Raw genomic sequence first — 56,678 nt, forward strand, 5'->3', positions numbered from 1 at the left:
GCTGGGATCGTCTCGCTGCAATGCTTGAAGGCTATCTACTTGCAACCCAAAGCATAAAACCGGGAATCCCGTAGCCCTTGCGGGGAGGGGTTGGGGGTGGGGGTCCGCGGGCGCTGACTTCAGTGGCGTGAACGCCGGGCGAACAGCAAGCGGCGCTATCGCCGATATCAGGGCATGGGCTTTGACTCTCATGTCGAGCATGATTCGTGGACCCCCACCCCCGACCCCTCCCCGCAAGGGGGAGGGGAGCGCACCGCCGCTGGCGTCAAGGCGAGATTCCAACGCTCGCAGATCAATCAAGCCTGCTTCATCCGCACTCAGAACGACGTGCCGCCGCCGAATCTGAACTCCTGGACGGTGTCGTATTTGCCCTTGGACAGCGGCACCGCGTAGTCGAAGCGGAGCGGGCCGAAGGGCGAGGCCCAGATCAGGCCGACTCCGACGGAGGAGCGCACCACCTTGCTGTCATCGTACAGCAGGCCGCATTTGCAGGTCGCGGTGTTGACCTCGCCGGTCGCCGCCCAGGAGGTCGGGCCCTGATAGCCCCACAGCGAACCGGCATCGGCATAGACGGCGCCCTTCAAGCCCACTTCCTTCGGCAGGAACCAGAACGGCATCTGCAGCTCGGCCGAGGCGCCCCAATATTTGGTACCGCCGAGCGCGTCGCCGGTCGCGCCGAGGCTCGCATAGGTGATGTCGCGCGCCCCGATTCCGTTCGAGGCGAAGCCGCGCACCAGGCTTGGTCCCATCTGGAAGTGGTCGAGCATCCGCAGATCCTTGTCGCCGATCTTGTTCAGCATGCCGCCCTGCAGGTGGATGATGCCGACAATGTCGGCCACCAGCGGCGAGTAATACTTCGCATCGACCGCCGACTTGAGGTAGCTGACGTTGCCGCCGACGCCGGCGAAATCCTGCTTCCAGTCGATCAGCAGACCATCCGTCGGGTTCTTGTTGTTGTCGAGCGTGTTGTAGCTGAGCGTGTAGCCGAGCGCGGAGGTCAGCGCGGCGCCGTCGCTCAGCTCCTTGCGGACCGGCAGGCTCGACTCGCCATCGCCGTAGCAGCCCCAGCCATAATAGCCCGAGCTGGTCGAATTGGTCGGATCGACGCCGCCGAGCACGCTCTTGATGTACGCCGGGGTCGGGTTGAAGGCGAGCAGGCTGTTGGCGGTATTGTTGTTGCAGTTCTTATAGTAGGACGGCAGCGATATCTCCTGGCGATAGAGCGAGTATCGCAGCTGGAGCGAGAGGTCTTCGCGCAACTGGAAGCCGAGCCGCGGGCTGAAGCCGATCGTCGTCACGCCATAGCTCGTATAGCTGTTCGCCAGCTGCTGCTTGTAGTAGACATCCAGGCCGAGCGCGATCCGGTTGTCGAGCAGATAGGGCTCGACGAAGGACAGCGAGACGCCCCTGCTGTATTGGCCGTAGCTCACGGACGCCTTGGCGTACAGACCGCGGCCGAGGAAGTTGCGCTCCGAAACCGAGACCTCACCCAGCGCGCCATCGGTGGTCGAATAGCCGCCGGAAACGGAGAGGTCGCCGGTCGACTTCTCCTCCAGATTGACCACGAGGACGACGCGGTCGCTCGACGAGCCCGGCTCGGCCGTGATCTTCACCTCTTTGAAGAAGTCGAGGTTCTTCAGCCGGCGCTCGGCGCGGTCGACCAGCGCGCGGTTGTAGGCGTCGCCCTCGGACAGATCGAACTCGCGCCGGATCACGTAGTCGCGGGTGCGGGTGTTGCCGCGGATGGTGATGCGCTCGATATAGGTGCGCGGACCCTCGTCGACCTGGAACACGATCGCCACCGTGTGGGCTTCCAGATTGCGGTCGCCGCGCGGACGCACGACGGCGAAGGCAAAGCCGCGACGCGAGGCCTCGATCTGCATCTCCTCGACCGACTTCTCGAGCTGCTCGACGTTGTAGAGCGCGCCGACATTGACGCGCGAATAGCCGCGCAGCGTGTTGGCGTCGAGCGCCGCGACGCTCGACTGGAACTGCACCGAGCTGACGCGGTATTGCTGGCCCTCCTCGATCTGGAACGTGACCAAGAAGCCCTTCTGGTCCGGGTCATATTCGCTGAGCGCCGCGACGACCTGAACGTCGGCGTAGCCGTTCTTCAGATAGAAGCGGCGGATGAGGTCGCGGTCGGCCTCGACGCGATCGGGGTCATAGACGTCGTTGTTGCCAAGGAAGCTGAGCCAGTTCGTTGCGTGCGTCTTGATGACGTCGCGCAGGCGCGCGGCGGAATAGGTGTTGTTGCCGACGAAGCTGATCGACTTCACGCCCGTCTTGACGCCCTCTTCGATGGTGAAGACGAGGTCGACGCGGTTGTTGGGCTGCTCGATGATCTCCGGCGTGACGCGCACGTCGTAGCGGCCGGAGCGGCGATAGATCTCGGCGATGCGCTGCGCGTCCGACTGCACCATCGGACGGGACAGCGTGCCACGCGGCTTCGACTGCACTTCCGCCGTGAGCTGTTCGTCCTTGACCTTCTTGTTGCCCTCGAAGGCGACGCGGCCGATCACGGGATTCTCGACCACGCGCACGATCAGCCGGCCGCCCTGCCGGTCGATCTTCACGTCGGCGAACAGGCCGGTCTGGACCAGGGCCTTGAGGCCGTCGTCGACCTGGCCGGCATCGAGCGTGCCGGTGGGACCCGGCTTGAAATAGGAGCGGATGGTGTCGGATTCGACGCGCCTGTTACCCTCGACGGTGATCGCGCTGGCGACGGCGGGTGCCGCCGCGGCCATACGGGGCAGCGAGGAAACGGGCATGGCCAGCAGCATCAGGGCAAGCACGCCCGGCAGTCTCAGACGCATCATCGACGCTCTTTCGAAAGTCAGAGTCCTCGGCGCGCAGACGTTCGTCGGCACGCCACCGGAATCGCTGATGCCCGTCAAAGATGGTCGCGATGCGCCGATCTCGTTTCGTGAAATGTCTGATGATGCTGGATGTGACTGAGTGTTTCCGGTCAGACAAGATTCTCGGGCCAACCGAGCGGCAGAGGGCATGAGCAGCTAATAAGTGCGTCTCCCGCGCTGCGACCAGAAAGCCACGGCTGAGACGGACATCTCCGTTAAGCAATCGGCCCGGCCGCGCCGCATTCGGTGGCTTCCGAAATCAAATTCTACAAATCTTCGGAAGTTGGCAATACGAGGGAAAAACGAGGGTGCTAATTGATCGTCATCCGAACTAAGCCCCCAAGTAGTTCGGCCAAGGCCCGGTGCGCGTAGATTCCCATTGATATTCCGGCGCACCGGGCCGCCCTTTTCCCTCGCGCGCGAGCCGATGGCCCGTAGGATGGACGGAGGCGGTAGTGCCGCGGCTCCATCCGAGGTCGCGGCAGCGCCATGCCCACGGTCTGACCGCGAATGCGCTGCTCGGCGGTCGCCTTGCCCTCCTACGGTTCCCGCCGCCCCACCCGAATCACCACAATGTCCGCCGCTGTTGCGAAATTGCCTCTGGATCGGGCCGGAAAAACCGATCAAAACGGGCGGCAGCGCCGATGGTTAATCGCGTCTTAACCTCGCCCCACCTATGGTGACCACAAAGGCACCGGTTCATGGGCGATCGGCGGCTTCCACTGGTTTGGCGCGCGTTTTACGTATGGCAATGACCGCTTCATCCCCCGCGCCCGCTGGCGCCAGCCATTCGGAGAGCGAACGCTCGCCGTTTGCGCGGCTGAACGAGCTGCTCGCCCCCTACAAGCCGGGCAAGCCGATGATCACGCTCGCCGTCGGCGAGCCGCAGCATCCGGTGCCGGGCTTCGTCGGGCCGGTGCTGGCCCAGCACATCGCCGAATTCGGCCGCTACCCGGCCGCCAAGGGCATCGAGCCGTTCCGCAAGGCGGCCGCCGGCTGGCTGTCGCGGCGATTCGCGCTGCCGCGCGCGATCGATCCCGAGCACGAGGTTCTCGTCCTGAACGGCAGCCGCGAGGGCCTGTTCTTCGCCGCCCATGCGGCGCTCCGCCATGTCGGCCCGCGCCGCGGACGGCCCGCGATCCTGATGCCGAACCCGTTCTATCCGGTGTATGGCGTCGGCGCCCGCACCGCCGGCTGCGACTCCATCTATCTGCCGACCACGCGCGACAACGGCTTCCTGCCGGATCTCGATGCGATCGACGAGGCGACCTTGGCGCGCACCGTCGCCTTCTACATCGCCACGCCCGCCAACCCACAAGGCTCGGTGGCCAGCCCGGACTACATGCGCAAGCTGGTCCGGCTCGCCGACCGCTGGGGCTTTCTGATCTTCAGCGACGAGTGCTATTCGGAGATCTACACGCGACAGGCGCCCGGCAGCATGCTCGAGCATGCCGGCCCCGACTACGCCAACGTCGTCGCGTTCCAATCGCTGTCGAAGCGCTCCAACGTGCCGGGCATGCGCATCGGCTTCGCCGCCGGCGACCGCAAATTCCTCGCCGCCTTCCACGAGCTGCGCAACGTCGCGGCGCCGCAGGTGCCGGTGCCGCTGCAGCACGTCGCGGTGGCCGCCTATGGCGACGAGGCACATGTCGAGGACAACCGGCGGTTGTACCGCGCCAAGTTCGACCTCGCCGACCAGATCATCGGCAACCGTTATGGCTACAGGCGGCCCGATGGCGGCTTTTGCGTCTGGCTCGACGTCGCCGATCGCGGCGGCGACGAGGAGGTGACGCTGCGGCTGTATCGCGACGCCGGCGTGCGGGTTGTGCCCGGCAGCTACCTGGCGCGGCCGCAAGCCGACGGCTTCAATCCAGGCGTCGGCTATATCCGGCTGGCGCTGGTGGCCGATGCCGACTCCACCGGTGAGGCGTTGCACCGGCTGGTCGAGGTCCTGGGATAATCGCGGGGCTGATGCAGATGCCGGCGATCGAACGAGTCATTCCCCTGGTCAACCACCTGCCGACGTCGCTGCGCGACGCGCTGGTGCGGCGGCTGCGCGAGCTCGCGGGCCTCGCGCTGATCGGCCTGTCCGGCATCGCCGCGGCGGCGCTGATGACCTGGTCGGTGCAGGACCCGAGCCTGAGCCACGCCACCTCGCGCGCGATCCGCAACATCGTCGGCTATCCCGGCGCGATCGGCGCCGATCTCCTGATGCAGATCTTCGGCCTCGGCGCCATCATGGTCATCCTGCCGATCGCGATCCGCGGCTGGCGCATGATGACGCACCGGCCGTTCGATCGCGAGGCGCTGCGCTTCGGCGCCTGGGTGCTCGGCGCCGTCATCGCCGCCGGACTTGCCAGCTGCTGGCCGCGCTCGCACGCCTGGCCGCTGCCGACCGGTCTCGGCGGCGTGGTCGGCGACGCCCTGCTGCGCGCACCGGCCGTGGTGTTCGGGCCGCCCGGTGTGATCTATCGGCTGGTGCTCGGCGCCCTTCTTCTGGTTGCGATGATCGGCTGCCTGCTGGTGGCCGGCGGCATGGGCGCGAAGGAAGCCGATCCGAGCCTGCTGGCGGATGAGGACGACGACACGCCGCTGGCCGACCCCGAGGACGACGACGACCGCAAGGCGATCCGGCTCGGCTGGGTGTTCCACGCCATCATGAGCGCGAAGGCGCAGGTCGTCTGGTTCCTGAGCACGGCCTACCGCGCGCTGGTGTCATCAGGCCCGCAGCCGCGCGCCGCCGCCGCAAGCCGGCAGGAGCCGAGCCTGGGCCGCGGCCAGGGCAAGCCGACGCTCGCGCCCGAGATGGACGAGCACGGCGGCGACGAGGACGAGGCCGACGAAGGCGAGGACGAAGAAGAGGAGGAGGAGCCCGCTCCCCGCGCCCGCAAGAAGCCCGCGGCCAAGACGCCGGCGCGCAAGTCCAACGACAAATACGACCTGCCCTCGGTCTCGATGCTGGCGGCGCCGAAATCCTCCGACCGCCAGCCGCTGTCGAAGAGCGAGCTGGAGGCCAATTCGCGCGCGCTGGAAGGCGTGCTGCAGGATTTCGGCGTGCGCGGCGAGATCGTCAAGGCGCATCCCGGTCCGGTCGTCACGCTGTACGAGCTGGAGCCGGCACCGGGCATCAAATCGTCGCGCGTCATCGGCCTCGCCGACGACATCGCCCGCTCGATGAGCGCGCTGTCGGCGCGCGTCGCCGTCGTGCCCGGCCGCAATGCCATCGGCATCGAGCTGCCCAACGCGCATCGCGAGAAGGTCTATTTGCGCGAGTTGCTCGTCGCCAAGGAGGCCACCGAGAGCGTCGCCAAGCTGCCGCTGTGCCTCGGCAAGAACATCGGCGGCGAATCCATCATCATCGATCTCGCCCGCACCCCGCACATGCTGATCGCCGGCACCACCGGCTCGGGCAAATCGGTCGCCATCAACACCATGATCCTGAGCCTGGTCTACCGGCTCCGGCCGGACCAGTGCCGGCTGATCATGGTCGACCCGAAGATGCTCGAATTGTCGGTCTATGACGGCATTCCGCATCTCCTCACGCCTGTCGTCACCGATCCGAAGAAGGCCGTCGTCGCGTTGAAATGGGCCGTGCGCGAGATGGAGGAACGCTACAAGAAGATGGCCAAGCTCGGCGTGCGCAACATCGACGGCTACAATGCCCGTCTCGGCGAAGCGCGCGCCAAGGGCGAGGAGCTGACCCGCACCGTCCATACCGGCTTCGACAAGGAGACCGGCAAGGCGATCTACGAGGAGGAGAAGCTCGACCTCGATCCCCTGCCCTACATCGTCATCATCGTCGACGAGATGGCCGACCTGATGATGGTCGCCGGCAAGGACATCGAAGGCACGGTGCAGCGCCTCGCCCAGATGGCGCGCGCCGCCGGCCTGCACGTCATCCTGGCAACGCAGCGCCCGTCGGTCGACGTCATCACCGGCACCATCAAGGCGAACTTCCCGACCCGCATCTCCTTCCAGGTCACCTCCAAGATCGACAGCCGCACCATCCTCGGCGAGATGGGCGCCGAGCAGCTGCTCGGCCAGGGCGACATGCTCTACATGGCCGGCGGCGGCCGCATCAGCCGCGTGCACGGCCCGTTCTGCTCCGACGAGGAGGTCGAGAAGGTCGTCAAGCATCTGAAGGCACAGGGCTCGCCGGAATATCTCGAGGCGGTCACCGCCGAGGAGCCGAGCGAGGAGGATGGCGCCGTGTTCGATGCCACCGGCATGGGCGGCGGCGGTGGCGACGACCTGTTCTCCCAGGCGGTCGCCGTGGTCAAGCGCGACCGCAAGGCCTCCACCAGCTACATTCAACGCCGGCTGCAGATCGGCTATAACAAGGCCGCTTCGCTGATGGAGCGGATGGAACAGGAAGGCATCGTCGGCCAGGCCAACCACGCCGGCAAGCGCGAGATCCTGGTGCCCGAGGAGGAAGGCGGATTCTGACGGCCCCGATGGCCGCAGAAACGCCGCTTCGGTGCCCGATCTTCACGCGATTACGATCACGCTGCCCGCCCGATCCGGGATAGAACGCGTAAAACTCAGGACGTCGTTTTGAAAAGCTCCTTGTTGAACAGCACGTTTTCGTATCACGCAGCTTCGCGCGGGCGCCGGATCTGCGCCTGGCTGGTCGCCTGCGCCGTGACGACATGCTCTGTCGCCGGTGCGTCCGGTCACGCCGCCGCGCAGGGCACGCCGGCTCCGAAATCAGGCCCGAAGAGCGGCTCCCAGCTCAGCGCCTCCGACCAGCAGCGCTCGGGCCAGAGCCCTTCGACCACCCAGTCCGCCCCGCCCAACCCGATCATTCCCGATCCCCGGCGCAACGTGCCGGCCAGCATCTTCACCTCGTTCGACGCCAACCAGAAGGCGCAGGCGGCCAAGGTCAGCGCCTATCTGTCGTCGCTGCAGACGCTGGTCGGGAACTTCGTCCAGGTCGGCCCGGACGGCAGCAAGACCAAGGGCGATTTCTACATCCAGAAGCCGGGCAAGGTCCGCTTCGAATACGAACCGCCGACGCCGATCGACATCATCGCCGACGGCTCCTCGCTGGTCGTGCGCGACCGCAAGCTCGCGACCCAGGACGTCTATCCGCTGTCGCAGACGCCGCTGCGCTATCTGCTGTCGGACCGCATCGACCTGCTCAAGGACACCAACGTGATCGCGGTTGCGGCCGACGACCTCTACGTCACGATCACGATCGAGGAGAAGCAGGCGCTGATCGGCACCAGCCGGCTGATGCTGATGCTCGGCGTCAAGGATGGCCAGCTCAAGCAGTGGACCGTGACCGATCCGCAGGGCTACGACACCACGATTGCCGTCTACAATCTCGATACGACCAAGAAGCTCGATCCGGCGATGTTCAAGATCGACTTCACGGCCTATCCGAGCACGCCGCCGGGCTGACGCCGCCTCTCGCGCTCGCTCAGCGCGATTCGAGCCCGCGCACCTTCCATTGCGCTTCGGACAGTGCAAGCTTCTCGAAGCGCTTGCGCGCCTCCTCGAGGTCATCGGCCGGAAGCGCGTCGCAGCCGGGCCGGCCGCGCAGGATCATCGACGTCGTCGCCCAGCTCAACCGCGCCGCCTTGCAGGCCAGCAGCAGATCCGTGAGACGATCCTCCTCCAGCAGCGCTTCGATCGTCTCGATGGTGACGACGCAGAGCAGCGCCAGCGCTGCGATCACGGCAGGGAAATCGCCGGTGGCGCAGAAGCGGTTGACGGCGGAGTCGCCGAGCTTGCCGGTGCGGCTGAGGGCGGCAACCTCGGCCTTGACCTGCTGATAATCCCAGATCGCGCGCATTGCCGCGCCGGGCGAGCGGGTCGGCGTCGCCTGCAGGGTGGCGCGGGTCGCCGGCGGTGCGGCCTTGATGAAGCGGGCGCGGGCGCCCTCGCTCGCCGCGGCGACGAAGGCCCGCGACAGCTTGGCCGGCAGATCTGTGCGCAGCGCGAGCTTTTCGGCGAGATCCTCGTCGCGCTCGGCGATCTTGAACAGGCTGCGATAGCCATCCTCGGACAGCCGGGCGGAGAGGTTCTGTGCCAGCGCCATGCGCACCGCCGGAAAGCCGCGTGCGATCAGCTGCGTCGTGAGGCTGTCGCCAATGCCCCTGCGGCTGGCGAGCGCGACGAGATGCGCCGGGCTGCCGGTGCGGATGAACTCAGCGAGGTCGCGCTCGGTCAGCACCGCCGCCTTGGCCAGCATCGGCCCGGCGACGCGCAATTCGGGGTGAACGGCGAGCAGCCGCGCGGTGGCGTAAGGCGCACGCTCGACGCCGGCGAGCGCCATGCTCAGCTCGGCCAGCAGCTCGGTCGCGACCTGCGGCATCAGCCGAGCGAACATCTGGTCGTAGAGATCGAGCTGCTCGTCCGATGCGGGCCGCGGACCGGCCAGGAACAAGCTGGTGGTCCGGCGCAGCAAGTCGGTGGCGAGCTCGGACACCGTCCGCGCATCACCGGCGGGCGTCTTGGCGGTCGGAGCTGCCGCAGGCGCTGGAGGCATCGCACGTCCCTCGTTGGGCGCCTCTTGGCTATGACAGAGGCGCGGGTCGATCATCAATTGAGGAAGAATGCGAAGGCCGGACTAAAGGGGCGTTAAGCCCGGCGGACGGAGCTGCAACCCGCGCGGCTGTCGTTAATGGACTGCAACAGAGCGTGGCAACGACCGTGTTCCTGTATTGTTCTTGCGAACAATCCCTGCTTCCGCTAGCTTAGTCGCTGGGAGGGGCATCATGGTCCAGCGCGTTTCCACCGTCGCCTTCGAGGGGATCGAGGCCCGCGCGGTCGACGTGCAGGTCCAGGTCGCGCCCGGTCTGCCGGCGTTCGCGATCGTCGGCCTGCCGGACAAGGCGGTGTCGGAAGCGCGCGAGCGGGTGCGCTCGGCGCTGATCGCCTCGGGCCTGGCGCTCCCGGCGCGGCGGATCACCGTCAACCTGGCGCCGGCCGACGTGCCGAAGGAAGGCAGCCATTACGACCTGCCGATCGCGCTGGGGCTGATGGCCGCGATCGGCGCCATTCCGCCGGATGCGCTCGGCGGCTTCACCGTGCTGGGCGAGCTCGGCCTCGACGGCTCGATCGCGCCAGTCGCCGGCGTGCTGCCGGCGGCCATCGGCGCCAATGCGCGCGAGGAAGGATTGATCTGCCCGGCCGCCTGCGGCGCCGAGGCGGCATGGGCGAGCCCGGACTTGCAGATCATCGCGGCGAGCTCGCTGATCCAGATCGCCAACCATTTCAAGGGCACGCAGGTGCTGTCGCGGCCGCAGCCGAAGATCCAGGAGGCACCCGCAAGCCTGCTCGACCTGCGCGACATCAAGGGCCAGGAGAGCGGCAAGCGCGCGCTCGAGATCGCCGCTGCCGGCGGGCATCATCTGCTGATGATCGGCTCGCCCGGCGCCGGCAAGTCGATGCTGGCGGCGCGGCTGCCCTCGATCCTGCCGCCGCTGTCGCCGGCGGAGCTGCTGGAAGTCTCGATGATCGCCTCGGTCGCCGGCGAGATCGAGGGCGGCGCGCTGACGTCACGGCGACCGTTCCGCAGCCCGCATCATTCCGCCAGCATGGCGGCGCTGACCGGCGGCGGCCTGCGCGCCCGCCCCGGCGAGATCTCGCTGGCGCATCAGGGCGTGCTGTTCCTCGACGAGCTGCCGGAGTTCGATCCGCGCGTGCTGGATTCGCTGCGCCAGCCGCTGGAGAATGGCGAGGTCTCGATCTCCCGCGCCAACCATCGCGTCACCTACCCTGCCCGCTTCATGCTGGTCGCGGCGATGAATCCGTGCCGTTGCGGCAACGCCTTCGAGCCCGGCTATGCCTGCAAGCGCGGCCGCATCGACCGCTGCACCGCCGACTATCAGATGCGCATCTCCGGCCCGTTGATGGACCGCATCGACCTGCGCATCGAGGTGCCCGCGGTCACCGCCGCCGACCTGATCCTGCCGCCGTCCAAGGAAGGCTCGGCCGAGGTCGCGGCCCGCGTCGCGGCCGCGCGCGACCTGCAGCGCGCCCGCTACGCCAAAGCCGGCCTGCCGCACATCCGTACCAACGCCGAGGCGCCGGCCGCCGTGCTCGACGAGATCGCCAGGCTCGATGCGCCCGGCCAGAAGCTGCTGCGCGAAGCCGCCGAGACGATGCGGCTGTCCGCCCGCGGCTATCACCGCGTGCTGCGCGTGGCGCGGACGCTCGCCGATCTCGACCACGCCGAGGCGATCGGCCGGCTGCATCTGGCCGAGGCGCTGTCGTATCGCGCGCTGGCGGAGGACAATCGCCATGCGGCGTAAAGGCGCCCCGTCCCCTCAACACTCTGGTAACGACTTCTCTTTACGCTCCGACAACCATAGGGCCCGCGTTCCGTCATCAGGCCTTCCGCGTCGGTGCGTATCATGTTGCGTTTCAAGGTCCTCGTCTCGGCCGTGCCGCTGATCGCGGCCGCGGTCATCGCCAGACTCGAATTGGTGCCCTCCCCGCAGCCCTGCATTGCCGTCGGTGCCGACAGCGTCTCGCTCGGCTCCGCGCCCTTTCACGCCGATCTCCATGTCGACTTCACCGATGACCCCGCGCGCGCAACCACGCCTCATCACCGACCGATCCGGTTCTGTGAGCCGGGCTAACGCCCGGTTCACCATCTCTGCACGGCAGAATCGCGCGTGCACGACCTTTCAAAGTCTCAGCAATACCGACGCCGCATGGTGCGGGCCGGCCATGACATTGGGATCGAAATCGTCGGGGGTGATCGAGATGGGACCGATTTTTCACGTCAGGCTGCGCCTGCGCCGGTTCATGCGCCGTCATCGCACCATCTTCGCGATCCTGCGCTCGCTGATGATCTTCTCCGCCGGCTTCGGCGGCGCGTACGGCTTCATCAAGGCCAGCATCTCCGACAACTCCGGCTATAACCCGCACACGTTCGCGATCGGAGCCAGCTTCCTGTTCGCGCTCGCCTGCGTCGGCATGGCCACGCTCAGCATGCGGCTGCGCTTCGTCGCCAGGAAGATGCACACGATTGCGCTCCACAACGAGGTGCTGGCGGACCGGAACTGGGAGCTGCAGGAAGCCGAGCAGCGCGCCCGCAATCTGTTCGAGCAGCAGGGCGACCTCATCGTCATGCGCGCGCGCGACGGCACCATCATCTTCGTCAACGACGCCTATTGCCGGATGGCGGGCCTCGACCGCGACAACCTGCTCGGCAGCGCGTTCACCTTCGAGCTGATCGAGCAGGGCGACAGCGCGCTGGAGCCGAACGGCACGCGCGTCCACGACCAGCGCATCGAGAGCGCGATCGGGCCGCGCTGGATCGCGTGGCGCGAGGCACTGGTGCGTTCCGACGCCGGCCAGCCCGCCGTGCTGCAATGTGTCGGCCGCGACGTCACCGACCGCACCGAGACCGAGCGCGCGCTGGCGGAGGCGCGCGACCAGGCCAATGCCGCGAACCGCGCCAAGTCGCGGTTCCTGGCAATGGCGAGCCACGAGATCCGCACGCCGCTGAACGGCATCCTCGGCATGAGCGGGCTGCTGCTCGAGACTCCGCTGACGCCGGAGCAGATCACCTACGCCAAGGCGGTTCGCACCTCGGGTGAAGCCTTGATGTCGCTGATCGACGAGCTGCTCGACTATTCCAAGATCGAGGCCGGCAAGCTGGCGCTGGAGGCGCAGCCATTCTCGCTGGCGACGCTGATCGAGGAGATCACCGAGCTGCTGGCGCCGCGGGCGCAGGCCAAGCAATTGGAGATCGCGGCCTATCTCGACGAGCGGCTGCCGACCTGGGTGACCGGCGACGCCGCGCGGCTGCGCCAGGTGCTGCTCAACCTCGCCGGCAACGCCATCAAGTTCACGGCTTCGGGCGGCGTCGCGCTGATCGCCGAGCCCGGGATCTGGCCGAACGAGATCAGCTTCCAGGTGCGCGATACCGGCATCGGCATCGCAGCCGACGCCCAGGAGCGCATCTTCCGCGAATTCGAGCAGGCCGATGACAGCGTGGCGCGCAGCTTCGGCGGCACCGGCCTTGGCCTGGCGATCTCGGACCGGATCGTCAAGCGCATGGGCGGCCGCATCGCGCTGCAGAGCCGGCTCGGCGCCGGCTCGACCTTCGAGGTGTCGGTGCCGCTGCCGCCGGCGCTGGAGCGCGGCGAGCAGAACAGTTTCCGTGGCCCCGACCTCGCGGGACAGTCGATCATGCTGGTCGCGCCGGCCGGGCTGCAGGCCGAGCTGATCGAACGGCGCCTGCAGAACTGGGGCGCGCAGACCTGCCTGGTCGCCGAGGCCGAGGTGGCGGAAGCCCTGCTGCCCGAACGCGCTTGGCACGCCGTGCTGGTCGACGACGCCATCGGCAGCGACGCGTCGCTCCGTCTGGGCGGGGCCGCGCAACATCACACGACACGGCTGATCGTGCTGGTCACGCCGGCGAGCCGCCACGAGCTGACACCAGCGGCGCCGTTCAACGGCTATCTGGTCAAGCCGCTGCGGGCCGCCTCGCTCGCCGCGCGCGTGAGCTTTGACACCGATGGAACGGTCCCGGCGCTCGCTGACGATCCGATCCCGATCGCGCCGCCGATTGCGGTTCAGGCCGGCGGGAGCCTGTCCATCCTCGTCGCCGAGGACAACGACATCAACGCGCTGCTGATGCGCTCGCTGCTGACCAAGCTCGGCCACCACGCCGACATCGCCGTGCATGGCGAAGCCGCGCTGGACTCCTGGCTCGCGGCGCGCTCGGCCGGCGCGCCCTATGATCTGATCCTGATGGATGTGCAGATGCCGAAGCTCGACGGCATTGCCGCCGTCAAGCGCATCCGCGCCATCGAGGCCAGCGAGCCGGGCCGGCGCACGCCGATCCTGGCGCTCACGGCCAATGCCCTGGTCGAGGACCGCTACGCCTGCTTCGAGGCCGGCATGGATGGCTTCCTGGTCAAGCCGATCGATCGCGACAAGCTGGACGAGGCGCTGGCGAATCTGGCGGCGGCGCGACAGGTGGCGGCGTAAGTAATTAGTTGGAGCGGATCAGTTCAGCGCTACGCTCGCGGGCCACGCTCACAACCGCCTGAGCGCCACCGTCTCGACCTCGTGGTCCGCGCCCTTCTTCAGGATCAGCGTCGCGCGCGGCCTTGTCGGCAGGATGTTGTCCTCGAGATTGGCCAGGTTGGTGCGCTCCCAGATGGCGATCGCAGTGGCGATGGCCTCCTCGTCCGACAGCAGCGCGTAGCGGTTGAAGTAGGACCGGGGATCATGGAACGCCGTGTCGCGCAGCGACAGGAAGCGCTTGACGTACCATTTGCGCAGGATCGCCTCGTCGGCATCGATATAAACCGAGAAGTCGAAGAAGTCGGAGACGACCGGCACGGCCTTGCCGTCGCGCGGCAGCGGCCCGGTCTGCAGCACGTTGACGCCTTCGACGATGAGGATGTCCGGCTGGTCGATCTCGACCCACTGATGGGGGACGATGTCGTAGGTGAGATGCGAGTAGACCGGCGCGCGCACCTGATGCCGGCCGGCCTTGATGTCGGAGAGGAAGCCCAGCAGCCGCGGCAGGTCGTAGCTTTCCGGAAAGCCCTTCTTCTGCATCAGGCCCTGCCGCTCCAGGACCGCGTTCGGATAGAGGAAACCGTCGGTGGTGATGAGATCGACCTTCGGCCGCGGCGACCAGCGCGCCAGCAAGGCCTGCAGCACGCGCGCGGTGGTGGACTTGCCGACCGACACCGAGCCGGCAACGCCGATGATGTAGGGCATCTTGCGGTCGCGGATGCCGAGGAACTGGCGCTGCGCGTAGTACAGCCGCTGCGCCGCGTCGACATACATCGACAGCAGTCGCGACAACGGCAGATAGATGTCCTCGACCTCCTTGAGATCGAGGCGATCGTGCATCGACCGCAGCTTGGAGAACTCGCCGGGCTCCAAGGTCATCGGCGTGTCGTTGCGCAGCTCGGCCCATTGTTCGCGGGTGAAGACGCGGTACGGATTATATTGTTGTTCGGTGGTGCGCATATCCATGACGCTGCCCTTTGTTTCCCCGGCCGACGCGCCCTACTCCGTCTTGCGCGACGCCTTTTCTTCCAGCCCCGACTGACCGGTGCGCTTGCCGAGCGCCGCCTCGACCTCCTCGAGCCGGACGTCGCGCGACTTCAACAACACCAACAGATGAAACAGCAGATCGGCGCTTTCGGAGATCAGATGCTCGCGGTCGGTGCCAACAGCGGCGATGACCGTCTCGACCGCCTCCTCGCCCATCTTCTTGGCGCATTGCGCCGGGCCCTTGTCGAGCAGCTTGCGCGTATACGACGCCTCGCCGCCCGCCGCGGCGCGCGCGTCGATGATGGCAGCGAGATCGTGAAGCGTGAAACGGGACATCAGCCGGCACTCGGAACGCCTGCCCGAACCACGGCGGCCGGACCAGCGTTCATCTACCATTTTTGCGGCGCAATGTCGTCAGGGATCGAGCCGCATCGGCAGGCCCTGGCGCGCCATGTGCTCCTTGGCCTGCCGGATGGTAAATTCCCCGAAATGGAAGATCGAGGCGGCCAGAACCGCAGTCGCGCGGCCCTCGCGGATGCCGTCGACCAGATGGTCGAGATTGCCGACTCCGCCGGAGGCGATCACCGGCACCGGCACGCTGTCGGCGACCGCCCGGATCAGCGGCAGGTCAAAGCCCTGGCGCGTTCCGTCGCGGTCCATCGACGTCAGCAGGATCTCGCCGGCACCGAGCGCGACCACCTCCTGGGCGTATTCCAGCGCGTCGATGCCGGTCGATTTGCGTCCGCCATGGGTGAAGATCTCCCAGCGGCTGCCGCCGCCAGGCCGCGACACGGACTTGGCGTCGATCGCGACCACGATGCACTGCTCGCCGAATTTCTCGGCCGCCTCCTTGACGAATTCCCGCCTGCTCACCGCGGCCGAATTGATCGAGACCTTGTCGGCGCCGGAGCGCAGCAGGGTCTTGATGTCGTCGATGGTGCGCACGCCGCCGCCAACCGTGACCGGCATGAAGCAGGCCTCCGCGGTGCGCCGGACGACGTCCAGCATGATGCCGCGGTTCTCATGGGTGGCGGTGATGTCGAGGAAGCAGAGCTCGTCGGCGCCGGCGGCGTCATAGGCGATCGCGGCCTCGACCGGATCGCCGGCGTCGCGCAGATTGACGAAGTTGACACCCTTGACGACCCGTCCGTCCTTGACGTCGAGGCAGGGAATGACACGGACTTTGAACATCCTGTTCTCTCCTACGCGCGCGCGGCGCGGATCAGCGCCAGCGCCTCTGCCGGGTCGAGCCGGCCGTCATAGAGCGCGCGGCCAGCGATGGCGCCTTCGAGCTTTTTCGCACGCGGTGTCAGCATCGCCCTGACGTCCTCGATCGAGGCAAGGCCGCCGGAGGCGATCACGGGAATCGAGATGGCGTCGCCGAGCGCGATCGTGGCGTCGAGGTTGAGGCCCTTGAGCAGGCCGTCGCGGGCGATGTCGGTGAAGATGATCGCGGCGACGCCGGCGTCCTCGAAGCGTTTGGCGATGTCGAGCGCGGTGACCTCGGACGTCTCCGCCCAGCCTTCGACCGCGACCTTGCCGTCGCGGGCATCGAGGCCGACGGCGACGCGGCCGGGAAAGGCTTTGGCTGCGGTCTTCACCAGCTCGGGATCGCGCACCGCGGCGGTGCCGATGATGACGCGGGCGATGCCCTTGCCGAGCCAGGCCTCGACCGTCTTGAGATCGCGAATGCCGCCGCCGAGCTGCACCGGCATCTTGACGACCTCCAGCATCGCCTCGACGGCTTGCGCGTTCATCGGCTTGCCGGCGAAGGCGCCGTCGAGGTCGACGACGTGGAGATATTCAAAGCCCTGGTCGGCGAAGCTCTTGGCCTGCGCGGCGGGATCGAGGTTGAACACGGTGGCGCGCGCCATGTCGCCCTGCTCCAGGCGCACGCACTGGCCGTTCTTCAGATCGATGGCGGGAAACAGGATCATATCAGTTGTCTTTCAAGAGCGCGCCCTGTCCGCCTCTTGCGGCGAACAGGACGGAAGCGCTCACGGCTTCCATTTCAGGAAGTTGGAAATGAGGGCGAGACCGAAACGCTGGCTCTTCTCGGGATGGAATTGGGTGCCGATCGCGGTGTCCTTGCCGACGATCGCCGTGATCGGACCGCCGTAATCGGCGCGCGCCAGCACATCGTTCTCGTTGACCGCATTCAAGTGATAGGAGTGCACGAAATAGGCGTGCAAGCCCTTCGGCCCGAGCGGCAGCCGCTCCAGGACCGGATGCTCCTGCACCAGGTCGAGCGTGTTCCAGCCCATGTGCGGGATTTTCAGGCTCTCGTCACGAGGCGCGATCTTCTCGACGTCGCCGGCGATCCAGTCGAAGCCATCGGTGGTGACATGCTCCTTGCCGCGCGTTGCCATCAATTGCATGCCGACGCAGATGCCGAAGAACGGCCGCGCCTTGTGGCGGACGGCTTCGGTCATCGCCTCCAGCATGCCGTTGACGGAGTCGAGGCCGCGGCGGCAATCGGCGAAGGCGCCGACGCCGGGCAGCACGATGCGGTCGGCGCGATACACGGTGTCGGGATCGCGCGTGACGACGACCTTCTGCGGATCCGCCATGCCGCGCGCGGCGCGCTCGAACGCCTTGGCGGCGGAATGCAGATTGCCGGAGCCGTAATCGATGATTGCAACACTCATCGTCCACCTCCGGGTTCGGGAAACAAGCCAATGATGCTGGCGTGCGGCAGCGGCGGCGGGTGCAGCCCATTGCCGTTGTCGCGCGTCGGCGGCGCCGCGCCGCGATCGACGGTATGATTGTCGTAGCCGAGCGTGCTGCGCCGGGCGGCCCAGCGCTCGAAGAAGCGGCGCTCGGCGGCATCGAGATCATCGGCGACGACGACGTCGAGCTGGCGCCAATTGCCGCGCGAGTAGCTCCAGCGCTTCAGGCTGGAGGCTTCGAGCCCGAGCAGGATCGCGAACAACAGATCGATGCCGGCAATCGCACCGCCGTTGACGCCGACGCGCACCAGGATCACGTCGAGCGCGATCATCAGCACGGCCCAGACGAGCATCGCAAGCCAGAGGCGATGCCAGGCCAGCCAGACGGCGCCGAGCACCGCGGCCCAGAAATGGAAGCCGTCGCGGATGAAGACGAAGCGATCGGTCGAACGCAGATCGACCCCGGCGGCCAGGGGAGCGTGAACCGTATAGACGGGCATGTCGATAATCCCTTGGACGGGGAGGTCAGCCGCCGAGCTGACCCTTGGTGGATGGCACTTCGCCCTGATTGCGCGGATCGATCGAAAGCGCTGTCCGCAGCGCCCGCGCCAGACCCTTGAAGCAGGATTCGGCGATATGATGGGCGTTCTCGCCGTACAGCGTCTCGACGTGCAAGGTGATGCCGGCGTTCATGGCAAACGCATTGAACCACTCGCGCACCAGCTCTGTGTCGAACTCGCCGATCTTGTCGCGCGCGAAGGTCGTGCGGAACACCAGCATCGGCCGGCCCGACACGTCGATCACGACGCGCGTCAAGGTCTCGTCCATCGGCATGTGGATCGAGGCATAGCGGGTGATGCCGGCCATGTCGCCGAGCGCCTGCCGCACCGCTTGGCCGAGCGCGATGCCGACATCCTCGGTGGTGTGGTGAAAGTCGATATGCAGGTCGCCGACCGCCTTGACCGTCATGTCGATGCGGGAATGCCGGGCAAGCAGATCCAGCATGTGATCGAAGAAGCCGATACCGGTCGCGATGTTCACGACGCCGGTGCCGTCGAGGTTCACGGACACCTCGATGTCGGTCTCTTTGGTCTTGCGCTTGATGGTCGCGCTACGCATGGGGTCAGCTTTCCCTTGAAAACGCGGCTCTTTTATCAGGCGGATGTCGGCTTAGCTACTGCGGGATAGCGCCCCGTACGCCTGATCTCGGGCCATGGTGAGCGGATTTCAAGACCGGGTCGGGCAGGCAGGGACCCGGTAATTGTATCCCGACGCCTGAGCGCCTAAATCAGGGCATGAACCAGGGATCCCCAATGCACGCATCCTCGAACGAGCCCACCGTCTGGCACGGCACCACGATTCTGACCGTCCGCAAGGGGGGCAGGGTGGTGATCGGTGGCGACGGCCAGGTCTCGATCGGCCAGACCGTGATCAAGTCCAATGCCAAGAAGGTGCGCAAGCTCGGCAAGGGCGACGTCATCGGCGGCTTCGCCGGGGCCACCGCCGACGCCTTCACCCTGTTCGAGCGGCTGGAGAGCAAGCTGGAGCAGTATCCGGGGCAGCTGACCCGGGCGGCGGTCGAACTCGCCAAGGACTGGCGCACCGACCGCTACCTGCGGCGGCTCGAAGCCATGATGATCGTCGCCGACAAGGACGTCTCGCTGGTGCTGACCGGGACGGGCGACGTGCTGGAACCGGAGTCCGGCGTGATGGCGATCGGCTCCGGCGGCAACTATGCGCTTGCGGCTGCGCGTGCGCTGATCGACACCGACAAGGACGCCGAGAGCATCGTCCGCCGCTCGCTCGACATCGCCGCCGACATCTGCGTCTACACCAACCGCAACATCACCATCGAAGCATTGTCGGCCGAGTAGACCATGACCGCGGACGAGATCGGCGCCCCGTCCCGGCAGTCGTCCGGACCCTGGCTCATCCCGGTGCTCTGTCTGCTTTCGCTGCAGGCCGCACTGTTGTTCGCGATGGGCCGGCTGCCGATCTGCGCCTGCGGCACCGTCAAGCTGTGGCATGGCGTGGTGCAGAGCTCGGAGAACTCCCAGCATCTCACCGACTGGTACACGTTCTCCCACATCATTCACGGCTTCTTGTTCTATGCGCTGACCACGCTGGTGGTGCCGCGGCTGCCCTGGCAGGGGCGGCTGATCCTGGCGATGCTGATCGAGGGCGCCTGGGAGCTGGTCGAGAACTCCAGCTTCATCATCGAGCGCTATCGTGCCGCCACGATCTCGCTGGACTATTTCGGCGACAGCATCGTGAACTCCGTCGGCGATACGCTGGCGATGATGACCGGCTTCCTGCTGGCGCGGGTGCTGCCGGTCTGGCTGACCGTCGTGATTGCAGTCGCGCTCGAGATCGGGGTGGGCCTGCACATCCGTGACAACCTGACCCTGAACATCTTGATGCTGATCTATCCAACCGAGGCGATCCGGCAGTGGCAGGCCGGACCGCCGCTCCTGTGACGGCGGAATCCGGCTTGCCCTCATCCCCGTCCGACCCTAGCTAGAGCCTCATGACAGACTTTTCACCCCGCGAAATCGTCTCCGAACTCGACCGCTACATCGTCGGCCAGGCCGACGCCAAGCGGGCGGTGTCCATTGCGTTGCGCAACCGCTGGCGCCGGTTGCAGCTCGATGCAGGCCTGCGCGAGGAGGTGCTGCCGAAGAACATCCTGATGATCGGGCCGACCGGCGTCGGCAAGACCGAGATCGCGCGGCGGCTGGCCAAGCTCGCGGGCGCGCCGTTCCTGAAGGTCGAGGCGACCAAGTTCACCGAGGTCGGCTATGTCGGCCGCGACGTCGAGCAGATCATCCGCGATCTCGTCGAGGTCGCGATCGTCCAGGTGCGCGAGCGCAAGCGCAAGGACGTCGCCGCCCGGGCCCAGCTTGCCGCCGAGGAGCGCGTGCTCGATGCGCTGGTCGGCGCCAGCTCCAGCGCCGCCACCCGCGACTCGTTCCGCCGCAAGCTGCGCGCCGGCGAGCTGAACGACAAGGAGATCGAGATCGAGACGCAGTCGTCCGGCGGCGGCCTTCCGATGTTCGAGATCCCGGGCATGCCGGGGGCGCAGATGGGCGCGATCTCCATCGGCGACATCTTCGGCAAACTCGGCGGCCGCACCAAGACGCGGCGCGTCACGGTCGAAGCCTCGCACGACATCCTGATCGCGGAAGAGTCCGACAAGCTGCTCGACAGCGACCAGCTGGTGCAGGAGGCGATCAGCGTGGTCGAGAACAACGGCATCGTGTTCCTCGACGAGATCGACAAGATCTGTGTGCGCGAGAACCGCGCAGGCGGCGACGTGTCCCGCGAGGGCGTGCAGCGCGACCTGCTGCCGCTGATCGAGGGCACCACGGTCTCGACCAAGCATGGCGCGGTCAAGACCGATCACATCCTGTTCATCGCGTCGGGCGCGTTCCACATCGCCAAGCCATCGGACCTCTTGCCGGAGTTGCAGGGCCGGCTGCCGATCCGCGTCGAGCTGCAGGCGCTGACGCGCGACGACATGCGCCGCATCCTGACCGAGCCGGAGGCGTCGCTGATCAAGCAATATGTCGCGCTGATGAAGACCGAGGGCGTGACGCTCGACATCACCGACGATGCGATCGACGCGCTCGCCGACATCGCGGTCGCGGTCAACTCCACGGTCGAGAACATCGGCGCGCGTCGGCTGCAGACCGTGATGGAGCGCGTCCTCGACGACATCTCCTTCACGGCCTCCGACCGCAGCGGCGAGACCATGCGGGTCGACGCCGCCTTCGTGCAGCAGCACATTGGCGATCTCGCCAAGAACACTGATCTCAGCCGGTTCATTTTGTAGCGGCTACCCGTATGGGTCGAGGCCGAGCTACAAATTCCGCCGTCGTCCCCGCGAAAGCGGGGACCCATGACCACCAAAGCCAATTGTGACTCTCGATGGCGGCTCCAGCCCTGCCTCAGCGTGTACAGCGGTGGCTATGGGTCCCGGCTCAAGGCCGGGACGACAGTGGTGGATGTGGTAGCGACCTCGTCTCCGCCAGCCATCGCTCGGTCGTGGCATGACCTGCGCCTACAACAAACACTGGCGGGCGATGCTCGCCGTCAACGCCACCGTGATGCTCGGCGTGGTCCTGCACAAGATCACGCTGCCGCCCTACATCCCCTACATCCACCTGCTGGTCGACTATCACCACGGCTTCATCAAGCGCGCGCTGGTCGGTGCCATCGTCGGACTGTTCACGGCGAAGGTGCCGGTGTGGCTGGTGTTCGCAATCGGCGGCGGCGTCTGGCTGATCACGCTCGCTCTGTACCTGAAGCTGTTCCGACGCACCTTTGGTTTTGATCGCGCGCAGCTGCCGCTGTTCGTCTTCACGGCGGGGTCGCCGTTCGTCTTCAAGAACTTCCTGTTCACGCTCGGTCATTTCGACATCTATGGCTGTCTCGGCGTCATCATCCTGTTGCTGGTCCCGGCGAGCTCACTCTGCTACGTCCTGCTCGCCACGCTCATCTCGGCGGTGCTGGTGCTGATCCATCACATCCATCTGCTGATGTATGTGCCCACCATCGTCGCCATCGTCGTGCTGCGCTGCTATCTGGCCCGCCCCATCGCCCGGCTCGACCTTGCCGTGGGCGCAAGCGCGCTGCTCGGCCTCGGCATCCTGTTCCTGGCCGCGCAATTCCTCGGAACCATGCCGCTGCCCGAAGTCGATTTCGTAAGTTATTTGCAGACACGAATGGCCGATCCATCGCGCACCGAGCTGCTTCAGTTCGCCTATGTCTGGTACCAGCCGCTGTCCAAGGAAGTGCAGGACACCTGGGCGCGCATGCCGTCCAATCTGCTCGGCGTGCCCGTATATGCGCTGCTGCTCTGGCTGCATGCACCGCTATGGAGCTACTACAGAGATCTTGTCGGCGCATTGGAAGAGCGGCGCCATCGCCAGATCGTCATCGCCGCGCTGATCTTCATCAGCCTCGCCTACGTCGTGATGTTCGCGATGGTGTTCGACTATTCGCGCTGGATCTCGAGCTGGGTCGTTTGCATGGTGATGATGCTGCACGCGGTGAAGACGCTTCCCGCGACCAAGCCGATTGCACCGATTGATCCCGACGATCGCAGGACCACGATCCTGGGCTGGATCGTCGCCGCCGTGCCGCGCGTCGGCATCATCCGGCCGTTCTGAGCCTCAGCCTCTTGGGCGCCTGATACGGACGTAGAGCGCGCCGGCGCCGCCATGTCCGACATGGGCCTCCTCGAAGCCGACGATCAGCGAGCGGAATTCCGGCAGGCTCAGCCAATGTGGCACCTGGCGCCGGAGCACGCCGCGTTCAGGGTCCGCGCCGATGGTGCCCTTGCCGGTGATGACGAGCACGAAGGTCAGCCCATCATGCTGCGCGCGATGCAGGAAATGATGCAGCGCTTGGTGCGCCCGGCTCTGGGTCATGCCGTGCAAATCGAGTCGCGCATCGATCTCATTGCGGCCGCGCGACAGTTTCGAACGCTCCCTCCGGCCGAGCGAAACCAGCGGCGGAATCGCCGGCCGGACGGGTTTCGGCGCGGCAACCGGCGCGACCGGCCGCTGCGTCATCGCGGGTTTGTCCGGCTGCGGTTCGGACGTCGTCATCGGCGGATGCAGCCGCACCGGACGCTGTGTCTTGCGCAGCGGCTTGACCTGGCGCGCCACCGTTTCCCACAGCGTGCGCTCGTCCTCGGAAAGGCCGCGCTTGCGACGGCCGCGCGGCGGCTCGGGATCATGCGACATGGAAACGGCTTGTCATCGGCGGTTGCGGTGGCGTCTGCCATAACGCAATCGGCGGATATTGCGATCACTTTCGAGTCGCGGTCGGGCCTCGGGCAGCGGCACTGGCTGTGGGGCCACCACGTTCTGCGCCACCGTGGTCGCGGATTTTGCGACGGCGATCGCGGAGCTAGCCGCGACGGGAGCAGCGGCCTTTGAATCCTTGGCCGCGGAGGGCGCCGCCGCCGTCTTGGCCTGGTCCTGCTCCTTCGCTTGATCTTTGGCAGCCTCCTTCGCTGCCTGCTTCGGCAGCGCTTGCGGAAACAGCTTGGCGATCTTCTCCGACGGACGCGCATCCGGCAGCGGCATCTTGCGGCCACGCGCGACCGGATCGAGGCTCTTCGGCACCAGCATCACGAACTGGATGCTGTGCTTGAGGCGGCCGGAGACCTTGCCGGCGTCCGGTCCCGCGCCGAAGTAGAGATCGGCGCGCGCAGGTCCGACGATCGCCGAGCCCGTATCCTGGGCAATCATCAGCCGGTGGAAAGCCGTCTTCGACTTCTCGGATTCGATCGGCAACTCGCCGGTGATGAAGAACGGCGTGCCATAGACGTGCAGCGACTTGTCGACCGCGATCGAGCGGCCCGGAGTCAGCGGGATGCCCTGGGCGCCGATGGCCTCGTCCTTCTCCGACAGTTGCACCTCGCGGAAGAAGATGTAGGAGCGGTTGGTCCGCCGCAGTTCATTGGCACCTTCCGGGTTCTGCTCCATCCAGTCGCGGATGCGCTGCATCGACATCTGCTCGCGCGGAATGATGCCGCGCTCGATCAGGACACGGCCGACCGGCGTATAGGGATGGCCATTATAGGCATCGTAGTTGATGCGGATGGTCGAGCCGTCGTCGAGACTGATGCGCGCGGATCCCTGGATCTGGGCAAACAGCAGGTCCGTCTGATTCCTGAGCCACGCGATCTCCAGGCCGCGGCCCTCGATGGCGCCGTCCTCGATCTCCGCGCGGTCGTAATAGGGGACCAGCTTGCGCCGTCCGATCTTCCGGTAGACGGGACCCTTGTTGGGCAGACTCGTCGCGTCCTGCTTGAAGCCGCGAACGAACAGATTGGAGGGGCGGCGATAGACCGGAACGTTGTAGACCTCGTTCTGGGTCCGCGAGCCGTCGATCACGGGTTCGTAGTAGCCGGTGACGAAGCCGTCGGCATCGCCGAGCTTAGAGATCTTCAGCGGCTCGAAGTGCCGTTCGAAGAACGCCCTTGCCGCGGCATTGTCGGCGAGATCGGCGGCCCGGGCGTCGCGACAGGGGTCGCGCAGGGAATCGCCCAGCGCCTTGGCGTCCGGCGTGACATCCGTCTTGGCGGCGATCGGCTTGCAACTGGCGCGGAACGTCCGGTACGCCGCAAGCTGATCATCGTCGTTCCAGCCGGGCACGTCGTTCCAGGCCAATGGCAGGTACTGGCTGTTGTTGATTTCGAGCGGCCAGTCGAGCGGGGGGTAGGGCAGGTGGCGCACCGATGCCGCCGGGGTCCGGTGGCGCGAGCGTACCGCCTCGGCCGCGTAAGGGGCGAGCGCCACGGCAACGACGCTCAAGGCGAGCGCCGATGTCCAGTACTTCACGCGATGAGCGGTGAAACCCCGCTTCCAAATTTCGCGAACCATGCTTGCACCATCAAAGTACCACTCAACGCGAAATTTGGAGAGAACGGCATGTTCAAAAGATCAATCTCAAAAAACCGAGGATGCGGCTCGTCGTACTCCTTACGCAGCCGGCCGACACCGGGAGCGATGCCCTCCAACGTAACACCGCCGGCGGCAACCTATTCCATCAATGGCTGCCGGTGCCGACCAGCTTCCAGTTCGGATCGCGCGAGCCGGTGTCGCGGGCGAAAGTCCAGATGTCGGTGATGTCGGCCACCTTGTCCGGATTGCCGTCGACGATGTTGCCCATCTTGTCGCGTGTCACCGAGATCATCTGCGAGACGAAGCGGACCGTGACCTGCGCGGTGCGGTCGCGCAGCTCGGCACCGACCAGCTCGGCGGTATCGATGGAGACGAAGCGGGTTTCGGTCTTCTGCTCCTGCTTCTCGCGCTCCTTGATGACGGCGTCGAAGCTCTCATAGACCTCGGACGACAGCAGGTCGCGCAACGCGCGGCGATCGCCATTGGCAAACGCCAGCACGATCATCTCGTAGGCGCTGCGCGCACCGGTCAGGAAATGGCGCGGATCGAACGATGAGTCATCGGCGACGATCGCGTCGAGGCCACGCGCGAGCGGCGTGCCCGACTCGGCCAGGCCGCGCCAGCGATCGCCCGCCGCCGGCATCTCGCCGCCGGGGACCGAAGCCGAGGGGTCGACGGGCTTGTTGGGAACCGGCATAACGTGGTTGTCCGGCGCACCCTGGACCGCGTTTCTGGCGGCGTGATCGAACGGCGTCCGCTCGCTTCCGGTGCGCTGCCCGAGCACGGCGCGCAGGCGCACGAAGATGAAGACCGCCAACGCCAGGAAGATGATGGTATAAATGTCCACGTCGTGTTCGCTTTCTGACCTGTCGAGCCGAACGCGGAGCCCGGCCACCGGACACCCGTTCTACAGGATCCAGGTAAAGACCCGTGAATCCCTCGGTCGACCCGGATGTAGTCATCGAATTGGGCCCGGCCAATGGCACATTGTGGCGTAGCGATCCTAACCCTTTTCCCTCTCAAGGGGAAATCCGATCGCCCCCTGGTTGGAACGGGGTAGGCCGGTCGCTGGTTCCGCCCGGGGGTCGATGCGACAAATAGAGGCATGCCGGCCGGATCAATCCTTTGCCTCGGCCTTTTGCGGCGTCCGTGGCTCGTCCTTGTGGAACAAGCCGGCCCTATGGTAGCCACGCGCCGCAACGACCCGCCCTTTTTGCCTGGAGAACACTGCGATGACCAACGGTAACGGCGCCACTCCCGAGGCGGCTGCTCCTCCTCAACTGAACGTGCTGGCCCAATACATCAAGGATCTCTCGTTCGAGAATCCGAACGCGCCGCAGTCCCTGGCACCGCAGGGCCAGCCGCCGCAGATCAATATCCAGATCAATGTCGGCGCCAACGCGCTGAATGACACGGAATACGAGGTGACGCTGACGATCGAGGGCAAGGCCGAGAGCGGCAGCCAGGTGATGTTCAGCTTCGAGCTGGTCTATGGCGGCGTGTTCCGGCTGGTCAACATTCCGCGCGAAAACCTGTCGCCGATGCTGCTGATCGAATGCCCGCGCCTCTTGTTCCCGTTCGCCCGCGAGATCGTCGCCAACTCGGTGCGCGACGGCGGCTTCCCGCCGCTGATGCTGGACCCGGTCGATTTCGTTGGCCTGTACCGCCAGAACATGGAGCGCCAGGCAGCGGCCCAGGGCGGCCAGGTGCTGTCGAGCTGATCTGGTTCAGCTTTACGATTGATGTTTGCAGGGCGTGATCCGCTGCCGATCAGGCGGATCACGTGCCGGCGAGAAACTCCATCCAGATCGGCTTGTCGCCGAGGGTGGCGATGAAGGCGCGATGCGCCTCTCGCTCCGCATCCGTGACACGTGGCAGAAGCGGCTGCTCGCGCTGACGGCGCGGCGTATCGCCGGCCCCCCCGATGCGGATCTCCTGGCTGTCCTGGGTCAGGATCAGCTGCGACTGCCGCGCCCCGACCAGATCGACATAGACCTCCGCCAGCAGTTCGGCGTCGAGCAACGCGCCGTGCTTGGTGCGGCGTGAGTTGTCGATCGCATAGCGTGAGCAGAGGTCGTCGAGGCGGTTCGACACGCCAGGATGCTTGCGACGTGCGAGCAGCAGCGTATCGACCAGACGATCCCTGGGAATGGCCGCGCGCTTGATCCGGTCGAGCTCGGCATTGATGAAGCCGATGTCGAACGAGGCGTTGTGGATCACCAGCGGGGCATCGCCGATGAATTCCAGGAACTCCTCCACGATCTCGTGAAACAGCGGCTTGTCCGCCAGGAACTCGCTCGACAGTCCGTGAACCGCGAACGCCTCCGCCGGCATGTCGCGTTCAGGATTGATGTAGCGGTGGTAGACTTGGCCGGTGGGCATGCGGTTGATGATCTCGACACAGCCGATCTCGACCAGGCGGTCGCCGCGCAGGGCGTCGAGGCCGGTGGTTTCGGTGTCGAGAACGATCTCACGCATCTGATCTGATCCGTCGAATTCCGCGCCGCCGGCGTTCGCGAATCAGCCCCGGCGCTGCGGCATTCTAACGACCTCCGCCAGGATGTCGCGGATGCGTGCCCGCACCGGATCGAGCCCGTGCGAGGTATCCACGACGAAATCGGCGCGCTTGCGCTTCTCGGCATCCGGCATCTGCCGTGCGAGCAGCGCATCGAGCGCTTCTTCCGTCATCGTGCCGCGCGCCAGGATGCGTTGGCGCTGGATCTCGGGCGACGTCGACACCACCACCACGGCATCGACGCGCTTGTCGCCGCCGGTCTCGAACAGCAAGGGGACATCGACGACCGCAACCGGCACGCCGGACTGCTCGGCGTCATCGAGAAACTTCTGGTGGTAGGAGCGCAGCATCGGATGCACGATCGCTTCGAGCCTGCGGATCGCGGCGGGATCGCCGACGACCTTGGCCGAGAGCCTGGCCCGATCCACCTTGCCGTTCACCGTGGTCCCAGGAAATTCGGCTTCGATCGCCGGCGCGGCTTCGCCTTCATAGACCTTATGAACGGTCGCGTCGGCGTCGTAGACCGGCACACCGGCTTCCGCGAACAGCTTTGCTGTCGTCGACTTGCCCATGCCCATCGAGCCGGTCAGACCCAGCACTCTCATCTGCGGTCACTCCCCCTTACGCGTGGCTGCGGTCGGCATCAGATCCTGAGCAGCTTCGCTTCGCGAAAATAGGCGAGCAGCGGCAACAGCGGCAGGCCGAGTATGGTGAAGTGATCGCCGTCGATCCGGTCGAACAGGTGCACACCGAGCCCTTCCAGCTGATAGGCGCCGACGCTGGATGTGACGGCTTCGCCGGCGACATCGAGATAGGCTGCGATCTCGGTTTCGGTGAGGGCGCGCATCGTCATCCAGGCAATTGCGACGTGCGAGAACAGCACCTCACCGTTGCGGACCACGGCAATGGCCGAGTGCAGCGCATGGGTGCGCCCGCCCAGCGCCAACAGTTGCTGCATGGCATGCTGGCGGCCGGCTGGCTTGTTGAACATGCGCTCACCCAATGCGAGCGTCTGATCCGCGCCCACCACATATGAATTGGGCCTGCTTGCCGAGACCGCAGCGGCCTTTGCGTTGGCAAGGTGTAACGCGATCTCGTAGGGCGCCACCAGGCCGGCTTCGGCCTGCACCGCGCGTTCGTCGATATCGGCCGGAAGGGCCTCGCACGCGAGGCCTGCGTTCGCGAGCAGCATCCGCCGCGCGCGGCTTTGCGATGCCAGAATGAGAGGCTCGTCACTGCACCAGATGGACATTGATCAGCTCACTAGTCCGGAAGCCGCTGCCGCTGCCGGTCGGTATAGAGTTTCAGGATCGCGGCGGCCGTCTCCTCGATCGAGCGCCGCGTCACGTCGAGCATGACCCAGTTGAACTTCGCACTCAGCTTGCGTGCATAGGCGACCTCGTCCGTCACCGACTGCTTGTCGACATAATTCTCATTGCCGGATTCCGCACCCATGCTGAGCAGGCGATTCTGCCGCACCTGGATCAGCCGCTCCGGGGTCGCATGCAGGCTGACGACCAGCGGCTTCTTCAATGTCTCGAGCTGATGCGGGATCGGAATGCCCGGGACCAGCGGCACGTTGGCGGTGCGCACGCCGCGGTTGGCGAGATAGATCGAGGTCGGAGTCTTCGACGTCCGGCTGACGCCCACCAGCACCACTTCGGCGTCTTCGAGGCCGTCGACCATCTGCCCGTCATCGTGGAGCATCGTGTAGTTCAGCGCATCGATGCGGGCGAAATATTCGGCATTGAGCACATGCTGCGCACCGACGCGGCCGGCGGTCGATGCGCCGAGATAGGCCTCAAACAGCTGCATCACCGGACCGATGATCGACAGGCTCGGGATGTTGATCTGCTGGCACTTGCCTTCGAGCCGGCTGACCAGGTCCTTCTCGAGCAGGGTGAACAGCACGATGCCGGGGGCTTCCTCGATCTCGTCGAGCACACGGTCGAGCTGCTTCTGGCTGCGAACCAGCGGGTACACGTGCTCGACGGGGGTCACGTTGGTGTACTGCGCGGCGACCGCTCGCGCGACCGTGATCAAGGTTTCGCCCGTCGAATCGGAAACCAGATGCAGGTGAAAGTAATTGCCGGTGGTGGGCATCAAATCCTTAACGATCTGTGAATCCCTGTGAAGGATGGGACCAAAAAGCGGCCTCGGACCGCTCCCTTTGTATAACCCCGATAGTTCTGCACATGGTCGCCGTCCGGGACGGCGCCAGGCAGCAGCGCGATGATATCGGGACGAGGTCGGTTTGTCTCTGGATAAGCTGTCGAAGGATTTCGGCAAGCGTTTGAATCACATTGAACTCTGCGGCGATCCGGCGCGTGCAGCTCACATGTTGAGGGATGTGAACAAGCTGCGGGCACACTGCGGATGACATTGCATGAGTCCAATCCACCGCTACCTAGACTCAAACCTTAAGATTCTAAAATTATTTGGTTTGGAGGGGACTGAGCGAGCGGATATGTCTCGGCACGCAAGCTGATCACCAGCCGAGAGGATCACGCGTCTCCGATGTATGAGTGGATCAAGGCCCTGCACGTCATCGCCGTCATCGCGTGGATGGCCGGCATGCTGTATCTGCCGCGGCTGTTCGTCTATCATTGCGACGCCGAGATCGGCTCGAAGCAGTCCGAGACGTTCAAGGTCATGGAGCGGCGCCTGCTCAAGGCGATCATCAATCCGGCGATGACCGTGACGTGGCTTGCCGGGCTCTATCTGGTCTGGGCCGGCCACTGGTATACCAGTGGTTGGTTTCATGCCAAATTTCTGCTGGTGCTGATCATGTCCGGAGTCCACGGACTGTTTACCCGCTGGGTCAGGGAATTCGGCGCCGACAAGAACACCCGCAGCCAGAAATTCTACCGCTACATCAATGAGGTACCAACGGTACTAATGATAGGCATCGTGATTCTCGTGATCGTCAAGCCGTTCTGACCGTTTCCCTCGGAATACCGCTGCGCTGCAGACGCCTTGCAGACGCCGGCGCGATTTTCTATATTGTAGATATCCCACCCCACGCAGGCGGATGTGGTTGCGTTCCGGCTTGACCGGCCGCCGCATCAGGTCTGGTGCCTCATCGGCGCCAACCTTGCTCAGACCTGCGGACCTCATTTTCGTCCGCCTTCCCACAGCCACCTCGCATCCCTCCCAAGTCGCTTCCACAGGACCACCCCAATGCGGGAAATCAAACTACAGGACCTCAAGTCAAAGACGCCGGCCGAGCTCGTCTCCTTCGCGGAGGAAAACGGGGTCGAGAACGCCAGCACGATGCGCAAGCAGGAGCTGATGTTCGCCATCCTCAAACAGCTTGCGATCCAGGAAATCGACATCATCGGCGAGGGCGTCGTCGAGGTGCTCTCCGATGGCTTCGGCTTCCTCCGGTCGCCCGATGCCAACTACCTGCCGGGTCCCGATGACATCTACGTCTCGCCCTCGCAGATCCGCCGCTTCGGGCTGCGCACCGGTGACACCATCGAGGGCCACATCCGCAGCCCGAAAGAGGGCGAGCGTTATTTCGCGCTGCTCAAGGTCAACACGCTGAACTTCGAGGATCCCGAGAAGTCCAAGCACAAGGTCAATTTCGACAATCTCACGCCGCTGTTTCCGGACGAGCGCTTCCGGCTCGAGCTTGAGGATCCGACCCGCAAGGATCTGTCGCCACGCGTGATCGACATCGTCGCGCCAATCGGCAAGGGCCAGCGCGCGCTGATCGTCGCGCCGCCGCGCACCGGCAAGACGGTGCTGATGCAGAACATCGCGCACTCGATCACGGCCAATCATCCCGAGTGCTACCTGATCGTGCTGCTGATCGACGAGCGTCCGGAAGAAGTCACGGACATGCAGCGCTCGGTGAAGGGCGAGGTCGTGTCCTCGACCTTCGACGAGCCGGCGGCGCGTCACGTCCAGGTCGCGGAGATGGTGATCGAGAAGGCCAAGCGCCTGGTCGAGCACGGCCGCGACGTCGTCATTCTGCTGGATTCGATCACCCGCCTCGGCCGCGCCTACAACACGGTCGTGCCGTCCTCCGGCAAGGTGCTGACCGGCGGTGTCGACGCCAACGCGTTGCAGCGGCCGAAGCGCTTCTTCGGTGCCGCGCGCAACATCGAGGAAGGCGGCTCGTTGACCATCATCGCGACCGCTCTGGTCGACACCGGCAGCCGCATGGATGAGGTCATCTTCGAGGAATTCAAGGGCACCGGCAACTCCGAGCTCATCCTCGACCGCAAGGTCGCGGACAAGCGGACCTTCCCGGCGATCGACATCGCCCGCTCCGGCACCCGCAAGGAAGAGCTCATCACCGAGCCGCAGAACCTCAAGAAGATGTACGTGCTCCGCCGCATCCTCAATCCGATGGGCACGATGGACGCGATCGACTTCCTGCTCGACAAGCTCCGCAGCACCAAGAGCAATGCCGAGTTCTTCGAATCCATGAACACCTGATCGGCCCACGGTCTTGATTTGGAAAGGGCGCTCTTTGGAGCGCCCTTTTTGTTTGACTTGTTTGTCGCTGCGCCCGGCGAGAAGTCCTCGATGCTTATCCGCCCGCCATGGTTTGCCGGCGTAAAGCATGCCGCTGCAAACCGATTGTCTTTCGCTGCCGGTGAGCCCAACTGAGGATCATGCATCCTCACGACCAGACCATCTTCGCGCTGTCCTCCGGACGCCTGCCGAGTGCGATTGCGATCGTCAGACTCTCCGGGCCTCACGCCGGCATCGCCCTTCAGATGCTTGCGGGGAAACTGCCGCTGCCGAGGATGGCGACGCGCGCCTTGCTGCGGGATGGCAATGGCGAACCAATCGACGATGCCGTCGTGCTGTGGTTTCCCGGCCCAGCCAGCGCCACCGGCGAAGATGTTGCCGAGCTGCATGTCCATGGTAGCCGTGCCGTCGTTGCGACAATGTTCTCGGTGCTGTCGACGATGCCGCAGATGCGCCCTGCCGAACCGGGCGAGTTCACGCGGCGCGCGTTCGAGAATGGCAAGATCGATCTGACCGAAGCCGAGGGGCTCGACGATCTCATTCATGCTGACACGGATCGCCAGCGGCGCCAGGCGTTGCGGCAGTTGAAGGGCCTGCTGGGCGACAAGGCGCGGAGCTGGCGTGAGCAGATCATCGAAGCGGCGGCGCTGATCGAGGCCGGGATCGATTTCGCCGATGAAGGCGACGTGCCAACCGAGCTGATGGCGCCGGCGCTATCGCGGATTGAACAGCTCCTGGCGGAGATCGAGGCCGTGTTGTCGGCGCAGGGCCGGGCCGAGCGGCTGCGCGATGGCCTGACGGTCGTCATCGCCGGACCTCCAAACGCAGGCAAGTCGACCTTGATGAACCAGCTGGCCCGACGTGAGGTGGCGATCGTTTCGCCTCATGCCGGCACCACGCGCGACGTCATCGAGATCCAGCTTGATCTCCAAGGCTATCCCGTCACGGTGATCGATACCGCGGGGATCCGGGAGACGGACGACCCCGTGGAGCAGGAGGGGGTGCGCCGAGCCCGGGATCGGGCTGCGCAGGCCGATCTCGTGCTGTGGCTGTCCGAGGATGGTCAGCCGGAGGCAGAGCGTCGAAGCGGGGTGCCTGTCTGGCTGGTCCGGAACAAGATCGATCTGCCGAGACCGCAGGAGACAGCCACGGCGATGGTGCAGGGCGATGCTCCGGTCTTTGCGATCTCGGCCAGAACCGGAGCAGGGGTGGCCGGCCTGTTGGAGGCTCTGATAGGCTTTGCCCGTGACTTCTTCGGATCGACCGAGAATGGCCTGATCACCCGGGAGCGGCAACGAGCCCTGCTCAATGAGACCGTGGCGGCGCTTCGTCGGAGCGTTACGGCTGTTGATCTCGGTGAGGAGCTCGCCGCGGAGGAGCTGCGGATCGCCGCACTGGCGCTTGGGCGTCTGTTGGGGCGGGTCGATGTCGAGGATGTGCTGGACGTGATCTTCCGCGAGTTCTGTATCGGAAAGTAGCAGCGTCAAGAACCTCGGCGGACGCAGATATGCTTAATGAAATGTTGCTTGGTTAACTGATCGTCAATCGTTTCACGTGAAACAGGGGTAGAGCCCTCGTTGGACGTTTCACGTGAAACAAGCCCCAGATGCCACCGATGCTGTTTCACGTGAAACATCTCCCTCCCTGCCTGACGGGGTGGCGAATGTTTCACGTGAAACGTCTTCCGAGCGTTATCCGCACGCGCTAGATAAGCCTCATGAGCGAGCATCTGACATCCTACGACGTCATCGTCATCGGTGGCGGCCACGCTGGCTGTGAAGCTGCGGCGGGCGCGGCACGCATGGGTGCCCGAACTGCCCTGATCACGCATCAGTTCGCGACCATCGGCGCCATGTCCTGCAATCCGGCCATAGGTGGGCTGGGGAAGGGACATCTGGTTCGCGAGGTTGATGCTCTCGACGGGCTGATGGGTCGCGTCGCCGATGCCGGCGGTATCCAGTTTCGGGTTCTGAATCGCCGGAAGGGGCCGGCCGTTCGAGGTCCACGCGCCCAGGCCGACCGCAAGCTCTACGCTGCCGCGATGCAGTCGGCGATCCGGGAGACCGCGAACCTCGCCGTCATTGAAGGCGAGGCGGACGAACTGATCGTTGCCGGCGAGCGTGTAGCGGGGTTGCGGCTGGCTGATGGCCGGACCTTCATCTGTGGCGCTGTCGTCATCACGACCGGCACGTTCCTGCGTGGTCTTATCCACCTGGGTGAGAGAACCTGGCCGGCTGGCCGGGTCGGCGAAGCGCCGGCGCTGGGGCTGTCCCGGTCTCTCGAAGCCATCGGATTTCGGCTCGGCCGTCTCAAGACGGGTACACCGCCGCGCCTGGATGGATCCACGATCGACTGGAGCGCGGTCGAGATGCAGCCCGGCGACGATCCGCCGGAGCCGTTCTCCGTCCTGACCGACAGGATCACCACCCCGCAGATCCAGTGCGGGATTACCCGAACGACGATCGCGACCCATGAGGTGATCCGCGCCAACGTCCATCGCTCGCCGATGTACTCCGGCCAGATCAAGTCGACCGGGCCACGCTACTGTCCGTCGGTCGAGGACAAGATCGTCCGCTTCGGTGATCGCGACGGTCACCAGATCTTCCTGGAGCCGGAAGGGCTCGACGACACCACCGTCTACCCGAACGGTATCTCGACCTCGTTGCCCGAGGAGGTCCAGCTCGCGCTGCTGCCGACCATCCCGGGCCTCGAGCGCGTCCGGATGATCCGACCGGGCTATGCGATCGAGTACGACCACGTCGATCCACGCGAGCTGGAGCCAACGCTCCAGACCAAGCGGATGAGGGGCCTGTTCCTGGCGGGTCAGATCAACGGCACGACCGGCTACGAAGAGGCTGCCGCCCAGGGTCTGGTAGCCGGGCTCAATGCGGCGCTCGCGGCGGGCGGCGGCGAGTCGATCGTGTTCGATCGTGCCGACGGCTATCTCGGCGTGATGATCGATGATCTCGTCACGCGAGGGATCACCGAGCCGTATCGGATGTTCACCTCGCGCGCGGAGTATCGGCTAACCCTCCGGGCGGACAATGCGGACCAGCGACTGACCGACAAGGGCATCGCGCTCGGCTGTGTCGGCAATGATCGCGCGCGTTTCCATCGAACCAAGATGGATGCGTTGGAGGCTGCCCGTTCGATGGCGAGGTCGCTGACGATCACGCCCAGCGAGGCGGCGAAGCATGGCCTCACGCTCAACAAGGATGGCCAGCGCCGCTCGGCCTTCGATCTGATGGCCTATCCGGAGATCGGCTTCTCCGAGGTGGGAGCGATCTGGCCGGAGCTCGGTGCGATCGATCCCGCCATCGCCGTCCATCTGGAGATCGATGCCAAATATGATGTCTATGTCCGCCGCCAGAGCGAGGACGTGGATGCCTTCCGGCGCGATGAGGGCTTGGTGCTCGGTGGGGTCGATTATGCGCTCGTCCCGGGTCTTTCGAATGAGGCGCGGGCGAAGCTGACGGCCGCCAAGCCGTGGACGATCGGACAGGCGGGCCGGATCGATGGCATGACGCCGGCGGCGCTCGGGATCCTTGCGGCCTATCTCCGTCGGGAAGCGCGTCGCAGCAAGGCCACCGGCTGAGGCGTTTCACGTGAAACAGGCATCGCCAGCGGTGGCATCCAAGATGATCGAATCGGACAAGGCGGCAGCGCTCGCGCTGACTCCCGTTTCACGTGAAACGGAGCAACGCCTCGATCGCTATGTCGCATTGCTGCTGGAATGGCAGGCGAAGACCAATCTGGTCGCGCCGTCGACCTTGCCCCATCTCTGGACGCGCCACATCGCCGACTCGTTGCAGCTTCTCGATCTCGCGCCCGACGCCAGGATCTGGATTGATCTGGGCAGCGGCGGCGGCTTTCCCGGCGTCGTGCTTGCTTGCGCTTTGGCCGATCGGCCGGGTGCACAGATTCACCTGGTCGAGCGCAACGCCAAGAAGGCAGCGTTCCTGCGCGAAGCAATTCGCGTCACCGGCGCTCCGGGGATCGTGCATTTGTCAGAGATCGGGGATATCGTGGAGAAGTGGAGCGGGCGAGTCGATTGCGTGACCGCACGCGCGCTGGCTCCGCTACATCAGCTCATCGGCTTTGCGGAGCCCTTGGTGAAAAAAGGCGCGAAAGCGCTGTTTCTCAAGGGTCAAGATGTAGAAGCGGAATTGACCGAATCTACTAAGTATTGGAAAATTGAGTCGAAACTTCACTCCAGCCGGACGGGCGGGCAGGGCTGGATCGTCGCAATCGATTGCATCGAGCGACAGAGCTGAATTCCGTCAAGACGACAACCAATGGCGATCGCGCATGGCCGTAATTGATCAGATTTATCAAGAAGATAGAGCCCAACACCCGGAGGGGCATCCGCGCATCCTGGCGCTCGCCAATCAGAAGGGCGGGGTCGGCAAGACCACGACCGCGATCAACCTCGGCACGGCGCTGGCAGCGATCGGCGAGCGGGTGCTGATCGTCGACCTCGATCCGCAGGGCAACGCCTCGACCGGGCTCGGCATCGACCGCGGCAGCCGCAACTGCTCGACCTATGACGTGCTGATCGGCGAGGCCTCGCTGCGCGACGCCATCGTTGCGACGGCCGTGCCGCGGCTGCACATCGCCTCCTCGACGATGGACTTGTCGGGTCTTGAGCTCGAGCTCGGCTCCACCGCCAACCGCGCCTTCCGTCTGCGCGATGCGATCGCCGGCCTCAACAACAACGTCTCGCCGGAGAACGACTACACCTACGTGCTGGTCGATTGTCCGCCGTCGCTGAACCTGCTGACGGTCAATGCAATGGCCGCGTCCGACGCGATCCTGGTGCCGCTGCAGTGCGAGTTCTTCGCGCTCGAAGGTCTGTCGCAGCTGCTGCAGACCGTGGAGCAGGTGCGCTCGACCCTGAACCCGAACCTCTCGATCCACGGCATCGTGCTGACGATGTTCGACTCGCGCAACAACCTGTCGAACCAGGTCGTCGCCGACGTCCGCCAGTTCATGGGATCGAAGGTCTACAACACGATGATCCCGCGCAACGTGCGCATCTCGGAAGCGCCGTCCTACGGCAAGCCGGTGCTGGTCTACGACTTGAAGTGCGTCGGCAGCGAGGCCTATCTCAAGCTCGCGACCGAAGTCATTCAGCGCGAGCGTGACCTGCGCACGAACTGACTTTGCCTCTGCTCCGGGGGACCTCGTCGTCCGGATCTCATTCGAGGACGGCAGCGGATTCCGAAATGAATCCGTTCCCTCGTTCATTGTGCCGACGGGACCGATCGGCAGCAGACGCAAGCGGAGCGTGACGTGAATCCAAAGGAGAAGGCGATGGCCGACGAGTCGCGATCGCGATTGGGCCGGGGTCTCGCGAGTCTGATCGGTGACGTCGGGCGCGAGGCGGGGGCGCCGCCGGAGCGGCCGCGCAACCAGCGCAAGGTGCCCATCGAGTTTCTGAAGCCCAACCCGCGCAATCCGCGCAAGACGTTTTCCGACGGCGAGCTCGCCGAGCTCTCGGCCTCGATCAAGCAGCATGGCGTGATCCAGCCGATCGTGGTGCGTCCGGTGAAGGGCCAGCACGACCGCTACGAGATCATCGCCGGCGAGCGGCGCTGGCGCGCCTCGCAGGCCGCCGGCCTGCACGAGGTGCCGATCGTTCCGGTCGATGTCAGCGACAGCGATGCGCTGGAGCTCGCGATCATCGAGAACGTGCAGCGCGAGGACCTCAATCCGATGGAGGAGGCGCAGGGCTATCACGCGCTCGCCAACGAGTTCAAACGCAACCAGGAAGACATCGCCAAGATCGTCGGCAAGAGCCGCAGCCACGTCGCCAACATGATGCGGCTGACCAAGCTGCCGGCCGAGGTGCAGGGCTTCATCGCGACGGGACAGATCTCGGCCGGTCATGCGCGTGCGCTGATCAACCTGCCGGATCCGATGTCGGCGGCGAAGAAGATCATCGCGGAAGGATTGAACGTCCGCCAGACCGAGGCGCTCGCGCACGAGGAGGGCGTGCCGGAACGCAAGCCGCAGAAGCCACGCAGCTCTGGGGGCAGTGCGCCGGCGGAGAAGAAGGACGCCGACACCATCGCGCTGGAGAAGCGCGTCGGCGATGCGCTCGGCCTTTCGGTGTCGATCAGCCACCGCGACCCCGGCGGCACGGTGCAGATCACCTACCGCAGCCTCGAGCAGCTCGACGAGGTGATGCGGCGGCTGGAGCAGGGTTAGGCTGTTAGGTCGTAATTGCTGTCCCGTTGTCGAGATACTTTCTACGAACTCCCGTCAGCTTTGTTGTGACGTCCTCACCACATCGTCATGGCCGGGCTTGACCCGGTCATCCATCTTTCGATGGTACTCGCTCCAAGAGGATGGCTGCCCGGGTCAAGCCCGGGCACGACGAGTTACTCATTAGGCGAGGGGTACGACCAGTGCTTCCTGGTCACGGTTGCCTCTGGTGATCTCGAAACTCTCCTCCGTCATTCCGGGGAGTGCGCAGCACGAACCCGGAATCCATCTCTCGGCAGATCGCTTGGCCCGATGGATTCCGGGCTCGCCGCGCTGGCGCGCGTCGCCCCGGAATGACGTCGGAGATTGGAGCAAGGCCTCGGGCCCACTCATCCCTTGCGCCGCGCGTTCACCGCGATCGACAGCAGCGTTCGCTGCGCGATGGCTGCGGCGAGGCCCGGCTGCTTGCGCATGTCGAGGGCGGCGGTGGCGAGCTGGTCGATGATCGGCAGCAGCCGCGCCGGAGAGAAATTACGCAGCGCCGTCTCGGCGCTCGGCTTTCGTGAGAAATGCAGCCGCGGAAAACCGCCTTCGAGAATGGCCGACACGGGCGTGCCGGATGCGACGGCAAGGGCCGACTTGTGCAGCCATGCCGCATGTCGCTGCGCGGCGGAGATGATGACACCGGGATAGGTGCCGGCGATCATGGCCTTGCCGAACTCGGTCTCGACCATTTCGGGCTTGCCGCCGAAGGCGCCGTCGACGATCGGGTCGAGCTTCATCTCCGAGGCGTCGGCGACGACCGCCATCACATGGTCGAGCGTCACCTCGCCCTCGCCATGGGCGAACAAGGTCAGCTTGCGCAGCTCGTTGCGCGAGGCCTGGCGGTCGCCGCCCAGCAGGGCCATCAGCGAGGCGCGAGCGTCGGGCGCGATGCGCAGGGCCGCGATACGCAATTCGTCGTCGATCAGCTTGGCGAGATCGCGCTCGGTGTCCGGGTAGCAGCCGATCGCGACCGCCGTTTTGGCCTTCTCGCAAATCTTGCGCAGTGGCGAATCGGGGCGGATGTCGCCGGCCTCGATGACGATGCGGCAGTCCCGTACATTCATCTCGCTGAGCGTCTCGACGCCGCTGGCGAAATTGCGCGAGCCGGCGCGCACCCGGATGGCCCGCCGGCCGCCGAAGAGCGGCACGGTCATGGCTTCGTCGACGAGGCGCGACGGCTCCGCGGAGAGCTCGTCACCGTCGAGCCTGACCACGGAGAAGGGATCATCGGGGTTGTCGACGGCCGACGCGATAAGGGCCTCGGCGCGCTCACGGACCAGGCCCGTATCCGGGCCGTACAACAGGATCAGCGGCCGGGCGGCGTCCGGTTTGGCCAGGAAGGCATCGATGTCTCGTCCGCGCAGCGCGACCACGGCGATATCAGCCGTGCGTCAGGTGCCGGCGGTGAAATAGGCTGCGAGCCGCGTCTTGATCTTCTCGGCGACTTCCTCGGAGGCGCGATCCTCGGCATCACGGAAGGCGCGCTGGCGGGCGAAGCGCTGGTACGAGCCGGGGATGTCGTAGGAGGTACGCGCGAAGGTCGTACCGGTCATGACCGACTTGTTGGTCGCCAGCTCGACCAGATTGTACTGCACGTCGACGCCGACATTCTCGGTGGTCGGCAGACCGGTCGTCTGCGAGACGATCAGCGAGGACCGGCTGGTCTGCAATCGCAGCACCAGCTTGTGGGTCGGGGCCGTGCCGGTCGCGGTGCCGTAGAGCTTGAATGCGAGCGCGTTGCGGATACCGACGCCAATGCGCGCCTCGGGGGAGGCGTTCGGCTTGTCAACCGGCGGCAGCTCGATGCCCATCAGCTTGTCGCGCAGGGCAGGGGTGCCGTCAGCGTGCTCCGCGTACATCGGCTGGAAGCAGCCGGCCGTCAGCCCGGCCAAGGCGGCCACGGCAACGAGGCGTGCAGCGATCCGAAACCTAGCCGACGACATTCACGATCCTCTTGGGAACAATGATCACCTTGCGAACGGCCTTGCCGTCCAGCGCTAGTTTTACTGCATCGAGGGCCAAAACGGCAGACTCAATTTCCGGATTCTGCGCGTTGCTGGCGACTGTGACTTCTCCGCGCTTCTTGCCGTTGACCTGGACGACCAGGGTCATGCTGTCCTCAACCAGCAAATCGCGTTCGATTTGCGGCCAGGAGGCCTCCGAGATCAGGCCAGTCTGGCCCAGCACCTGCCAGCATTCCTCGGCTAGATGCGGCATCATCGGCGAGATCAGCTGCACCAGGATGCCAGCGGCCTCGCGAATCGCCCAGGCCAGGTCCGGCGCCGGAGTCGCCGGCCGGCCCAGCACCTCGGCCAGCGCGTTGGCGAATTCGCGGATGTGCGCCAGGCAGACGTTGAAATGCAGCCGCTCGATGCCGCCGGTCACCTTGTCGAGAGCGCCATGCGCGGCCTTGCGCAGCGCCAGCGCGTCTGCGCCGAAGTCGGAGGGACGGGAGGAGGGGGCCTCCTGGCTTGCTGCGACCGATTCGTTGACCAGCCGCCACAGCCGCTGGACGAAGCGGGCCGCGCCCTGCACCCGTTCGTCGCTCCAGATCACGTCGCGATCCGGCGGTGAGTCCGACAGCATGAACCAGCGCGCGACGTCGGCGCCGTAGCTCTCGATGATGTCGTCGGGATCGACGGTGTTCTTCTTCGACTTCGACATCTTCTCGATCGGGCCGATCGTGATGTCCTCGCCGGTGGCGGCCAGCACCGCGCGGCGGCCGTTGCCGCCGACCTCGATCTTGACCTCGGCGGGATTGACGTAGGTGCCATCGGCCTTCTGGTAGGTCTCGTGGACCACCATGCCCTGCGTGAACATGCCGGCGAACGGCTCGTCCATGGCGACGTGGCCGGTGGCCTTCATCGCGCGGGTGAAGAATCGGCTGTAGAGCAGATGCAGGATCGCGTGCTCGACGCCGCCGATATACTGATCCACCGGCATCATCCGGTTGGCGACCGCAGGTGTCGTCGGCGAGGTCTCGTTCCACGGATCGGTGAAGCGCGCGAAGTACCAGGACGAATCGACGAAGGTGTCCATCGTGTCGGTTTCGCGGGTCGCCTTGGCCCCGCATGTCGGGCAGGTGACGTGCCTCCAGCTCGGATGGTGGTCGAGTGCGTTGCCGGGCTTGTCGAAGGTGACGTCATCAGGCAGCACGACCGGCAGGTCCTGCGCCGGCACCGGCACGACATCGCATTTGGGGCAGTGGATCACCGGGATCGGGCAGCCCCAATAGCGCTGGCGCGAGATGCCCCAGTCGCGCAGGCGGAAATTGACCTGGCGCTCGCCGACCGGCGCGCCGCCGCGCGGCTCGCTCTCGAGCCGCCTGGCGACCTCGTCCTTGGCCTGCGCGATCGTCATGCCGTTCAGGAAGCGCGAATTGATCAGGCGGCCGTCGCCGTCGAAGGCGGTGTCGGTGATGACGAAGCTCGCTGGGTCCTGGCCCTCGGGGCAGACCACCGGGACATTGCCGAGGCCGTATTTGTTGACGAAGTCGAGGTCGCGCTGGTCATGCGCCGGGCAGCCGAAGATGGCGCCGGTGCCGTACTCCATCAGCACGAAATTGGCGACATAGACCGGCAAGGTCCAGCTCGGATCGAACGGGTGCACGGCGCGGATGCCGGTGTCGAAGCCCTGCTTCTCCGCAGTGTCGATCGCCTCCTGCGCGGTGCCGATCCGCTTGATCTCGGCGATGAACGCGGCGAGCTCCGGGTTCTTCGCCGCCGCGGCCTGGGCCAGCGGGTGGTCGGCCGAGATCGCCATGAACTTGGCGCCGAACAGCGTGTCCGGCCGGGTCGTGAAGATCTTCAATTCGGTCTCGCCGGCCGGCGTCGTCGCCGGATCCAGCGCAAAACGGATCAGCAGGCCTTCCGAGCGGCCGATCCAGTTGCGCTGCATCAGCCGCACCTTGTCGGGCCAGCGGTCGAGACCATCGAGCGCGTCCAGCAGCTCCTGCGAGTACTTCGTGATCTTGAACACCCACTGGTTCATCTCACGCTGTTCGACCACCGCACCGGAGCGCCAGCCGCGACCGTCGATGACCTGCTCGTTGGCGAGCACGGTCATGTCGACCGGATCCCAGTTCACCTTGCGCTTCTCGCGCTCGACCAGCCCCGCCTGCATGAAGTCGAGGAACATCTTCTGCTGGTGCTTGTAGTAGGACGGATCGCAGGTCGCGAACTCGCGCGCCCAGTCGAGCGACAGCCCGATCGAGCGCAGCTGCTTCTTCATCGCCGCGATGTTGTCGTAGGTCCACGCCTTCGGCGCCACCTTGCGCTCGATCGCGGCGTTCTCCGCCGGCAGGCCGAACGCATCCCAGCCCATCGGGTGCAGGACGTTGAAACCCTTGGCGCGCATGAAGCGGGCCAGCACGTCGCCGAGCGTATAATTACGGACGTGGCCGATATGGATGCGTCCCGACGGATAGGGAAACATCTCGAGCACGTAGTATTTCGGGCGCGGATCGTCGTTCTTCGTGGCGAAGATCGCCTTCTCGTCCCACTGGCGCTGCCAGCGCGGCTCGGCTTCACGGGCGTTGTAGCGTTCGGATGTCATGGAATCGCTTATAATTTTCGAGGATTCGCGTCGTTTGAAGACGGCGGACTAGGCCACAAAAGCGGCAGCCCGGTCAATGGGGCGACAGATGATGATACCATTTTGGGCATCTGCTAAGCGACGGTAATCGTGAGTTTTTTTGCGGGCTCTGCCGGCAGTGTCGAAGGTCCGATTGAGGCACGGTTAAGACTTGAATGGGAGACTGAGTGCATACATCCAGGCATCCGCCCGCATCTGGGGTCACTCCACATCGTGTCCGGCGCTACGTTCGACGAGCTTGACTTCGAGTACGCGACGACGGTCGCGGAAAAGGCCATGAAATCCATGGCTCAACAGCGCGTGCCACCGACGCCTAACAACTTCCATCTGTGGTTCAAGTACTCACTGGGCTCGGCGTCGGACCTCAAGCGCGCCGTCGACATCCTGGTCAGCAACAAGCGCAAGTTCGACAAGACCACCAACCAGGCGCTGTTCGACACGTACATCGGCCAGCAGGGTACGGAAGCGGCCGTCGTCCACAAAGTCTCGCAGCAGTTGCATGGCGTGATGGACTCCGCCAAAAATTATCTGACCGCCGCGATCGCCGACAACCGCACGCACATGGCGGCGATCGATGGCGTTGCCGAACGCAGCGAGCAGGGCGTCGATCCGAAGATCCTGATCGAGAACCTGGTCAGCGAGCTCGCCCAGGCGACCGCGCGTGCTGCGAAGCTCGAAGTGAGCTTTGCCGAAAAGTCACGCGAGCTCGACACCATCAGGGACTCGCTCAACAAGTCCGAGCAGCGCGCGCGCACCGACACGCTGACCGGATTGCCGAACCGCCGCGCGCTCGAGGAGTTCTTCCGCCACGCGCAGATCGAGGCGATGGAGCGCGACGAGCCGCTCAGCATTCTCCTGATTGACGTCGACCACTTCAAGAAGTTCAACGACAATTACGGCCATGGCGTCGGCGATCAGGTGCTTCGCCTTGTCGCCAAAGCCTTGCGCGAGCGCGTCCGCGACAACGATCTTCCGGCGCGCTATGGCGGCGAGGAACTGATCGCGGTGCTGCCGCAGACCGACCTCGAAGGTTGCACTGTCATCGCGGAGCGGATCCGACGCACCATCGCCGACTGTCAGTTCACGCGTCGCTCGACCGGCGAGGTGTTGCCGCAGATCACGGTGTCGATCGGCGTCGGCCAGTTCCAGTTCGGCGAATCGATGGCTGATCTCATCGACCGTTGCGACCGCGCGTTGTATCTTGCCAAGAAGCTCGGTCGCAACCGCGTCGTCACCGAGCTCGAGCTCGACCGCAAGCTCGCCGTCGGCTGACTGCGGGCCGCGGCCGCAGCGTCCTATCCGGCGCGCACCACGCCGCTCCTGTCGTCAGCGAAATCCGCGAAGCCATGTGCAACCACCGTGTTGCGGCCGCGATGCTTGGCCGCATAGAGCGCGGCGTCGGCGGCTTCGATCAGGTCGGAGGGCATCAGCGATTCGTTCGGCCGCGTCGAGGCGACGCCGACGCTCACGGTGACGCATTGATGCGCCGAGGTCGCATGCGGCAGCTCGAGCTCCAGCACCGCGGCGCGCACCTGCTCGCCGATCGCGAGCGCCTCTCTGGCACCCATTCCCGGCAACAGCAGGCAGAACTCCTCACCGCCATAGCGGCCGGCGAAAGCCGTCATCGCGCCGGCGATCTGCGACAGCGTCTCGCCGAGACGTGACAGGCAGGCGTCACCCTCGGGGTGACCATAGCTGTCGTTGTAGAGCTTGAAGTGGTCGACATCGATCATCAGCAGCGACAGCTCGGTGCCGGCCTGCTGCGCGCGGCTCCATTCGACGTCGATGCGGTTCTGGAAGCCGCGGCGGTTGGCGAGGCCTGAGAGCATGTCGATCGACGCCATCACCGTCAGCCGGTCATTCGCGGCGACCAGCTCGCGCTCGCGCTGGCCAAGCTTGGCGGCCATCGCATTGAAGGACTTTGCCAGCGGCACGAACTCCGACGGCAGATGCTTGGTGGTGACGCGCGCCGACCAGTGGCCATGGCCGAAGCGCTTGGCGGTCGCGGCGAGCATGCTGACGGGCTTCACGATCAGCTTCTCGGCGGCGATCAGCGCGCCGAGCAGCACGATCAGGCACACGAGGCCGGCCTGCAGATAGGCGTTGCGGATCTCGCGGTCGATGGCGGCGGTGACGCGGGTCTCATCGATGCTGACGATCAGCCGCGATCCGGTGTCGGCGATCCGGGTGAAGGTGATCGCGCGCTTGGATCCATCCGCCGCCGTGAAGCCCATCGTCTCGGTCGGCTTCCCCGAACTCAGCGCGGTCTCGGCAACGGCCGACAACAACGGCACGCTGTCGAGCGGCCGGCCGATCAGCTCGGTGCGGTCGACGGGCGCTGCCAGCACGGTTCCTTCGCTGTCGACCAGCACCGCCGTGATGCCGGGGCGGCCGCCAAGATTGTTCATGATCTTGGACATCCATTCCAGGTTCACGCTCGCCAGCATCACCGCGTCCGGCTCGCCGGTGATGGCGCCGACCGGATAGGCGGCCATGACGATCGGCACGTGCGACGGTTTCGACAGCAGGTAGTCGCTGAACACGAAATCGCGTGATTCCTGGGCGCCACGGAAATACGGCCGGTCGCTGAAATCGAGCCCGACATATTGGTTGTTGGTCGAGCACTGGATGCGGCCGTCGCGGCCGGCGATCATCAGGGTGCGGATCCAGGGCAGGGTCGCCGGCAGGCTGGCGCGCATCATGTCGCAACTGCGGCTCACGCCGGTGCTCGACGCCCGGACATAGGCGGTCGACTTCAGCACCGTCTCCACCGACATGATGACCTCGCGCTGCATGTCGGCGCTTTGCCGGGCGAGGCCGAAGAATTCCTCCGATGCGAGCGCGATCTGCCTCGTCCTGGCGCTTTCCAGGGAGCGCGCGCGTTCCAGCATCAGCGGCGCCACCAGGATCAGGGCGAGCAGCGCCAGCCGGGCGCGGATCCCCATCAGCCGGTTCAGCTTCACTCTATTGCGATTGAAGCGGATGCTTGGCATTTCTTTCCCCTACCCCGGCCGTGCAGGGTAAGGAGAAGGGCTCAAGAACCCTTTCTCGAACTCTGTAAAATTGCAGCCAAACCCGCAAATCTAACGACCGACGGACGCCATCGTGCCTGAATTGAACGCCTCATCCCCGTCCTCGCCGTCTGCGCTCGCCGCCGTCGAGCAGGAGATTCTGCGCGCCTGCCGCGATGCCGAGCGCGATCGCGCCTCGGTCACGCTGATCGCCGTGTCGAAGACCTTCGATGCCGAGGCAATCGAGCCGGTGATCGCGGCCGGACAGCGCGTGTTCGGTGAAAATCGCGTTCAGGAAGCCAAAGCCAAGTGGCCGCCACTGATGGCCGCGCATCCGGGACTCGCACTGCACCTGATCGGGCCGCTGCAATCCAACAAGGCCAAGGAGGCGGTGGCGCTGTTCGAGGCCATCCATTCGGTGGACCGGCCAAGCCTGTGCGCGGCGCTCGCCAAGGAGATTTCCGCCCAGGGCCGGCATCCGCAGCTATTCGTCCAGATCAATACCGGCGAGGAACCGCAGAAGGCGGGAATCGCACCCGGCGACGCCGACGCCTTCATCGCCGCCTGCCGCAAGGACTACGGGCTCGCGATTTCAGGGCTGATGTGCATTCCGCCGGTAGAGGATGCGCCCGGTCCGCATTTCGCGCTGACCGCCAAGATCGCCGCCCGCAATGGCCTTGCGCATCTGTCGATGGGCATGAGCGCCGACTTCGCCACCGCCATCCAGTTCGGCGCCACGCATGTCCGTGTCGGCTCGGCGATCTTCGGGCATCGCTGAAGGGGGGCGCAATCACGGCCGGCCCCTACTCGAACCGCACCGATACCTGCCCCAGATCGCCGAAATCGGCCTCCATGTGGTCCCCGCTGCCGATCGGCAGCGGCGCATGACAGGTGCCGGTCGTGACCACCTGCCCTGCCCGCGCGGGCACGCCAAGCGCGCTGAGCTCGTTGACCAGCCAGGCCAGCGCTATCAGCGGATCACCAAGCACGTTGCGGCCGTGGCCGATGAAGGTCTCGCCACGCAGCGCGATGCGCGGCCGCTCCGCGATCAGGTCGCGGCTGCGCCAGTCGGCGGTGGTGGCCTCGCCCAGCACGAACAGATGCGCGCAGGCATTGTCGGCGATCAGTTGCGCCTCGCCGGCGCTGACGAAGTCGGCGAACCGCGAATCCGGGATCTCGATCGCGGGATGCAGGGTGTCGACCGCGGCCAGCACCTCTGCGACATCATAGGGTGTCGGCCGCGGCAGCAGGTCCGCTCCCAGGCGGAACGCGAACTCCGGCTCCGCGACCCGCATCGCGTTACCGGCCATCGCTGCGGTGCCACCCGCTGGCAACACCGTCTCGGCCAGGATCCGCCCGGCCATCGGACCGGCGACATTGATATGGCGCTGGCCGGCCTCGCTGGTCGCCGCAATTTTCCAGCCAAATAGTGGCTTGGGCGAGTGGCGCTCGAGTTCGGCCTGGATGGCATAGCCCTCGGCGCGGTCCCTTGGACGCAACTCCGGCGGCAGCGCCGCCAGCTTCCGGCCTTCGCTCCAATGCTGACGCAGAAGGCCCGCGGCGCTGGCTGGCTGATCCGGTGCGCGCATGCCGTCCTCCCCTTCTCTTGTTATTGGATGACGATCCTGGTGCGCGGGCCGATCCTTTGCAACAGACGCAGCATCGCCGGGCGGGTCATGGCCACGCAGCCTGCGGTCGGGCCGAAGTTCGGCCGCGCCAGATGCAGGAACACGGCACTGCCGCGGCCCGCGATCCGCGGCCGCGTGTTGTGGTCGATCTCGATGATGAAATCGTACAGATGGTCCTGGCGCGCCAGCCGGTCTCCGGGCCGGTCGCCGCGCAGCCGGATCGCCTGATTGTAATGCCGGTCGGCCGGGTCCTCGCACCAGGCATCCTCCGGACCGATCGGCCGAACCGGCAGGACCGTGTGTGGGCGGGGGTGACGGTCGGCCCGCCACCACAGCCGCCGCGGCCGGAACACGCCTCGTGGCGTACCACCATCGCCTTCGCGCTTGTTGGCCAGGATGCCGCCGCGGCCGAGCGCCACCGGGATGACCTGGCCCCAGACCTGGATCCAGCCGCGCTGCCGCGACCCCGCCGTGGCGCGAATCGAGATCAGCGATGCTGGCATGCCAGGCTTCACCTTCCATAACGACATGAAACAACGCGCCTTTTCATTGCCCTTTATTGCCCGGTAATTGCCTTAATGTCGGCAAATGGTCCGCCGCGAGGGTCGAACAGGACAATCATCTCAATCCCTGCCCAATTCTGAAGTAGAGTCCGGGCGCTTGTGAATCGGTAACAGCCCCCTACTTCAAGACGGAACAGGGCTGATGAGCCTGTTTGCCCACCGTTTGACGGCGCCACCCATCCGATCCCGCCGGCGCCACCTAGAGGATTGTACAATGGCCAATGCCCGCAAGATCCTGATCGTGGATGACGACACCGATCTGCGCGATGCCCTGATGGAGCAGCTCTCGCTGCATGACGAGTTCGAAGCCCAGGCCGTCGATACCGGCGCCAAAGGCGCCACCGCCGCAAAGGCCAATTCACCCGACCTGGTTCTGATGGACGTTGGCCTGCCCGACACCGATGGCCGCGAAGTGGTGCGGTCCCTGCGCAAGGGCGGCTTCAAGGCGCCGATCATCATGCTGACCGGGCACGATACCGATTCCGATACGATTCTCGGGCTCGAATCCGGCGCCAACGACTATGTCGCCAAGCCCTTCCGCTTCGCCGTGCTGCTGGCCCGCATCCGCGCCCAGCTTCGCCAGCACGAGGCCAGCGAGGACGCGGTGTTCTCGGTCGGCCCCTACAGCTTCCGGCCGGGCTCGAAGATGCTGACGGGCGCCAACGCCCGCAAGGTCCGCCTGACGGAGAAGGAAACGGCGATCCTGCGCTTCCTGTACCGCGCCGGCCAGCAGCCGGTGTCACGCGAGACCCTGCTCCAGGAGGTCTGGGGCTACAATTCCGGCGTCACCACCCACACGCTGGAAACGCACATTTACCGTCTGCGGCAGAAGATCGAGAAAGATGCCGCGAATCCAGAGATTCTGGTGACGGAGGCCGGTGGCTACAAGTTGGTACCGTGATAGGTTCGGGGATGGCGGTCTCGCCATTTATGATATTGGTTCCATTCCGCCTTCCCCGGGCCCTTGATGTCGATCGAAGACGATATTGCGCTGCTGGAGCGCGTCCCAACATTGCGCCTGCTGGGAAGCGACTCGCTTCGCATGATCGCCATTGGCTCCGAGCAGCGCAACATCCAGAGCGGCGAGACCCTGTTCCGCGAAGGTGACACCGCCGATTGCGGCTATGTCGTCCAGCGCGGGTCATTGCGCATCAGCGACGAGGTCGGTGCCGAGATCGTCGCCACGCCGACCATGCTGATCGGCGAGTTGGCGCTGCTGGTCGAGATGCGGCGCCCGGCGACCGCGACGGCCCTGGAATATTCGACCGTGGTGCGGATTTCGCGCAGCCTGTTTCAGCGTGTGCTCGAGAGCGACGCCATGGCTGCGCGCCGGCTGCGCGACGAGTTCGCCCACCGCGCCAGCCGAATCGCCAATGACATCATGGCGGCCGGGACCAAGCTGACGTCGTGATCTTCTTGTCCGGGCGGGTCAGCTTCGCTTTCGCTACGACACGTCCAGCGTCACCGTGACCGGCACATGATCCGACGGCCGCTCCCAGCTGCGGGCGTCGCGCAGGATCCTGAAGTCGCTGACCCGGTCCTTCAGTGCGCGTGACACCCAGATGTGGTCGAGCCTTCGGCCGCGATCACCGACGGTCCAGTCGGCGGCACGGTAGCTCCACCAGGTGTAGACCTTCTCCGACATCGGGATGCGCTCGCGGGCGACGTCGACCCATTCGCCATGGGCCTGCGCCGCCAACAGCTTCTCGCATTCGACCGGCGTGTGCGACACCACCTTCAGGAGCTGTTTGTGCGACCAGACATCGTGTTCATGCGGCGCGACGTTGAGATCGCCGACCAGGATGTGCCGGTCGTCGCCGCGCGGATGCAGCGGCTCGCACGCCTTCATCTCGTCGAGGAATTGCAGCTTGTGCTCGAATTTCGGGTTGAGCGCGGGGTCGGGAATGTCGCCGCCTGCGGGCACGTAGAAATTGTGCAGCACCAGCGGCTGCGCGAGCTGCGCCTTCTCGCCGAACGCCACCGTGATGTGGCGCGAATCCACCTTGTCGCAGAAGGTGCGGACGTTGGTCTCCTCGAACGGCCATTTCGAGATCACGGCGACGCCGTGATAGCCCTTCTGCCCGTTCAGCGCGACGTGCTCATAGCCGAGCCGCTTGAAACGCTTCAGCGGGAAGGCGTCGTCGATGCACTTGGTCTCCTGCAGGCACAGCACATCGGGCCTGACCTGCTTGATGAGCTTGGCGACGAGGTCGATGCGCAGGCGCACCGAATTGATGTTCCAGGTGGTCAGGACGAGACGCATGAGACCCGCGTCATATCATGAAATGCGTTGATGTCGGCGATTCCGCTCCGCTTCTGACGCATCGGAATGACCGCGTTGGCTGGCCTTATCCCCAGCCATGTGGGACGGTGCCTGATCAGCGCCGCTTGCTCTCGATGACGTCCCATACGCGGGCGGCGATGTCGGGGCCCCCGAGCCGCGAGATCGCGCGGATGCCGGTCGGCGACGTCACGTTGATCTCGGTGAGGTTGCCATCGATGACGTCGATGCCGACCAGCAGCAGGCCGCGCGCGCGCAATTCCGGACCCAGCGTGTCGCAGATCTCGCGCTCACGGGCGCTGAGATCGGTGGCCTGCGCGGCGCCGCCGCGCACCATGTTGGAGCGCAGATCGTCCGCCGCCGGCACGCGGTTGACGGCGCCGGCGAACTCGCCGTCGACCAGGATGATGCGCTTGTCGCCATGCTTCACCTCGGGGAGGAAGCGCTGGATCACCCAGGGCTCCTTGAACGTCACCGAGAACATGTCGAACAGCGAGCCGAAATTCATGTCCTGCGGCATGACGCGGAACACTGCCGCGCCGCCATGGCCATGCAGCGGCTTCATCACGACAGCGCCGTGCTGATCGCGGAAGGCGTTGATCTCGTCGAGATCGCGCGAGATCAAGGTCGGCGGCATCAATTGCGGGAAGTTCATCACGAACAGCTTTTCCGGCGCGTTGCGCACGCTGGCGGGATCGTTGATCACCAGCGTCTTCGGATGGATGCGCTCGAGGAAATGCGTCGAGGTGATGTAGGCGAGATCGAACGGCGGATCCTGGCGCAGCAGCACGACGTCGAACGAGGTCAGCGCCGTCGGCTTGGGCTCGCCGAGCGTGAAGTGGTCGCCGACCTGGTCGCGCACGGTCAGCGCCTGCACCGGCGCGTACAGCTCCTCGCCGCGCAGCGACAGCCTGTCCGGCGTGTAGTAGCACAGGCCATGTCCGCGCCGCTGTGCTTCGAGCAGCATCGCAAAGGTCGAGTCGCCGCGGATGTTGATGCGCGCGATCGGATCCATCTGGACGGCGACATTCAGTTTCATGGGCAGGTCCCTGCTCTCTGCAGTCGGTTCATGTCAGGTGCTGGCGTCGAAGGCCGCCATCAGATGGCGCGGCAGGCTGCGCGGCGCAACCAGAATCGCATCGAAGCGCAGCTCGAATTCGGCATGGTCGGGATGCGCCATCAACCAGGCCTGCGCGGCATCGATGATGCGCTGCTGCTGGCGAGGCGTCACGGCATAGGCCGCATCGTCGAGCGAGGCGCGCGCCTTGACCTCGACGAAGGCGACCAGGCTGCGCTTGCGCACTATGATGTCGATCTCGCCATGGGGCGTGCGGAAGCGTTTGGCGAGGATGCGGTAGCCCTTGGCGATCAGCAGCGCTGCGGCACGGGCTTCCGCCGACAATCCAGTGCGGAAGGCGGCGACGCGCTCGGGCGCCGCCGTCTTCGCCGGCTTGTCTGGGGAGGCACGCTCAGTCTTTGCCATCGGCCTCCCCCGACCGCGCGCCCTTCGAGAGCTCGAGCGCGCGCGCATACACCTCGCGTCGCGGCCGGCGCGACAGCTCGACGGCATGCATCACGGCGTCCTTGACGCTCGATCGCTGCAACAGATCCCTGAGCACGGCGTCCAGTGCGTCCTGGGTCAGCACCTCTGCATCGCGCGGCGGTGGACCGATCACCAGCACGAATTCGCCGCGCGTTTCGAGATCGCCGGCCCGTGCAGCGAGATCGCCGATTGCTCCGCGCAGCACCTCTTCGTGCAGCTTGGTGAGCTCGCGGCAGATCGCGGCCTGACGCCCAGCCATGGCATCGGCGAGATCGGCCAGCGTCTCCTGCACCCGGCTGCCCGCCTCGAACAGAACCAGCGTCGCCTCGATCCGCGCGAGCTCCGACAGCCGCGTGCGCCGCGCCTGCTGCTTGGCCGGCAGGAATCCCTCGAAGAAGAAGCGGTCGGTCGGCAACGCCGCCACGCTCAGCGCCGCGAGCACGGCGGAAGGTCCCGGCAGCGCGGTGACGGCGTGTCCGGCCTCACAGGCCTCGCGCACCAGCTTGTAGCCGGGATCGGAGATCAGCGGCGTGCCGGCGTCCGACACCAGCGCGATGGCTGCCCCTCTGGCCAGACGTTGCAGGATCCGCGGCCTGACCGCTTCGGCATTGTGCTCATGATAGGCTGCGAGTTCCGCGCCCAGGCCGTAGCGCTCCGTCAGGCGCCGCGTGATTCGCGTGTCCTCGCAGAAGATGATGTCGGCGCCGGCCAGGGTTTCCAGTGCACGCAGCGTGATGTCGCCGAGATTGCCGATCGGCGTTGCCACCAGATGCAATCCAGGCCGTGCCTTGGGCGCCACGACGATTTGACCCGCCACCAGGTAGGTCGACGTGGTGGAAGATTTGCCGTCGTCTGGCGACGTCTTGGGGATTGCCTTCGCGCCCATCGAGGTAATTTAAAGGGCATGCCGCGGGATTGCCACAGGGGAACAGCCGCGCAGCAATTTTGAAGTTCCGATCGGCATGGGCGCGTGGCCGTTCATCGAATCTTCAAGTCCGAAACTGCACGTCAATGGGGATGTGTACGAGCGGGGGATAGGCCGTGCAAAACGTCGAATTGATCGGCTTTGTGGCGGTGACAGCCTTTTGTTTTGCTTAACTATTCGTCGACAATATGAGTGAATCAGCACGGCTTGGCGGACGTGCGTTTGGGGAACTTCTGGCCGGTCTTGGCCGAACGAAGAGATGCCATGGTGGGCCCGCGTCATCCCAACTCTCTCGGTCCGGGACCCCATGGGGTCGCCCGGCGAACGGCGCTGGGCCTGATCGTCGGCGCGCCGCTGCTGTCGGCGTGCTCCAACGTCCAGCAGGGCTTCAATCCGTTCGAGCAGCCGACGGCGCCGGCGGGACCGCCGCAGCAGCCGGCGGTTGCCGGTAACGGCCAGGTCAAGGTCGGGCTGATTCTGCCGCTGTCGGCGTCGGGCAATGCCGGCGTGGCTGCGCAATCGATGAAGAACGCGGCCGAGATGGCGCTCGCCGAGTTTCAGAACCCCAACATCCAGCTCCTGATCAAGGACGACGCCGGCAGCCCGCAAGGGGCGCAGCAGGGCGCGCAACAGGCCTGCGACGAAGGCGCCGAGATCATTCTCGGTCCGCTGTTCGCGGGCTCGGTACCGGCGACCGCCCAGGTGGCGCGCGCGCGCAACATCTCGGTCATCGCCTTCTCGACCGATTCGAGCGTGGCGGGGCGCGGCGTCTATCTGCTCAGCTTCCTGCCGGAGTCCGACGCCAGCCGCATCGTCGAATATTCCGCCAGCGTCGGCAAACGCTCGTTCGCGGCGCTGCTGCCCGACAATGCCTATGGAACCGTCGTCGAGGGTGCGTTCAAGACCGCGGTCAGCCGCCGCGGCGGACGCATCGTTGCGTTCGAGAAATATTCCAGCGACCGCGCCGGGCCTGCGCGCACGGTGGCGCAGGCGCTCGGCGGTGCCGATGCGCTGCTGCTTGCCGACGACGGCGAATCGGTCGCGGCGACCGCCGATGCGCTGACCGCTGCCGGCGCCAATCTGCGCAACATTCAGTTGCTCGGCACGGGGCTGTGGGACAATCCGCGCGTTTATGCCAGCGCCAGCCTGCAGGGTGGCCTCTATGCTGCGCCGGATCCCTCCGGCTTCCGCGCCTTCGCCGGTCGCTACCGGACGCGGTTCGGTGGCGATCCCGTGCGCACGGCAACCCTCGCCTACGACGCGGTGGCGCTCGTGGCCGCGTTGGCGCGCACCCAGGGCAACCAGCGCTTCGCGCCCGATGTCCTGACCAATGCATCGGGCTTTGCCGGCATCGATGGGCTGTTCCGGTTCCGCAGCGACGGCACCAATGAGCGCGGGCTTGCCGTGATGCGCGTCGGTTCGGGTGGCGGACAAACGGTCGCCGGCGCGCCGAAGAGCTTCAGCGCGACGTGAGTCGCAGCATCCTTCAGGCGGCGAGATCGGCGACGACCGCGTCGAGCACCGGAAAGCCATCCTGAGTCACGCGCAGCCGTCCATCCGGATCGACCGCGATGGCGCCCTCCTCGCGCAGCAGCGCGATGCGGCGCGGATCGAGCGCACGGCCGGAGATCGCGGCATACCGCCTGGGGTCGATGCCTTCGGCCAAACGCAGCCCCATCAGCAGGAATTCGTCGGCGCGCTCCTCGCGGTTGAGCTCGTCGTCGGTCATCACACCATGACCGTTGGACTCCACCCGCATCAGCCAGGCCTCCGGCCGCTTGTCGGTCGCGGTCGCATGCCTGATGCCGCCGATGTCGAGACGACCATGGGCGCCGGGGCCGATGCCGGCATATTCGTGGCCGCGCCAATAGATCAGATTGTGCCGGCACTCCGCGCCCGGGCGGGCATGATTGGAGATCTCATAGGCCGGCAGTCCGTGACGGCCACAGATCTCCTGCGTGACGTCGTATAAGGTCCGGGCCAGGCCTTCATCCGGCGTCTTCAGCTTGCCTGCGGCGTGCAGGCCGAAGAACGGCGTGCCTTCCTCGATCGTCAGTTGATACAGCGACAGGTGCTCAGCCGCCTCACCGATCGCGCGCGTCAGCTCCTCGGTCCACATCGCCGGCGTCTGGTCGGGCCGGGCGTAGATCAGATCGAACGAATAACGCTCGAACGCATTGCGCGCGATGGCCACCGCCTTCATCGCCTCCTCGGCGGTGTGCAGGCGTCCCAGCATCTTGAGCGACGCATCGTCCATCGCCTGGACGCCGAGCGAGACCCGGTTGACGCCGGCGGCGCGATAGCCGGCAAAGCGTGTCGCCTCGACGCTGGTCGGATTGGCTTCGAGCGACACCTCGACATCGCCAGCGACGTGCCAGTGGCGGCCGATCGCGTCGAGAATCGCGCCGACCGTCTGCGGCTGCATCAGCGACGGCGTGCCGCCGCCGAGAAAGATCGACGTGACGGTGCGCGGCCCGATGCGGGCGGCCGTGGTCGCGATCTCCTGCGCAAAGGCGCGGGCGAAGCGGTCCTGATCGATGGCGGCATGCCGGACATGGCTGTTGAAGTCGCAATACGGACATTTCGACAGGCAGAACGGCCAGTGCACATAGACGCCGAACGCTTCGCTGTCAGCGCTGGTCAAGGCAGATCTCCGCGAGCTTCACGAAGGCGCGCGCCCGGTGCGACAGGCCGAGCCCGAGCGGCGGCAGGCCATGCTTCTCGATGCTGGTCATCTCGCCGAAGGTCCGGTCGTGGCCCTCGGGCAGGAACATCGGGTCGTAGCCGAAGCCCGCCGTGCCGCGCGGCGGCCAGACCAGGGTGCCGTCGACCCGCGCCTCGACCTCCTCGACATGACCGTCCGGCCACGCCACGCACAGCGCCGAGACGAAATGGGCGGTGCGCTTGTCGGCACTCCTCGCGTCCCGCTCCTGCAGCAGGCGCTCGATCCGCGCCATCGCGCTGGTGAAATCCTTGTCCGGTCCGGCCCAGCGCGCCGAATAGATCCCCGGCGCCCCATCGAGCGCATGAACCACGATACCGGAATCGTCGGCAAAGGCAGGAAGCTGCGCTGCTCTGGCCGCGGCGACCGCCTTGATGCGGGCGTTGGCCTGGAAGGTCTCGCCGGTCTCGTCCGGCTCGTCCAGGCCGAGATCGCCGGCCGACACCGCCTCGACGCCATGGGGAGCGAGCAGCTCGCGCATCTCGGCAAGCTTGCCGGGATTGTGGGTCGCGATGACGAGGCGCCCGGTGAGCTTGCGATGACCGCTACTCACGCGACCGCCATCTTCTGCAGGTCGACCAGTCGCGCCACGCCCTTGCGGGCCAGTGCCATCAGCGCCAGGAGCTCGGCCTCGGTGAACGGCGTCTTCTCCGCCGTGCCCTGCACCTCGATGATGCGGCCGTCGCCGGTCATGACGAAATTGGCGTCGGTCTCCGCCTCGGAATCCTCGGCGTAGTCGAGATCCAGCACTGGCGTGCCGTTGTAGATGCCGCAGGAGATCGCGGCGACGTTGGCGCGCAGCACCTCGGTCTTGATCATGTTGCGCGACTTCATCCACTTGATGCAGTCGGCCAGCGCCACCCAGGCGCCGGTGATCGACGCCGTGCGCGTGCCGCCGTCGGCCTGCAGCACGTCGCAATCGACTGTGATCTGGCGCTCGCCGAGCGCTTCCAGGTCGATCGCGGTGCGCAGCGAGCGGCCGATCAGACGCTGGATCTCGACGGTGCGACCGGTCTGCTTGCCGGCGGAGGCCTCGCGCCGGGTCCGTTCCAGCGTGGCGCGCGGCAGCATGCCGTATTCGGCCGTGATCCAGCCGCGTCCCTGGCCCTTGAGCCAGGGCGGCAGCCGGTCCTCCAGCGTGGCGGTGACCAGCACATGGGTGTCGCCGAACTTCACCAGGCAGGAGCCCTCGGCGTATTTGACGACGCCGCGTTCCAGGCTCACGGCCCGCAG

Annotated in this window: 53 protein-coding genes (1 of these 53 running past the window's edge); 24 read left to right on the plus strand and 29 right to left on the minus strand. The window is 65.8% G+C overall.

The features are described from left to right. Positions 1-317: 317 nt before the first annotated feature. Positions 318-2,819 (minus strand): outer membrane protein assembly factor BamA, encoded by a 2,502-nt coding sequence (gene bamA, locus QX124_RS24910; RefSeq protein ID WP_315798566.1) that lies wholly within the window; start codon positions 2,817-2,819, stop codon positions 318-320. Here bamA and QX124_RS24915 point away from each other — a divergent pair. From QX124_RS24915 to QX124_RS24930, 4 genes are all read left to right on the plus strand, one after another. Then, entirely contained in the window at positions 2,770-2,958 is a 189-nt protein-coding gene (locus tag QX124_RS24915; protein ID WP_315716967.1) for a hypothetical protein, read from the plus strand. The genes bamA and QX124_RS24915 overlap by 50 nt on opposite strands. Positions 2,959-3,603: 645 nt before the next feature. After that, entirely contained in the window at positions 3,604-4,818 is a 1,215-nt protein-coding gene (locus QX124_RS24920) for an aminotransferase class I/II-fold pyridoxal phosphate-dependent enzyme (RefSeq protein WP_315798567.1), read from the plus strand. Between the two features lie 11 nt (positions 4,819-4,829). Continuing rightward, positions 4,830-7,304 carry a DNA translocase FtsK gene (locus QX124_RS24925; RefSeq protein ID WP_315798568.1) on the plus strand — a complete coding sequence of 825 codons (2,475 nt, stop codon included), beginning with the start codon at positions 4,830-4,832 and terminating at the stop codon, positions 7,302-7,304. Positions 7,305-7,427: 123 nt separating this feature from the next. Beyond that, a complete protein-coding gene (locus QX124_RS24930; RefSeq protein ID WP_409997748.1) occupies positions 7,428-8,261 on the plus strand; it encodes an outer membrane lipoprotein carrier protein LolA in 834 nt (277 codons plus the stop codon). A 19-nt stretch (positions 8,262-8,280) separates the two neighbouring features. On the opposite strand, the gene QX124_RS24935 is transcribed toward QX124_RS24930, so the two are convergent. Then, positions 8,281-9,351, minus strand: coding sequence for a DUF2336 domain-containing protein (locus QX124_RS24935; protein WP_315798569.1), 1,071 nt, complete (start codon positions 9,349-9,351; stop codon positions 8,281-8,283). Between the two features lie 229 nt (positions 9,352-9,580). On the opposite strand from QX124_RS24935, the gene QX124_RS24940 reads away from it, so the two are divergent. From QX124_RS24940 to QX124_RS24950, 3 genes are all read left to right on the plus strand, one after another. After that, positions 9,581-11,119 (plus strand): YifB family Mg chelatase-like AAA ATPase, encoded by a 1,539-nt coding sequence (locus tag QX124_RS24940; protein ID WP_315785025.1) that lies wholly within the window; start codon positions 9,581-9,583, stop codon positions 11,117-11,119. A 102-nt stretch (positions 11,120-11,221) separates the two neighbouring features. Beyond that, positions 11,222-11,449, plus strand: a complete 228-nt coding sequence (locus tag QX124_RS24945; RefSeq protein ID WP_315798570.1) for a hypothetical protein — start codon at positions 11,222-11,224, stop codon at positions 11,447-11,449. Positions 11,450-11,576: 127 nt separating this feature from the next. After that, on the plus strand, positions 11,577-13,814 hold the full coding sequence (locus tag QX124_RS24950) for a PAS domain-containing hybrid sensor histidine kinase/response regulator (RefSeq protein ID WP_315798571.1): 2,238 nt from the start codon (positions 11,577-11,579) through the stop codon (positions 13,812-13,814). Between the two features lie 48 nt (positions 13,815-13,862). On the opposite strand, the gene coaA is transcribed toward QX124_RS24950, so the two are convergent. The 7 genes from coaA to hisB form a co-directional block, all read right to left on the minus strand. Continuing rightward, complete coding sequence (coaA, locus tag QX124_RS24955; protein WP_315740433.1) at positions 13,863-14,819, minus strand: type I pantothenate kinase; 957 nt, start codon at positions 14,817-14,819, stop codon at positions 13,863-13,865. A 33-nt stretch (positions 14,820-14,852) separates the two neighbouring features. Further along, entirely contained in the window at positions 14,853-15,176 is a 324-nt protein-coding gene (locus QX124_RS24960) for a phosphoribosyl-ATP diphosphatase (RefSeq protein WP_257167618.1), read from the minus strand. A 78-nt stretch (positions 15,177-15,254) separates the two neighbouring features. Then, positions 15,255-16,031, minus strand: coding sequence for an imidazole glycerol phosphate synthase subunit HisF (gene hisF / locus QX124_RS24965; protein ID WP_315798572.1), 777 nt, complete (start codon positions 16,029-16,031; stop codon positions 15,255-15,257). Positions 16,032-16,042: 11 nt separating this feature from the next. After that, positions 16,043-16,777, minus strand: coding sequence for a 1-(5-phosphoribosyl)-5-[(5-phosphoribosylamino)methylideneamino]imidazole-4-carboxamide isomerase (gene hisA, locus QX124_RS24970; protein ID WP_315740431.1), 735 nt, complete (start codon positions 16,775-16,777; stop codon positions 16,043-16,045). A gap of 60 nt (positions 16,778-16,837) precedes the next feature. After that, complete coding sequence (gene hisH / locus QX124_RS24975; protein WP_315740430.1) at positions 16,838-17,488, minus strand: imidazole glycerol phosphate synthase subunit HisH; 651 nt, start codon at positions 17,486-17,488, stop codon at positions 16,838-16,840. Then, positions 17,485-18,009, minus strand: coding sequence for a DUF2628 domain-containing protein (locus tag QX124_RS24980; RefSeq protein ID WP_315740429.1), 525 nt, complete (start codon positions 18,007-18,009; stop codon positions 17,485-17,487). The genes hisH and QX124_RS24980 overlap by 4 nt, the downstream gene beginning before the upstream one ends. Before the next feature lie 25 nt (positions 18,010-18,034). Continuing rightward, on the minus strand, positions 18,035-18,628 hold the full coding sequence (hisB, locus tag QX124_RS24985) for an imidazoleglycerol-phosphate dehydratase HisB (protein ID WP_315740428.1): 594 nt from the start codon (positions 18,626-18,628) through the stop codon (positions 18,035-18,037). 194 nt (positions 18,629-18,822) lie between these two features. Here hisB and hslV point away from each other — a divergent pair, with 194 nt between their 5' ends. From hslV to QX124_RS25005, 4 genes are all read left to right on the plus strand, one after another. Next, the gene (gene hslV / locus QX124_RS24990) at positions 18,823-19,383 is read left to right on the plus strand and encodes an ATP-dependent protease subunit HslV (protein WP_315740427.1); all 561 of its coding nucleotides are present in this window, start codon (positions 18,823-18,825) and stop codon (positions 19,381-19,383) included. Between the two features lie 3 nt (positions 19,384-19,386). Next, complete coding sequence (locus tag QX124_RS24995; RefSeq protein ID WP_315740426.1) at positions 19,387-19,986, plus strand: DUF2585 domain-containing protein; 600 nt, start codon at positions 19,387-19,389, stop codon at positions 19,984-19,986. A 50-nt stretch (positions 19,987-20,036) separates the two neighbouring features. Then, complete coding sequence (hslU, locus tag QX124_RS25000) at positions 20,037-21,341, plus strand: ATP-dependent protease ATPase subunit HslU (RefSeq protein WP_315740425.1); 1,305 nt, start codon at positions 20,037-20,039, stop codon at positions 21,339-21,341. A 217-nt stretch (positions 21,342-21,558) separates the two neighbouring features. Continuing rightward, on the plus strand, positions 21,559-22,680 hold the full coding sequence (locus QX124_RS25005; protein ID WP_315798573.1) for a hypothetical protein: 1,122 nt from the start codon (positions 21,559-21,561) through the stop codon (positions 22,678-22,680). A 3-nt stretch (positions 22,681-22,683) separates the two neighbouring features. On the opposite strand, the gene QX124_RS25010 is transcribed toward QX124_RS25005, so the two are convergent. From QX124_RS25010 to QX124_RS25020, 3 genes are all read right to left on the minus strand, one after another. Next, on the minus strand, positions 22,684-23,259 hold the full coding sequence (locus QX124_RS25010; RefSeq protein WP_315798574.1) for a Smr/MutS family protein: 576 nt from the start codon (positions 23,257-23,259) through the stop codon (positions 22,684-22,686). 12 nt (positions 23,260-23,271) lie between these two features. Continuing rightward, positions 23,272-24,906 carry a murein transglycosylase A gene (locus QX124_RS25015; RefSeq protein WP_315798575.1) on the minus strand — a complete coding sequence of 545 codons (1,635 nt, stop codon included), beginning with the start codon at positions 24,904-24,906 and terminating at the stop codon, positions 23,272-23,274. Positions 24,907-25,072: 166 nt separating this feature from the next. After that, entirely contained in the window at positions 25,073-25,774 is a 702-nt protein-coding gene (locus QX124_RS25020; protein ID WP_315798576.1) for a Tim44/TimA family putative adaptor protein, read from the minus strand. A 385-nt stretch (positions 25,775-26,159) separates the two neighbouring features. On the opposite strand from QX124_RS25020, the gene secB reads away from it, so the two are divergent. Continuing rightward, positions 26,160-26,648 (plus strand): protein-export chaperone SecB, encoded by a 489-nt coding sequence (secB, locus tag QX124_RS25025; protein WP_315740420.1) that lies wholly within the window; start codon positions 26,160-26,162, stop codon positions 26,646-26,648. Positions 26,649-26,706: 58 nt separating this feature from the next. On the opposite strand, the gene dnaQ is transcribed toward secB, so the two are convergent. The 4 genes from dnaQ to QX124_RS25045 are packed head-to-tail and all read right to left on the minus strand — an operon-like array spanning position 26,707 to position 29,545. Continuing rightward, positions 26,707-27,405, minus strand: a complete 699-nt coding sequence (gene dnaQ / locus QX124_RS25030; protein WP_315740419.1) for a DNA polymerase III subunit epsilon — start codon at positions 27,403-27,405, stop codon at positions 26,707-26,709. Between the two features lie 42 nt (positions 27,406-27,447). Continuing rightward, positions 27,448-28,047 carry a dephospho-CoA kinase gene (gene coaE / locus QX124_RS25035; RefSeq protein ID WP_315798577.1) on the minus strand — a complete coding sequence of 200 codons (600 nt, stop codon included), beginning with the start codon at positions 28,045-28,047 and terminating at the stop codon, positions 27,448-27,450. 38 nt (positions 28,048-28,085) lie between these two features. Continuing rightward, positions 28,086-28,694, minus strand: a complete 609-nt coding sequence (locus QX124_RS25040) for a Maf family protein (protein ID WP_315740417.1) — start codon at positions 28,692-28,694, stop codon at positions 28,086-28,088. A gap of 11 nt (positions 28,695-28,705) precedes the next feature. Continuing rightward, entirely contained in the window at positions 28,706-29,545 is an 840-nt protein-coding gene (locus QX124_RS25045) for a pyruvate, water dikinase regulatory protein (RefSeq protein WP_315740416.1), read from the minus strand. Positions 29,546-29,959: 414 nt separating this feature from the next. Here QX124_RS25045 and hemJ point away from each other — a divergent pair, with 414 nt between their 5' ends. The 7 genes from hemJ (at position 29,960) to QX124_RS25080 (ending at position 38,137) form a co-directional block, all read left to right on the plus strand. After that, the gene (gene hemJ, locus QX124_RS25050; RefSeq protein WP_315740415.1) at positions 29,960-30,382 is read left to right on the plus strand and encodes a protoporphyrinogen oxidase HemJ; all 423 of its coding nucleotides are present in this window, start codon (positions 29,960-29,962) and stop codon (positions 30,380-30,382) included. Positions 30,383-30,622: 240 nt separating this feature from the next. Continuing rightward, positions 30,623-31,888: a transcription termination factor Rho gene (rho, locus tag QX124_RS25055; RefSeq protein ID WP_315740414.1), complete on the plus strand. Its 1,266-nt coding sequence runs from the start codon at positions 30,623-30,625 to the stop codon at positions 31,886-31,888. A 179-nt stretch (positions 31,889-32,067) separates the two neighbouring features. Further along, positions 32,068-33,405, plus strand: a complete 1,338-nt coding sequence (gene mnmE / locus QX124_RS25060; RefSeq protein ID WP_315798578.1) for a tRNA uridine-5-carboxymethylaminomethyl(34) synthesis GTPase MnmE — start codon at positions 32,068-32,070, stop codon at positions 33,403-33,405. A 239-nt stretch (positions 33,406-33,644) separates the two neighbouring features. Continuing rightward, positions 33,645-35,522, plus strand: a complete 1,878-nt coding sequence (gene mnmG, locus QX124_RS25065; RefSeq protein WP_315798579.1) for a tRNA uridine-5-carboxymethylaminomethyl(34) synthesis enzyme MnmG — start codon at positions 33,645-33,647, stop codon at positions 35,520-35,522. Between the two features lie 10 nt (positions 35,523-35,532). After that, the gene (gene rsmG, locus QX124_RS25070; protein ID WP_409997749.1) at positions 35,533-36,201 is read left to right on the plus strand and encodes a 16S rRNA (guanine(527)-N(7))-methyltransferase RsmG; all 669 of its coding nucleotides are present in this window, start codon (positions 35,533-35,535) and stop codon (positions 36,199-36,201) included. A 34-nt stretch (positions 36,202-36,235) separates the two neighbouring features. Further along, positions 36,236-37,087 (plus strand): ParA family protein, encoded by an 852-nt coding sequence (locus QX124_RS25075; protein ID WP_315798580.1) that lies wholly within the window; start codon positions 36,236-36,238, stop codon positions 37,085-37,087. 153 nt (positions 37,088-37,240) lie between these two features. Further along, positions 37,241-38,137, plus strand: a complete 897-nt coding sequence (locus tag QX124_RS25080; protein ID WP_315740410.1) for a ParB/RepB/Spo0J family partition protein — start codon at positions 37,241-37,243, stop codon at positions 38,135-38,137. A gap of 386 nt (positions 38,138-38,523) precedes the next feature. On the opposite strand, the gene holA is transcribed toward QX124_RS25080, so the two are convergent. From holA to leuS, 3 genes are read right to left on the minus strand one after another with little or no spacing between them, the layout of a single operon-like run. Beyond that, complete coding sequence (holA, locus tag QX124_RS25085) at positions 38,524-39,552, minus strand: DNA polymerase III subunit delta (RefSeq protein ID WP_315740409.1); 1,029 nt, start codon at positions 39,550-39,552, stop codon at positions 38,524-38,526. Between the two features lie 18 nt (positions 39,553-39,570). Beyond that, on the minus strand, positions 39,571-40,122 hold the full coding sequence (lptE, locus tag QX124_RS25090) for an LPS assembly lipoprotein LptE (protein WP_315740408.1): 552 nt from the start codon (positions 40,120-40,122) through the stop codon (positions 39,571-39,573). Beyond that, positions 40,109-42,733: a leucine--tRNA ligase gene (leuS, locus tag QX124_RS25095; protein ID WP_315798581.1), complete on the minus strand. Its 2,625-nt coding sequence runs from the start codon at positions 42,731-42,733 to the stop codon at positions 40,109-40,111. Before leuS ends, lptE begins: the two co-directional genes overlap by 14 nt. Positions 42,734-43,057: 324 nt before the next feature. Between leuS and QX124_RS25100 the strand changes: the two genes are divergently transcribed. Continuing rightward, a complete protein-coding gene (locus tag QX124_RS25100; RefSeq protein WP_315798625.1) occupies positions 43,058-44,044 on the plus strand; it encodes a GGDEF domain-containing protein in 987 nt (328 codons plus the stop codon). Positions 44,045-44,067: 23 nt separating this feature from the next. Here QX124_RS25100 and QX124_RS25105 read toward each other — a convergent pair whose 3' ends face one another. Further along, positions 44,068-45,765 (minus strand): diguanylate cyclase domain-containing protein, encoded by a 1,698-nt coding sequence (locus tag QX124_RS25105; RefSeq protein ID WP_315798582.1) that lies wholly within the window; start codon positions 45,763-45,765, stop codon positions 44,068-44,070. Positions 45,766-45,877: 112 nt separating this feature from the next. Here QX124_RS25105 and QX124_RS25110 point away from each other — a divergent pair, with 112 nt between their 5' ends. After that, positions 45,878-46,561, plus strand: a complete 684-nt coding sequence (locus tag QX124_RS25110) for a YggS family pyridoxal phosphate-dependent enzyme (RefSeq protein WP_315759092.1) — start codon at positions 45,878-45,880, stop codon at positions 46,559-46,561. A gap of 25 nt (positions 46,562-46,586) precedes the next feature. Here QX124_RS25110 and QX124_RS25115 read toward each other — a convergent pair whose 3' ends face one another. Both QX124_RS25115 and QX124_RS25120 read right to left on the minus strand, forming a co-directional pair. Next, positions 46,587-47,372, minus strand: a complete 786-nt coding sequence (locus tag QX124_RS25115) for a fumarylacetoacetate hydrolase family protein (RefSeq protein ID WP_315798583.1) — start codon at positions 47,370-47,372, stop codon at positions 46,587-46,589. 20 nt (positions 47,373-47,392) lie between these two features. Beyond that, positions 47,393-47,914 carry a L,D-transpeptidase gene (locus QX124_RS25120; protein WP_315798584.1) on the minus strand — a complete coding sequence of 174 codons (522 nt, stop codon included), beginning with the start codon at positions 47,912-47,914 and terminating at the stop codon, positions 47,393-47,395. A 274-nt stretch (positions 47,915-48,188) separates the two neighbouring features. Between QX124_RS25120 and QX124_RS25125 the strand changes: the two genes are divergently transcribed. Further along, positions 48,189-48,875, plus strand: coding sequence for a response regulator transcription factor (locus QX124_RS25125; protein WP_315716813.1), 687 nt, complete (start codon positions 48,189-48,191; stop codon positions 48,873-48,875). A gap of 66 nt (positions 48,876-48,941) precedes the next feature. Beyond that, entirely contained in the window at positions 48,942-49,385 is a 444-nt protein-coding gene (locus QX124_RS25130) for a cyclic nucleotide-binding domain-containing protein (RefSeq protein WP_315740402.1), read from the plus strand. Positions 49,386-49,418: 33 nt separating this feature from the next. Here the strand turns inward: QX124_RS25130 and QX124_RS25135 are convergent, their stop codons facing one another. From QX124_RS25135 to rsmI, 4 genes are all read right to left on the minus strand, one after another. Then, positions 49,419-50,237, minus strand: a complete 819-nt coding sequence (locus tag QX124_RS25135) for an exodeoxyribonuclease III (protein ID WP_315784980.1) — start codon at positions 50,235-50,237, stop codon at positions 49,419-49,421. A gap of 115 nt (positions 50,238-50,352) precedes the next feature. Continuing rightward, positions 50,353-51,294 (minus strand): glutathione synthase, encoded by a 942-nt coding sequence (gene gshB, locus QX124_RS25140; protein WP_315798585.1) that lies wholly within the window; start codon positions 51,292-51,294, stop codon positions 50,353-50,355. Between the two features lie 33 nt (positions 51,295-51,327). Beyond that, positions 51,328-51,738 carry a YraN family protein gene (locus tag QX124_RS25145; RefSeq protein ID WP_315740399.1) on the minus strand — a complete coding sequence of 137 codons (411 nt, stop codon included), beginning with the start codon at positions 51,736-51,738 and terminating at the stop codon, positions 51,328-51,330. After that, a complete protein-coding gene (rsmI, locus tag QX124_RS25150; RefSeq protein ID WP_315798586.1) occupies positions 51,725-52,684 on the minus strand; it encodes a 16S rRNA (cytidine(1402)-2'-O)-methyltransferase in 960 nt (319 codons plus the stop codon). Before rsmI ends, QX124_RS25145 begins: the two co-directional genes overlap by 14 nt. A 303-nt stretch (positions 52,685-52,987) precedes the next feature. Here rsmI and QX124_RS25155 point away from each other — a divergent pair, with 303 nt between their 5' ends. After that, positions 52,988-54,196: a penicillin-binding protein activator gene (locus QX124_RS25155; RefSeq protein ID WP_315740397.1), complete on the plus strand. Its 1,209-nt coding sequence runs from the start codon at positions 52,988-52,990 to the stop codon at positions 54,194-54,196. 13 nt (positions 54,197-54,209) lie between these two features. On the opposite strand, the gene hemW is transcribed toward QX124_RS25155, so the two are convergent. The 3 genes in view from hemW to rph are tightly spaced (each overlapping or abutting the next) and all read right to left on the minus strand, a layout consistent with a single transcriptional unit that may run on beyond the window. Continuing rightward, entirely contained in the window at positions 54,210-55,367 is a 1,158-nt protein-coding gene (gene hemW, locus QX124_RS25160; RefSeq protein ID WP_315770630.1) for a radical SAM family heme chaperone HemW, read from the minus strand. Further along, complete coding sequence (gene rdgB, locus QX124_RS25165) at positions 55,354-55,998, minus strand: RdgB/HAM1 family non-canonical purine NTP pyrophosphatase (protein ID WP_315798587.1); 645 nt, start codon at positions 55,996-55,998, stop codon at positions 55,354-55,356. Before rdgB ends, hemW begins: the two co-directional genes overlap by 14 nt. Further along, positions 55,995-56,678, minus strand: partial view of a ribonuclease PH gene (gene rph / locus QX124_RS25170; protein ID WP_315759102.1) — the 3' portion only. It continues 30 nt past the right edge of the window; 684 of the gene's 714 nt are visible here — the last part of the coding sequence; its start codon lies beyond the right edge, outside the window; its stop codon occupies positions 55,995-55,997. Before rph ends, rdgB begins: the two co-directional genes overlap by 4 nt.

Source organism: Bradyrhizobium sp. SZCCHNRI3043 (genome assembly GCF_032377735.1).
GTDB lineage: Bacteria > Pseudomonadota > Alphaproteobacteria > Rhizobiales > Xanthobacteraceae > Bradyrhizobium.

Bases quoted from the DNA above. Each gene is read 5' to 3' on its own strand.
- QX124_RS25115 (WP_315798583.1), bottom strand. From the start codon at position 47,372: ATGCGCGCACCGGATCAGCCAGCCAGCGCCGCGGGCCTTCTGCGTCAG.
- coaE (WP_315798577.1), bottom strand. From the start codon at position 28,047: ATGAGAGTGCTGGGTCTGACCGGCTCGATGGGCATGGGCAAGTCGACG.
- hisA (WP_315740431.1), bottom strand. From the start codon at position 16,777: ATGATCCTGTTTCCCGCCATCGATCTGAAGAACGGCCAGTGCGTGCGC.
- QX124_RS24940 (WP_315785025.1), top strand. From the start codon at position 9,581: ATGGTCCAGCGCGTTTCCACCGTCGCCTTCGAGGGGATCGAGGCCCGC.
- gshB (WP_315798585.1), bottom strand. From the start codon at position 51,294: ATGAAACTGAATGTCGCCGTCCAGATGGATCCGATCGCGCGCATCAAC.
- hisB (WP_315740428.1), bottom strand. From the start codon at position 18,628: ATGCGTAGCGCGACCATCAAGCGCAAGACCAAAGAGACCGACATCGAG.
- dnaQ (WP_315740419.1), bottom strand. From the start codon at position 27,405: ATGCGTGAGATCGTTCTCGACACCGAAACCACCGGCCTCGACGCCCTG.
- QX124_RS25100 (WP_315798625.1), top strand. From the start codon at position 43,058: ATGGCTCAACAGCGCGTGCCACCGACGCCTAACAACTTCCATCTGTGG.
- rsmI (WP_315798586.1), bottom strand. From the start codon at position 52,684: ATGGGCGCGAAGGCAATCCCCAAGACGTCGCCAGACGACGGCAAATCT.
- QX124_RS25125 (WP_315716813.1), top strand. From the start codon at position 48,189: ATGGCCAATGCCCGCAAGATCCTGATCGTGGATGACGACACCGATCTG.
- mnmE (WP_315798578.1), top strand. From the start codon at position 32,068: ATGCATCCTCACGACCAGACCATCTTCGCGCTGTCCTCCGGACGCCTG.
- QX124_RS25135 (WP_315784980.1), bottom strand. From the start codon at position 50,237: ATGCGTCTCGTCCTGACCACCTGGAACATCAATTCGGTGCGCCTGCGC.
- hisH (WP_315740430.1), bottom strand. From the start codon at position 17,488: ATGAGTGTTGCAATCATCGATTACGGCTCCGGCAATCTGCATTCCGCC.
- rho (WP_315740414.1), top strand. From the start codon at position 30,623: ATGCGGGAAATCAAACTACAGGACCTCAAGTCAAAGACGCCGGCCGAG.
- QX124_RS25145 (WP_315740399.1), bottom strand. From the start codon at position 51,738: ATGGCAAAGACTGAGCGTGCCTCCCCAGACAAGCCGGCGAAGACGGCG.
- QX124_RS24950 (WP_315798571.1), top strand. From the start codon at position 11,577: ATGGGACCGATTTTTCACGTCAGGCTGCGCCTGCGCCGGTTCATGCGC.
- QX124_RS25010 (WP_315798574.1), bottom strand. From the start codon at position 23,259: ATGTCGCATGATCCCGAGCCGCCGCGCGGCCGTCGCAAGCGCGGCCTT.
- coaA (WP_315740433.1), bottom strand. From the start codon at position 14,819: ATGGATATGCGCACCACCGAACAACAATATAATCCGTACCGCGTCTTC.
- QX124_RS24980 (WP_315740429.1), bottom strand. From the start codon at position 18,009: ATGCCCGTCTATACGGTTCACGCTCCCCTGGCCGCCGGGGTCGATCTG.
- lptE (WP_315740408.1), bottom strand. From the start codon at position 40,122: ATGTCGTCGGCTAGGTTTCGGATCGCTGCACGCCTCGTTGCCGTGGCC.
- QX124_RS25105 (WP_315798582.1), bottom strand. From the start codon at position 45,765: ATGCCAAGCATCCGCTTCAATCGCAATAGAGTGAAGCTGAACCGGCTG.
- hslV (WP_315740427.1), top strand. From the start codon at position 18,823: ATGCACGCATCCTCGAACGAGCCCACCGTCTGGCACGGCACCACGATT.
- bamA (WP_315798566.1), bottom strand. From the start codon at position 2,819: ATGATGCGTCTGAGACTGCCGGGCGTGCTTGCCCTGATGCTGCTGGCC.
- QX124_RS25130 (WP_315740402.1), top strand. From the start codon at position 48,942: ATGTCGATCGAAGACGATATTGCGCTGCTGGAGCGCGTCCCAACATTG.
- QX124_RS24920 (WP_315798567.1), top strand. From the start codon at position 3,604: ATGGCAATGACCGCTTCATCCCCCGCGCCCGCTGGCGCCAGCCATTCG.
- QX124_RS24935 (WP_315798569.1), bottom strand. From the start codon at position 9,351: ATGCCTCCAGCGCCTGCGGCAGCTCCGACCGCCAAGACGCCCGCCGGT.
- hslU (WP_315740425.1), top strand. From the start codon at position 20,037: ATGACAGACTTTTCACCCCGCGAAATCGTCTCCGAACTCGACCGCTAC.
- QX124_RS24945 (WP_315798570.1), top strand. From the start codon at position 11,222: ATGTTGCGTTTCAAGGTCCTCGTCTCGGCCGTGCCGCTGATCGCGGCC.
- mnmG (WP_315798579.1), top strand. From the start codon at position 33,645: ATGAGCGAGCATCTGACATCCTACGACGTCATCGTCATCGGTGGCGGC.
- QX124_RS25045 (WP_315740416.1), bottom strand. From the start codon at position 29,545: ATGCCCACCACCGGCAATTACTTTCACCTGCATCTGGTTTCCGATTCG.
- QX124_RS25075 (WP_315798580.1), top strand. From the start codon at position 36,236: ATGGCCGTAATTGATCAGATTTATCAAGAAGATAGAGCCCAACACCCG.
- QX124_RS25015 (WP_315798575.1), bottom strand. From the start codon at position 24,906: ATGGTTCGCGAAATTTGGAAGCGGGGTTTCACCGCTCATCGCGTGAAG.
- leuS (WP_315798581.1), bottom strand. From the start codon at position 42,733: ATGACATCCGAACGCTACAACGCCCGTGAAGCCGAGCCGCGCTGGCAG.
- QX124_RS24925 (WP_315798568.1), top strand. From the start codon at position 4,830: ATGCAGATGCCGGCGATCGAACGAGTCATTCCCCTGGTCAACCACCTG.
- QX124_RS24915 (WP_315716967.1), top strand. From the start codon at position 2,770: ATGGCCAGCAGCATCAGGGCAAGCACGCCCGGCAGTCTCAGACGCATC.
- QX124_RS24960 (WP_257167618.1), bottom strand. From the start codon at position 15,176: ATGTCCCGTTTCACGCTTCACGATCTCGCTGCCATCATCGACGCGCGC.
- QX124_RS25040 (WP_315740417.1), bottom strand. From the start codon at position 28,694: ATGTCCATCTGGTGCAGTGACGAGCCTCTCATTCTGGCATCGCAAAGC.
- QX124_RS25120 (WP_315798584.1), bottom strand. From the start codon at position 47,914: ATGCCAGCATCGCTGATCTCGATTCGCGCCACGGCGGGGTCGCGGCAG.
- hisF (WP_315798572.1), bottom strand. From the start codon at position 16,031: ATGTTCAAAGTCCGTGTCATTCCCTGCCTCGACGTCAAGGACGGACGG.
- QX124_RS25155 (WP_315740397.1), top strand. From the start codon at position 52,988: ATGGTGGGCCCGCGTCATCCCAACTCTCTCGGTCCGGGACCCCATGGG.
- QX124_RS25005 (WP_315798573.1), top strand. From the start codon at position 21,559: ATGACCTGCGCCTACAACAAACACTGGCGGGCGATGCTCGCCGTCAAC.
- hemJ (WP_315740415.1), top strand. From the start codon at position 29,960: ATGTATGAGTGGATCAAGGCCCTGCACGTCATCGCCGTCATCGCGTGG.
- QX124_RS25080 (WP_315740410.1), top strand. From the start codon at position 37,241: ATGGCCGACGAGTCGCGATCGCGATTGGGCCGGGGTCTCGCGAGTCTG.
- secB (WP_315740420.1), top strand. From the start codon at position 26,160: ATGACCAACGGTAACGGCGCCACTCCCGAGGCGGCTGCTCCTCCTCAA.
- QX124_RS24995 (WP_315740426.1), top strand. From the start codon at position 19,387: ATGACCGCGGACGAGATCGGCGCCCCGTCCCGGCAGTCGTCCGGACCC.